The following is a 55,816-nucleotide window of genomic DNA, read 5'->3' as shown; positions in this document are numbered from 1 at the left end:
ACTGGGACCTGGCGGCGGAGGCGGGCGGCAACGCCCTCGCCGACGCCGGGATCGGCTACGACGCCGTCGAACAGGTCCCCGTCGGCTACTGCCACCAGCAGTCCACCGCAGGTCAGCGTGCCGTCTACGGCCTGGGCACGACCGGCGTCCCCGTCTACAACGTCAACAACAACTGCGCGACCGGCGCCACCGCCCTGATGCTGGCCCGCCAGTTCGTCGAGGCGGGCGTCAACGACTGCGTCCTCGCCCTCGGCTTCGAGCAGATGCGGCGCGGTGCGCTCGGCGCGGGCGCCGGCAGCGGCGACTTCGCGGCCTCACCCGTCGCCCGCCACTACGGCGTGATGGCCGCCGCCCACGGCTTCGCGAAGACCCCGCCCACCGCCCAGCTCTTCGGCAACGCCGCCCGCGAACACATGGAGCGCCACGGCACCACCGCCGAACAGCTCGCCGCCGTCGGCGCCAAGAACCACCGCCACTCCGCGCACAACCCGTACGCGCAGTTCCGGGACGTCTACACGGTCGAGGAGGTCCTCGCCGCGCCCGTGGTGCACGCCCCGCTGACCCGGCTCCAGTGCTCCCCGACCTCGGACGGCGCGGCCGCCGCGGTCGTCGTCTCGGAACGGTTCGTCGAGTCCCGCGGCCTCGCCGACCGCGCCGTCGAGATCGCCGCCCAGGCCATGACCACCGACACCGAGGAGAGCTTCGCCTCCGGCACCTGCACCGACGTCGTCGGCACCCCGCTGACCTGCGCCGCCGCCCGCCAGGTCTACGAGGCGAGCGGCCTCGGCATCGAGGACGTCGACGTCATCGAGCTGCACGACTGCTTCTCCGTCAACGAACTCCTCACCTACGAGGCGCTGGGCATGTGCGCCGAGGGCGCGTCCGGGGCGCTCGTCGCCGACGGCGCGACGACCTACGGCGGCCGCTGGGTGGTCAACCCGTCCGGCGGGCTGATCTCCAAAGGGCATCCGCTGGGCGCCACCGGCCTCGCCCAGGCCGCCGAGCTGGTGTGGCAGCTGCGCGGGACCGCCGGTGAACGGCAGGTGCCCGGGGCCCGGACCGGCCTCGCCCACAACATCGGCCTCGGCGGCGCCGCGGTGGTGACCCTGCTCCGCAAGTGACCCCGGATGGAGGGGAGTTGGGCGGTGTGCGGACCCCGAACCGGCCCTCTCTGGGGCGGCATCGGTCGTAGGTCCTAGGACCATGCCCGCGACCTGCGACGGGGCCGGGACCGGCCCGATATCCGATACCTGTTCGGTCCGGCGGGTGCGACCATGGGCCCATGCCGTCTGCTGCCACGTCCACCGCCCTGCCCGCACCCCCACGCACCGGAAGCACCGCGCCCGGCTGGCTCGTCACGCTGCTGGTCTGCGCCGGTCAGTTCCTCGTCATCCTGGACGTCTCGGTCGTCAACGTCGCGCTCCCCGCCATGCGGTCGGGCCTGGGCCTGAGCGAGCTGGGCCTGCAGTGGATCGTCAACGCCTACGTCATCACCTTCGCCGGCTTCATGCTCCTGGGCGGACGCGCCGCCGACCTCTTCGGCCGTAAGCGGATATTCGTCCTCGGCCTGGCGCTCTTCACCGTCGCCAGCCTCGCCGGGGGAGCGGCGCAGCAGCCCTGGCAGCTGATCGTGGCCCGCTCCCTCCAGGGCATCGGCGCGGCCGTGCTCTCCCCGGCCACCCTCACCATCCTCACCACCTCCTTCCCGACCGGCCCCGCCCGCACCCGGGCCATCGCCACCTGGACAGCGGTCGGCGCCGGCGGCGGTGCGGTCGGCGGCCTGGTCGGCGGGGTGCTCACGCAGTACCTCTCCTGGCGCTGGGTGCTGCTGATCAACGTCCCCGTCGGTGCGCTGGTGCTGGTCGGCGCCGTGCTCTGGCTCACCGAGAGCCGTCAGGCCACCGCCCGGCGCCTCGACATACCCGGCGCGCTGCTGGCCACCGCCGGTCTCGGCCTCGTCGCCTACGGCATCGTGCAGACCGAGACGGCCGGCTGGGGCTCCGCCGCCGCGCTGCTGCCGCTCTTCGCCGGGCTGGCGGTCATCGCCGCCTTCCTCGCCGTCGAGGCGCGCGCCAAGGCACCGCTGATGCCGCTCGGCATGTTCCGGATGCGGGCGGTCTCCTCGGCCAACGCCGCGATGCTGCTCTCCGGCGCCGCGATGTTCTCCATGTGGTACTTCCTCTCCCTCTACATGCAGAACGTCCTCGGCTACTCCCCGCTGCGGGCCGGACTCTCCTTCATCCCGCACTCGCTGAGCATCGTCATCGGCTCGAAGCTCGCCCCGCAGCTGATGCACCGGATCGGCGCCAAGACCCTCGCGATCTGCGGTGCGGGGCTCTCCGCCTGCGGCATGGTCTGGCAGGGCACCATGGGCGTCCACGGCACCTACCTCGGCACGCTGCTCGGCCCCGGCATCCTGATGGCGTTCGGCGCCGGACTGGCCGCCACCCCGGTCGCCGCCGTCGCCACCTCCGGCGCCGCCCCCGGCGAGCAGGGCCTGGTCTCCGGGCTGATCAACACCTCCCGGCAGATGGGCGGTGCGCTGGGCCTCTCCGTCCTCTCCACCGTCGCCGCCGCCCACGCCCTGACCGGCGACGGCCGCGCGGCCCTGGCGAGCGGCTACGGCCTGGCCTTCCACGTCGGCGCGCTGGTGCTGGTCGCCGCGATCATCCTGATGCTCATCGCCCTGCCGCGCCGCCGGGAGGATGCGACCCGCGGCTGACCGCACCGCGGACGGCGGCCGATGCGACACCAGGCCCGACCGCGAGCCCCGACCGCGAGCCCCGGCCGCGAGCCTCAGCCCCAGCTCCGGCCCCGGCCCGCCGTCCCCGCCTGCGGCAGCCGCCGCCCCCAGCGGTCAGCACATCGCGTTCACGAGGCGTGAGCGGATTGGGCCCGGCGCTGAGCGCCGCCGCGGCCGGCCCCGGATCGATCCGATCCGCGGCCGGCCCCGGATCGATCACCCGCTCCCCGGCCGGCACCCGCCGGATCGCCGCCGCCAACTCCTCCACCGGCCCGTCCTTCACCAGGAACCCGGCGGCCCCGCCTCCATCGCCCGGCGCAGACGCTACGCAGCGGCGGCGCGGCCGGGCAGAGTCGGATGACGTGCCGGGCCGCCCGACAAATGTCACCGGTGTACCCGACCGGCCATTACTGACGGGCCGTCAGGGGGTTCCGGGCGCCGGACGGATCGGCTATACAGGAGCCCATCGGCTAGAACGCGTTCTAAAAGCGCGGGCGCGCCCCGGAACCACCGGAAGCGCACCGGCCCCGCCGCCCCGGAGCCACCGGGCGCCCACCGGGACCACCGCCCGCCACGGTCCGAGCCATCCAGGCCCGGCCACCCGCCCCGGAGGCCACCGCCCGCAGCCACCGGGCGGCCGACGCCTCCGCCCGCGCCGCCGGACGCGTCCCGGCCGAACCGGTACGGCCCCGGCCCGTCGACGGTGCGGACGGCGGGCCGGGGTCCTTACACCCCTAAGGAGCGAGACAGCCCGATGCCCATCGACGTCGCCAAGGCCACCGCCGCCCCGCCGCGGACCACCGAACTCAGCTGGGATCACAAGGACGTTCAGCTCTACCACCTCGGCATCGGCGCCGGCGCCCCCACCCCGGAGAAGGACCACCCCGCCACCGACCCCGACGAGCTGCGCTACACCCTGGAGAGCGCGCTGCACGTGCTGCCCAGCTTCGCCACCGTCGCGGGCGGCGGGATGGCGGTCGCCGGGGGCATGGCGGCGCCCGGCATCGACGTCGACCTCGCCGCGGTGCTCCACGGCGGCCAGACCGTCACCGTCCACCGCCCCCTCCCGGTCCGTGGCCGCGCCACCCAGACCTCCACCGTGCCCGCCGTGTACGACAAGACCAAGGCCGCCGTCATCGTGCTGCGCTCCGAGGTCGCCGACGGCGACGGGCCGCTGTGGACCTGCGACACCCAGATCTTCGTCCGCGGCGAGGGCGGCTTCGGCGGCGACCGCGGCCCGTCCGCCCGGATCGAGGTGCCCGAACGCGCCCCCGACCTCACCACCGAACGCGTCATCCGCGAGGACCAGGCCCTCCTCTACCGCCTCTCCGGCGACTGGAACCCGCTCCACGCCGACCCGTCGTTCGCGAAGCTCGCCGGGTTCGACCGGCCCATCCTGCACGGCCTGTGCTCGTACGGCGTCGCCCTCAAGGCCGTCGTCGACACCGCCCTCGGCGGCGACGTCTCCCGGGTGCGCGCCTACACCACCCGCTTCGCCGGGGTCGTCTTCCCCGGCGAGACGCTGCGGCTGCGGCTGTGGCGCGACGCCCCCGCACCCGGCCGCATCCAGGTGCTGGTCACCGCCGCGGACCGCGACGACGCCCCGGTCCTCGCCGACACCGTCGTCGACCACACCTGACCCACCCGCACCCCGCACCCGCACCGTCCGTTCGTACGAGAAGGAGCCGCACCGTGCGCGCAGCCGTACAGCACGAGACAGGACAGGACACCCTCGACGTCCTCGACGACGTCGAGGCGGTGGGCTTCGGTCCCGGCAAGGTCAGGATGCGGGTGCGGGCCACCGGCCTGTGCCACTCCGACCTCTCCGCGATGAGCGGGGTGCTGCCGCAGCCCGCACCGTTCGTCCCCGGCCACGAGGGCGCCGGGGAGATCACCGACGTCGGCGACGGCGTCACCGCCCTCGCGCCCGGTGACCGCGTCCTGATGTGCTGGCTGCCCGCCTGCGGCAGCTGCCCGTCCTGCAAACGCGGCCAGACCCATCTGTGCCTGGCCGGATTCATGAATGCCGGGACGCCCAACTTCAAACGGCCCGGCGGCGACGTCTTCGGCTTCGCCGGCACCGGCACCTTCGCCGAGGAGGTCGTCGTCCCCGCGCACTGCGCCGTGCCCATCCCCGACGACGTGCCGTACGACATCGCCGCGCTCATCGGCTGCGGCGTCACCACCGGCCTCGGCGCCGCCGTCAACACCGCGAAGGTGGAGGCGGGTTCGTCGGTCGCCGTCATCGGCTGCGGCGGCGTCGGCATCTCCGTCATCCAGGGCGCCCGGGCCTGCGGCGCCGCCCACATCACCGCCGTCGACCCGGTGCCCGCCCGCCGCGAGGCCGCCCTCCGCTTCGGCGCCACCGAGGCGCTGGCGCCCGACGCCCTCGCCGACGCCAAGGCCAAGGTCACCGCCGGCGAGGGCTACGACTACGTCTTCGAGGTCGTCGGCAAATCCGCCACCGCCCGCACCGCCTACGAGACCACCCGCCGCGGCGGCACCCTCTGCATCGTCGGCGCCGGCGCCCTCGACGACACCTTCCAGGTCAACATGTTCGAGCTGTTCTTCGACGAGAAGCGCATCCTGCCCTCCCTCTACGGCGGCGGCGACGTCCTGCGCTCCTACGAACGCGCCATCGCCCTGTGGCGGGCCGGCCGTATCGACCTCGAAGGGCTGATCACCCACCGCGTCCCCCTCGCCGACATCAACGACGCCCTCGACCAGATGCGTACCGGCACCGCCCTGCGCACCTGCATCGAGCTGTGACCGCCCGGGCCCGGGCCGCGCCCGCCAGGGCCGCCCGGACCGCGACCGAGAGGAACGGCATTGACCGGCACCGCACTTCCCCTGGACGGGCGCACCGCCGTCGTCACCGGCGCGGGCCGCGGCCTGGGCCGCGCCGAGGCGCTGGAACTGGCCCGGCTCGGCGCCGCCGTCGTCGTCAACGACTACGGGGCGCCGGGCCGCGACGGCTCCGGTGAGGCGTCCGCCGCCCCCGCCGCACAGGTCGTCGCCGAGATCACCGCGGCCGGCGGCCGGGCCGTCGCCCACACCGGCGACGTCGCCGACCACGCGCAGGCCCGCGAGCTGATCGAACTGGCCGTCGCGCACTACGGCGGCCTCGACATCCTGGTCAACAACGCGGGCATCCTCCGCGACCGGATGGTCTTCTCCATGACCGAGGACGAATGGGACTCGGTCATCCGCGTCCACCTCAAGGGCCACTTCAACACCACCCACTTCGCCGCCGCGTACTGGCGCGGCCGCGCCAAGGCGTCCGGCGCGCCCACCTACGGCCGGATCGTCAACACCTCGTCCGAGGCGTTCCTCGCCGGCTCCGCGGGCCAGCCCAACTACGCCGCGGCCAAGGGCGGCATCGTCGGCCTGACCACCTCCACCGCGCTGGCGCTCGCCAAGTACGGCGTCACCGCCAACGCCATCTGCCCGCGCGCCCGCACCCGGATGACCGAGGACGTCTTCGCCGGGTTCGCCGCACCCACCGACGGCGGCCTCGACCCGCTGGCCCCGGAACACGTCGCCCCGCTCGTCGGCTACCTCGCCTCCCCGGCGGCCGCCCGCGTCAACGGACAGCTGCTGGTCGTCCACGGCGGCATGGTCGCCGTCGCGGAACGCCCGCGGATCGCCGCCAAGTTCGACAGCGCGAAGGAGACCTTCACCTACGACGAACTCGACGCCCAGCTCACGCCGTACTACGCGGAGCGCCCGGCGGGGGAGACCTTCGCCGCCACCGAGGTCCTGGGCCTCAAACGGGCCTGACCCCGGCAACGGCAACGGCCCCCGCGCCTTCCGAGGAAGAATCGGGGGCCGGGACAGGCGCCGGGTGCTCAGGCGTTCTGGGGCTGCTTGGTGCGGCGGTGACGGCCGTTGGCGGCCGCTTTGGCCTCCTCCGTCGCTGCCGGACCGCGGTGCCTGCCGGAGCCTTGGGCCTCGGCGGCCTGGGCGGATGCCTCCTGGGGGCGCGCCTCGGTCGTGTCGGTCTGGGCTTCGGGCATGGAAAGTGTCACTCCGTCGGATCGCTTACGGCTGTACGCGTCGGGACCGCCGCGGTGTCGCCGCCGATGGGCCGGGTCGACCAGCTGCGCGGGGGACAACCCGCGCTCCGTCAGGAGTGAAGGGCGGCCCCCGTTAGCCCCGCTGAATCCTAACGGGGCGGGTGATCACGCTCCACCGGGCCTCCCCGGCCGACAGCGGCGCCTCCTGCAACGGCACCGGTCGGTACGGAGAAGGATGCGCGGGGCCCCCGTACGGTTCCCGGAGCGGGCCGTCCGGATGGGGAGATGGTGGGGAGTTGCCGTCCCGGGGCGGCGGGAACGCCGCGCCGAGCGGGGCGATCCGGCTGCGCTCCTGCCACCGCCGGACGGCGTCGATGTTGTTGCGCACCGGCAGCGGCGGGCGGGTGGTGCGCAGCCCCTGCATCGTCCGCACCGCCTGCGGCAGCCGCGGCCGCTCCGCGTCCGGCGTCTGCACGGTGGTCCCCACCGGCGGTACGGGCACGGTGGCGGGAGCCGGCGGCAGGGGCCCGGGCTCCGCGGAGCGTGCCGCGGGCAGCACCGGCACCGGGGCGGGCGCGGGGAGCAGGACCGCCACGGGCGGTGCGACGGGCGGTGGCCCCGGCGCCGCCGGCACGGGTGCCGGGGTCGGCTCCGGCAGCGGGTCCGGCGCCGGTTCCGCCGTGCGCGGCCACGGTCCGTCGGACGGCTCCAGCGGTACGGCCATCCGCGCCAGCCCGCACTCGACGGTGTCGGTGACGTACGGCAGCAGCAGTTCGCCGTCCGCGCTCCAGCGGCCCGCGCCGGACAGCCAGCCGTCGGGCGCCGGGAGCTGGCGCAGGCCCTTGGCGGCCGGGCGCCAGATGCCGAGGCGCTCGCCGTCGGCGTCCTCGATGCGCCAGGCCACCGCGGACTGCTCGGGCGTCAGCAGCTGTCCGGGCTGGACGGCGAACGGGGTGAGCGTGGCGTCCGGCGGCCGCAGACAGGAGGGGAACCGCACCGGGAGCGCGCTGCCGAGGACGCCCCAGCCCAGCCGGTCCTCGCCCGGTGCGTCGGAGCGGACCAGCAGCAGTCCGCTGTCCGGATCGGCCAGGAGCAGGCGGTCGTTGCTCTCCTCGGTGATCTGGAGAAGGAGTGTCGTTTCGCCGTCGCGGGTCAGATCGACGGCGACGGTCTTCGTCCGGCCGTCCAGTTCCTGGTCGACGGCGAGCAGCTGCCCGGAGCGGTCCAGCCAGGCGCCGCCGGTGCACCGGCCGGGGAGTTCCGCGAGGTGCCGGGGGCCGTCCGGACCGCCGTGCAGCAGCCACAGGGAGGTGGAGGCGGCGCCCGGCGTCAGGGCGTGCGCGCTCCGGCCGCCCGGCGCCGGGGGCAGCAGCGTCAGCTCCGGTGCCTCGATGGTGCCGAGGGGGAGTTCGCCGGTGCCCGGGCCCGTCGGGTACAGCAGCGCGAGGGCGAAACCGTCCTCGACCGGGCGCCGGATCAGCACCCGGCCGTCCGCCAGCGGCAGCAGTGCGCTGTCCGGCGCCTCGGGGGCGTCGCCGGGCAGCGGTACGGCGTAGGGCTCCGGTCCGCTCAGTGTCCAGCGCTCCGGGAACCAGCCGTCCCCTGCGCCGTCCTGGCGCACCAGCCGGGCCGCGTATGAGCCGTCGGCGGCGATCGCGAGCGGCGCGCGGGGCGGACGTCCGAGCGCCGCGCCACCTTCCCTGATACGGACCGTCATCGGGTAGTCACCTCCAGTCATCATGCTGAAGGTAGTTTTCGGACTTCCGGCCGATCAATGTGTGCGGTGAGGGTTCACGCATAAGGGTGGCGAAAGTCCGGTTCGCCGGTCTTGGCCGGGGTCCCTGTGCTGCGAGTTTCAAGCATGCGTAAAGTAAGGGCTGCCTAACCTCATGTTGCGCCGGGTGTGCCGCCTGCCGTGGGCCGCCCGCAGTCCGACCCCTGGAGTACGCGATGTCCCTTCGCCGCCGCGGCACCGCCGCCGCAGCCCTCGCCGCCGCCGGTGCCCTCGCCCTCGCGGCCTGCGGTTCCTCCGACGGGGGCGGCAAGAGCGACAACGGTGCCGGCTCCAAGTCCGTCGCCCAGGGCGGCAAGGACTTCGCCAAGGCGGCCGAGGAGACCGCCAAGATGGGCACCGACGCCAAGGCCGGTCAGTTCCCCCGCACCATCGAGCACGCCATGGGCACCACCGAGCTGAAGTCCGCGCCCCGGCGCGTCATCGTCCTCGACGTCGGCGAGCTGGACAACGTCGTCTCCCTCGGCATCAAGCCCGTCGGCTACGCCCCCACCGAGGGCGACGAGTCGATCCCGGACTACCTGAAGAAGGACGCCGGCCACCCCAAGAGCGTCGGCACCATCAACGGCCTCAACCTGGAGGCCATCAACAAGCTCAAGCCCGACCTGATCCTCGGCAGCAAGCTCCGCGCCGAGAAGCAGTACGCACAGCTCTCGAAGATCGCCCCGACCGTCTTCTCCATCCGCCCGGGCTTCACCTGGAAGGAGAACTACCTCCTCAACGCCGCGGCCCTCGACAAGACCGCCGAGGCGAAGACGAAGCTCGCCGCGTACCGGAAGAAGGCGGAGAAGCTCGGCGAGGACATCGGCCCGAAGAAGCCGACCGTCACGATGCTGCGCTACATGCCGCAGTTCACCCGCCTCTACGCCCAGCAGTCCTTCATCGGCACCCTCCTCAAGGACGTCGGACTGCCCCGCCCGAAGAACCAGCAGGTCGACGATCTCGCCACCGAGGTCAGCCCGGAGAACATCAACCAGGCGGACGCCGACTGGATCTTCACCGGCGTCTACGGCGACCCGAAGGCCACCAAGCGGGACACCGCCGAGTCCAACCCGCTGTGGAAGAACCTCAAGGCGGTCAAGGACGGCCACGCCAAGAACGTCAAGGACGAGACCTGGTACCTCGGCCTCGGCGTCACCGCCGCCGACAGCGTCCTCGACGACCTGCGCGGATACCTCGTCAAGAAGTGACGTCCGGGCCCGGCGGCGCGGGGGGGGGGGGGGGGGGGGGGGGGGGGGGGGGGGGGAGGGGGGGGCGGGGGGGGGGGGGGGGGGGGGGGGGGGGGGGGAGGGGGGGGGGGGGTGTTCCCCCCCCCCCGCCGCCGGGCACCCGTCGCCGCCCGCCGGGGACGCGGGACGGCGGACCCCGGGCGGGAGGTAACCTTCCACCCGTGCCCGCACTGTCTGAAGTCCTCACCGCTCTCGACGCCCTCTGGCCCGCCGAGCGGGCCGAAGGGTGGGACGCCGTCGGCACGGTCTGCGGCGACCCCGCGGCGCAGGTCGAGCGCGTCCTGTTCGCCGTCGACCCCGTCCAGGCCGTCGCCGACGAAGCGGTCTCCCTCGGCGCCGACCTCCTCGTCACCCACCACCCGCTCTATCTGCGCGGGACGACGACGGTCGCGGCGTCCACCTTCAAGGGCAAGGTCGTCCACACGCTCATCCGCGGCGGCATCGCCCTGCACGTCGCGCACACCAACGCCGACACCGCCGACCCGGGGGTCTCCGACGCCCTGGCCGGCGCCCTCGACCTGCGGATCACCGGCCCGCTGGTGCCGGACGCCACCGACCCGCACGGCCGCCGCGGCCTGGGCCGGATCTGCGAACTGCCGCACCCGATGACGCTCGCCGAGCTGACCGCGTACGCCGCGGCCCGGCTGCCGGCCACCGCGCAGGGCATCCGCGCGGCCGGCGACCCGGACCGCGTCATCCGCACGCTCGCCGTCTCCGGCGGCTCGGGCGACAGCCTCTTCGACGCGGTGCGGGCCGCCGGTGTGGACGCGTTCCTCACCGCGGACCTGCGCCACCACCCGGCCTCCGAGGCCACCCAGAGCGTGGACGCCGTCCCCCCGGCGCTGCTCGACGCCGCCCACTGGGCCACCGAATGGCCCTGGTGCGAGCAGGCCGCCGCCCAGCTCGACGCCGTCTCCGACCGCCACGGCTGGGGCCTGCGCACGCACGTCTCCCGTACGGTCACCGACCCCTGGACCGCCCACGCGGCGTCCGCCCCGCTCACCCCGACACACACCACAGGAGCCCCCCGCTGAACGCCGCGCCCGCCGACCAGATCCGTCTCCTCGACGTCCAGGCCCTGGACGTCCGCCTCACCCAGCTCGCGCACAAGCGCAAGAACCTCCCCGAGCTGGCCGAGCTGTCCACCCTGGAGGGCGACCTCACCCAGCAGCGCGACCTGCTCGTCGCCGCGCAGACCGAGGAGAGCGACACCTCCCGCGAGCAGACCAAGGCCGAGCAGGACGTGGACCAGGTGCGCCAGCGCGCCGCCCGCGACCAGAAGCGCCTGGACTCCGGCGCCGTCACCTCGCCCAAGGACCTGGAGAGCCTCCAGCGCGAACTGGCCTCCCTCGCCAAGCGCCAGGGCGACCTGGAGGACATCGTCCTGGAGGTCATGGAGCGCCGTGAGGCCGCCCAGGCCCGCGCCACCGAGCTGTCCGGCCGGGTCGACACCGTCCAGGCCAAGGTCGACGAGGTCACCGCCCGCCGCGACGCCGCGTACGCCGAGATCGACGCCGAGGTCGAGACGGTCACCAAGGAGCGCGAGCTGACCGTCGCCGACATCCCCGCCGACCTGCTGAAGCTCTACGACCGGCTGCGCGAGAAGCACGGCGGCGTCGGCGCGGCCCGCCTCTACCAGCGGCGCTGCGAGGGCTGCCGCCTGGAGCTGGACCTCACCGAGCTGAACGACGTCCGCTCGGCCGCCGCCGACACCGTCGTGCGCTGCGAGAACTGCAGCCGCATCCTGGTCCGCACGCCCGACTCCGGTCTGTAGGCCGTGGCCCGCACCCTGATCGTCGAGGCGGACGGCGGCTCCCGGGGCAACCCGGGCCCGGCCGGTTACGGAGCCGTCGTCCTCGACGCGGCCACCGGCGAAGCCCTCGCCGAGGCCGCCGAGTTCCTCGGCACCGTCACCAACAACGTCGCCGAGTACCGCGGTCTCGTCGCCGGGCTGCGGGCGGCGCACGCCCTCGACCCGGCGGCCCGGATCAGGGTGCGGATGGACTCCAAGCTCGTCGTCGAGCAGATGTCGGGCCGCTGGCAGATCAAGCACCCCGACATGAAGCCGCTCGCCGCCGAGGCGGCCGCCGCCCACCCGGCGGACCTGGTCTCGTACGAGTGGATCCCGCGGGCGCAGAACAAGCACGCCGACCGGCTCGCCAACGAGGCGATGGACGCCAGGCGCGACGGCCGTCAGTGGCGGCCCGCGGACTCCCGCGCCGCACTCGACGCCCCGGCGCGCACCGGCAAGGACACCTCCCAGCACGCCGCCCCGGGCTGGGGCGACGCCGACCTCGGCAAGCCCGCCACCCTCGTCCTGCTGCGCCACGGCGAGACGGCGCTGACCCCGCAGAAGCGCTTCTCGGGCAGCGGCGGCAGCGACCCCGAGCTGTCCCCGGCCGGACTGCGGCAGGCCGAGGCGGCCGCCGCCGCGCTCGCCGCCCGCGGCACGATCGAGGCGGTCGTCAGCTCCCCGCTGCGCCGCTGCCGGCAGACCGCCGCGGTCGTCGCCGACCGGCTCGGGCTCGACGTCCGTATCGAGGACGGGCTGCGCGAGACGGACTTCGGTGCCTGGGAGGGCCTGACGTTCGGCGAGGTCCGCGAGCGGTACCCGGACGACCTCGACGCCTGGCTGGGCTCCACCCGGGTGGCGCCGACCGGCGGCGGCGAGGCGTTCGCGACGGTGGCCCGCCGGGTCGCCGCCGCCCGCGACGCGCTGACCGCCCGGAACGCGGGCCGCACCGTCCTCGTGGTCACGCATGTCACGCCGATCAAGACGCTGGTCCGGCTGGCGCTCGGCGCGCCGCCCGAGGCGCTGTACCGCATGGAACTGTCGGCCGCCTCGCTCTCCGCCGTCGCGTACTACGCCGACGGCAACGCCTCGCTGCGGCTGCTGAACGACACCTCCCACCTGCGCTGACGACGGTACGACGACGGGCCCGGCACCTGCGGAAGGTGCCGGGCCCGTCGCCGTACGTGCGTCAGCCCGCCAACGCGGCGGCCTCGCGGGCGAGTTCGGTGACCCGGCCCCAGTCCTTGGCGGCCAGCGCGTCGGCCGGGAGCATCCAGGTGCCGCCGACGCAGCCGACGTTGGGCAGCGCGAGGTAGGACGGCGCGGAGGCGGCGCCGATGCCGCCGGTCGGGCAGAAACGGGCCTGCGGCAGCGGCGCGGCCAGCGACTTCAGATACGGGGTGCCGCCCGCGGCCTCGGCGGGGAAGAACTTCATCTCCGTCACGCCCCGCTCCAGCAGCGTCACCACCTCCGACGTCGTCGAGACGCCGGGCAGGAACGGCACCCCGGAGTCCTCCATCGCGGCCAGCAGCCGCGGCGACCACCCGGGGCTCACCAGGAACTGCGCACCCGCGCCGCACACCGCCGTGACCTGCTGGGGCGTCAGCAGGGTGCCCGCGCCGACCACCGCGTCCGGGACCTCGGCGGCGATGGCGGCCAGCGCATCGAGCGCGGCGGGCGTCCGCAGCGTCACCTCGATCGCGGGCAGTCCGCCGTCGACCAGGGCGCGGGCGAGCGGCACGGCGTCGGCGACGTCCTGGATCACGACGACCGGGATGACGGGGGCGAGGCCCAGCACGGAGGCGGGCGCATCGGGCGCGGGGGAGGGGGCAGCGTGCATCACGCGCCCATACTGCGCCCCTCTCTGCATAATCCGCAACGAGCGTTGCGTATCGCGCAACGCGCTGGCGTCACACCTCCGTGACGACGACATCCACCGCCCACGGACGGCCCGCCCGCGCCGGAGCCTCGACCTCCACCGTGTACCCGAGCGCGCGCAACGCCTCCACCAGCTCCGCCGGGCCCTCCGGGTCCGCTCCGGCGGTCAGCAGATCGCGGACCATCCGCCCCTTCGTCGCCTTGTTGAAGTGGCTGACCACCGACCGTTTCTCCACCCCGTCCACGATCTTCGACTGGAGCACCCGCACCGTCGCCGTCCGCCCCGCGACCTCACCCTTCGGCTTCCACGCCGTCGCATACGCCGCCGACCGCAGATCCAGCACCAGCCCGGACGCCGCCACCTCCGGCAGCACCCGCGCCATCGGCTCCCGCCAGTACGCCCCGAGCGCCCCGAGACCCGGCAGCTTCACCCCCATCGAGCAGCGGTACGACGGGATCGCGTCATCGGGCCGTACCGCACCCCACAGCCCCGAGAACACCAGCAGCGACCGGCCGGCCCGCGCCCGCGCCGCCGCATCCAGCGTCGTCAGCCCGAGGGCGTCGTAGAGCACCCCGGTGTAGATCTCCGCGGCGGGCCGGGTGCCCGCCGTCCGCAACGCCGCGTTCTTCGCGACCTCGCCCCGCAGCCCCACCCCGATGCCCAGCGTCTCGCGCGCCTTCTCCTCATCGCCCGAGCAGAGCGCGATCAGCTCCTCCAACACCGCCTCCCGCGCGGCACCGAGCCCCGGCAGCGACAACCCCGCCACCTCCAGCGGCGCCCCCTCGCCCCCCGCGGCCTTCCCCTCGGACGGCGGCAACAGCACCAGCACGGTCTTCTCCTTCACCCGGCGACGACGTACGACGCCCCCGGCACACGCCGCCGAGGACCCCGCCAAAGCGTAGATCCTGGCGGTGAGGGGGACGGAATCGCTGGTCAGGGGCGTGCGGTCGACGGGGTAGGGGTGCGGGCCGGTGGTGGGCTCCGTCGTCCGCTGCGGCCGGAGCCGCAGCTGACGGGTGCGCGGCCGATCCGGGCGGTGCGTCTCGGCGGCGGGCCGTGTTGCTCACCGTTACCGGAGCGGCGGCTCGTCGGTGTGCGTCCGACTGGTCCGGGCGGCGCGTGCCGGTGGCGGGCCCTGTCGCTCACCGCTACCGGGGCGGTAGCTCGTGGGGGTGCGTCCGACCGATCGGGACATCGTGTGCCGGTGGCGGGCCCCGCCGCCCACCGCCACCGGAGCCACCCCTCACGGGCGCCATCCAATCGGCCCGGGCGCCACGCCCCGCCGCTCACCGCCACCGGACCCACCCTCACGAGCGCGCATCCAACCGGCCCCGACGGCACGCCCCGACGACAGGCCCTGCCCGCACCACGCCCCCCACGGAACCCCAGCTCACGGCCGCGTTCGGGACCACACGACCGGCCCCGCCGTACCGCGCCGCGCCCGCCGCCCCGCCTTACGCTCGGTGACATGCCCCGCCGTCCCATGCACGTGACCGACGCCGCGCAGGACCCGCTGCGCGCCGCGCTGCGCGGACTGCGCTGGCGGCTGGAGATCCCCGAGCACTTCCCGCCCACCGCCCAGGCCGAGGCCGACAGCGCGGCCCTCGCCCCGCGCATCCCCACCGCCACCGGCGACGTCGCCACCGCCCACAGCCTCGCCGACGCCACCGACCTGCCGCTCTTCACCCTCGAACCACCCGGCGAGCCGGACCTCGACCGCGCGCTGTTCCTCGCCCGCCGCCCCGCCGGACGCGGCTTCCGCCTCCACTACGCCGTCGCCGACGTCGCCTCCTTCGTCACCCCCGGCGGCGCCCTCGACGCCGAGGCCCACCACCGCGTCACCACCCTCCACTTCCCCGACGAACGCGTCCCCCTCCACCCGTACGGCCTCAGCGAGCGGGCCGCCGGACTCCTGCCCGACGAGGACCGCCCGGCCGTCCTGTGGCAACTCGACCTCGACGCGGACGGGGACCTCACCACCGCCTCCGTCCGCCGCGCCCGGGTCCGCTCCCGCGCCCGCCTCGACCACCCCGCCGTCCAGCGCATCCTCGACGACGGCACCGCCGAGGAACCCCTCACCCTGCTCCGCGAGACCGGACTGCTGCGCGAGGCCCGCGAACGCGCCCGCGGCGGGGCCTCCCTGTACGTCCCCGAGGCCCGCCTCACCGCCCACGACGGCCGCTACGCCCTCGCCTACCGCGCCCCGCTGCCCGTCGAACGGTTCACCGCCCAGCTCGCCCGGCTCATCGGCGTGGCCGCCGCCGACCTGATGCTCGCCGCCGGTACCGGCATCCTGCGCACCCTGCCCACCGCCCCGCACGGCGCCGTCGCCCGCCTGCGCCACACCGCCGACGCCCTCGGGGTCGACTGGCCGCACCACACGTCGTACGCGGCGCTCGTCCGCGGCCTCGACCCGCACCGCGCCTCGCACGCCGCGTTCCTCCAGGAGTGCGCCACCGTCCTGCGCGGCGGCGGCTACCTCGCGTTCGACGGCCGCCCGCCGCCCCCGTCCGCCGCGGTGCACGCCGCCGTCGCCCTGCCCTACGCCCACGCCACCGCCCCGCTGAGCCGCCTCGTCGACCGCTACACCTCCGAACTCTGCCTGGCCGCCTCGGCCGGTATCGCCCCGCCGCCCTGGGCCCGCTCCGCCCTGACCGGCCTGCCCGCCACCATGGCGACCGGAACCCGCCGCGCCGACGAAGCCGAGCGCGAATGCGTCGCCCTCGTCGCCGCCGCCCTGCTCCGCGACCGGATCGGCGAGACCTTCGACGCCGTCGTGACGGAGGCCGACGCCGACACCGACGTCGGTACCGATGCCGGTACCGATACCGCCTCCGGTACCGACGCCCCCACCGAGGTCACCGTCCACCTCCGCACCCCCGCCGTCGCCGGCCGCCTCACCTTCCCGCCCGACGCCCCCGCCCCGCGCCCCGGCGACGCCCTCCGCGTCCGCCTGGCCGCCGCCGAACCGGGCAGCGACCCCGTCCGCTTCACCCCGGCCTGACCGGCGGTTCCGGCCGGGTAGCATGGTCCCCACGGCGGACGAGCCGGCCGGGCGGCCGCGTGAGGATCTTCGGACCCTCCCGAGGAACGTCCGGGCTCCACAGGGCAGGGTGGTGGGTAACGCCCACCCGGGGTGACCCGCGGGACAGTGCCACAGAGAACAGACCGCCGGAGCCGCAAGGCACCGGTAAGGGTGAAACGGTGGTGTAAGAGACCACCAGCCTCCGAGGTGACTCGGAGGGCTCGGTAAACCCCACCCGGAGCAAGGTCAAGAGGGAGCGCCCCGGCGCTCCTGCGCGGACGACCGAGGGCTGCCCGCCCGAGTCCGCGGGTAGACCGCACGAGGCTGTCGGCAACGGCAGCCCTAGATGGATGGCCGCCTCCCCTCGGCCCGCAAGGGCCGGGGGAGACAGAACCCGGCGTACAGGCCGGACTCGTCCGCCGCCCACCTCGCTGACCTGCGAGGGAGGGCGGTTTTTCATGATCTGCAACGGTCGTGGGGAGTGGCTGGGGAGAATGGGCCGCGGCGCGCTCCCCGGGCGCCTCTTCGTCGCCGTGCTTGCCGCTGGCCTGCCGTAGCCATCCGCCGAGGGCGGCGATGCCCTGCTGGCCCGAGTCGGGCAGGAAGTGCACGTAGGTATTCAGCGTGAACGCCGGATCGCTGTGCCCCATCCAGTCAGCGAGCTGATTGATGGTTTCACCGGCTTGGAGGGCGACGGAAGCGAAGGCGTGCCTCAGAACGTGGAAGCCGTCCTCGCGGTCCATGTCCCACTCGAACCGGCGCAGTGCGCACCTCTACAACGACGCAGTGTTGATGAACACCCTGGGCACCGTGCCCCTGCGGACCGGTAACCAGTGGCGCGCCTCCCGCAAGACGGGCCACCGCCAGTACGTACTGACCTTCGTCAAGGGCGACCTGATGCGCGCCACTGCACGCATCACCGAGGCCGCCTCATGAAATGGCCTGGAACTCCTCGCACGCGCCCTCACCGTCCCGGACTTCACCCGGCCGTCACCCCCGTAGAGCGACACGACGGCATCCTCGTCAAACGCGAAGACGCCTGGTCCCGCGGCGGTGCCTCGGGAGCCATGGCGCGAGCCATCTTCACGGTGGCTGCTGGTGCTGCTGGCATTGTGAGCGCCGGGGCGGATCAGCCCCCAGCTTGAACGGGCCGCCCTTGTCGCCCATGCGCTGTTATCTCTGGCCTCACCCTTCCGCGCACGCTCGCCACTTGACGTGCCCGGTGGTCACCCCAAGGCGCGCTCCATATCGGCCCGGTGATCAAAAACCCACTGATACACCTCCTGCACCTTTCTCACCGCCCCGGCATCGCGGAGACGGATCATCGCGGGATTCCCGGAGTCTGCGGCAGATTCGATGCCACGCCAGCATCTTTCCTGCCACCACAAGATCACGGGAACGAGATCATTCCGTTCGGTCAGCCCATAGCTATCAGCGATCAGCCTCAGCCGTCGCGCAGTCTCGGACGTATCTCCGATGCCCGGCCCGAGTCCGAGATACTGCCAACACACGTGGGCAACGTCATGAATGCGCGCACCAGGCGCAGCCAAGTCCCAGTCGATAAAGGCGACTGGGCGCAGGGCGCCGCTCACGAATCGATAGACGGTGTTCTTGGGTGAGAGGTCGTTATGGCATACGACCTCGTGTGATCCGGCCAGTTCCGTGCCTGCCGTCAGGTCGTGGAACTCTCGCACGAGCTGAGAGACCCGCTTCAGGCTTTCGTCGGAGTACACGGACGGTGGCTGCTGCAGTTCCCAAGCCACGTGCCCTTCGAGGTATGTGAGAACCTCGCGACCCTCCTCGTCGATGCCGCGGTAGCGCGGTGCACCGACCCATTCACCGGCCTCAAACATCTTCAGCAAGTGGCCGACGAAACCAGTTCTTGCCGACGCAGGACGGCGCACGGTGGAGCCGACACGCACAACGTGATTGATCAACCCACCAGGCAAGGGTGACTCAGTCATCTCTCCATCGTGCACGATCTACATGTCGAACTCTCGCGTGAACAAAGCCGCCATGAGGCTGATGGTGTGCGAATCCGGCGTGCGCGCCACCTAGGGAATTGAACATCGATACACTCCCGGCCGAACATCCGACATCGGGGGAGAGGCGTGCATGGAGCTGGCGCAGCACGGACACCGTCAGGAGCCGCAGGTCGAGGAGTCGATGCCGCGGATGAACGTGGGCTGGATGCTCAGCGATGATCCGCACAAGACGCTTCCTCCCGGCCTCACCCACACCCAGCGTGTGCTGACCGTGCGTATCGACAACAGCACCAGGGCTTTCGTCCAGAGCCTGATCTTCGGTGCCGCGTTCCTCGTCTTCGGTGCCGCCTACCGCAAGTCCGATGTCACCATCGCCGCCGCCGCGGCGCTCCTGGGAGTCGGCATACTCGCCTTCGGGGTGCGGTCCCTGGTCAAGTCGTTCGGGTTCCGGCGGGAGTTGCGGCGGGTCAGCTGACGCGGGAGCCGGCGCGCAGTCTTACTCCGTGACGCCGCCGCAGCCGGTGGATTTCCCACCAGGCCACCGCGGTCACCGACAGCGGGCCGCCGAGGAACGCGCAGACCGCGAGGGGCTTCGGGCCCGGCGGCAGGCCGCCCGCGGACAGGCTGATGAAGGCGCATTCCCAGACCAGGATGGAGGTGACCAGGGCGGGCAGGGCCGGATGCAGGGCGGACAGGTTGAAGGCGTGGCGGAGGCCCGGCCCGTACGAACCGGGCGCCGCCCCTACCGTCCGCCTACCGGCCGTCCTTCGCCCCCACCGGGAACCACGTGGCCCGGGACTTCTTCCACTCGTCGTGTGGGAGGTCCTTGGCCTCGGTGCCGTCGCCGTAGAGGTCGGCGGAGCCGTCGTCGGTGATCAGTTGGGCGCGGGCGTCGGGGGCGGTGAGGTCGGGGACGTCCACCACGGCCTCCCAGCCGCCGGGGTCCTTCGTCGGCAGGTCCTGCGCCTTGACCGGGGTGTGGCCGGGGACGCCGTCCCAGGTGTAGAGGGCGTAGGGGGCGCTGTTGTCCTCGGCGGCCCAGGAACCGGCGACGATCAGGTACTGGTCGGCGGCGTTCTTGCGGATGTCGCGGATCGAGAGGCCGCCGAGGTCCAGTTCGACGGGGGTGCCGACGGTGGCGTGGGCGCCGTCGGCGACGACCTTGTCGAAGTTGGTGACCGGCACCAGCAGCGCCTTGCCGCCCTTCTTCGGCGGGACCAGCGGCGCGCGGAAGCCGATGTACGCGGTGCTGCGGGAGCCGGGCGCGAACTCCAGGCCCTCCACGTTGAACCCGTCGATCTGCTTGGGTACCTGGCCCTCGGCCGTACCGGCGGCGAAGCCGTACTTGCCGTCGTGCTTCTCGTCCCATTTCACGAGGTCGTCGCGGAGCTTCCGGTACGAGCCACCGAGGGTGAGTTCGGTGGCGGCGCCGGAGCCGCGGACCTTGGTGGTGAAGACGGTGGCGCGGTCGGGCTGGAACTTGCCCTTCTTGCTGTTGCCGAGCGAGCCGGTCCAGTAGATCGTGTCGCCGGTGCGGGCCGCCGCCTCCATGTCGATCTCCTTGGAGACGCCCAGCTTGTCGCTGAAGTCCCAGGTCTTGACGGGGGCGCCGCCCGTCCGGCGGTCGTACAGGCGCAGCACGTTCGTCTCGTCGTCGGCGACGACGACATAGCCGCCGCCGACGTCCACGGCGGCCGAGGCGTCGCTGGAGCCGGTGAAGTAGCGGGTGTCCGCGGCGCGTTGGACGGCGGCGGACGCCGCGTAGTGCAGCGTGGCGGTGGCCGAGCCGCCGTCGCCGTCGGTGACCTCGATCTTCAGGTCGGTGTAGCCGACGCCGCGGGCGGTGACGGTGAGCGTCCGGGTGGCGCCGTCGCCGCTGAGGTGCACGTCGGAGGTGCGAGCGACGGAGGTGTCGGAGCTGGAGCGCGCCGAGACCTTCAGCGCCGAGGCGTCGCCGCCGGACAGTTTGACGGTCACCGACGGGTCGCCGGTGGCGTCCACCGCACCGGAGAGGTAGCCGGCCGGCAGGGAGATGTCCGGTCCGCCGGAGGCGGCGGCGGGTGCGGGACCGCCCAGTCCGGCGGCGGTGAGGCCGAGGGCCGCGCCGAGGACGAGCGGGATCCGGCGCCGGGACCCGCGGGCGGAGGGGTGGGGGGACGGGGAAAGACGCTTGCGCACGGTGTGCCCTTCGACGGCTCCGGTGTCGCGAACAATGTCCAAGGCCGCCGCCAACGGCACCCGCACCCCCGGGCGTACGCGGGGTGAACAGCGGCCGGCGGCGCGGGCAACACGATACGGAGCGACGGGCGCCCGCGACCATGGTCCGGACCATGCCGATTCCGGCTGGGTGCGGACGCCCGTCACGCCGGAATCGCTTACGTCGCCCGGGGTGGTCTCCTCTTACGTCATCGGGCCGGACTCCGTTACGTCACGGGTAGGCGAACTCCCGTGCCTCGCCGGGCCGTTCAGCTCTCCGGCAGGGCGGTGGCGGTGCCGCCGACGTGGGCGCGGGGGTCGCCGTCGCGCAGCTCGACGGTGAGCAGTCCGGGGCGGCCCAGGTCGTGGCCCTGGTGGAGGGTGAGGGTGGTGGGGGCCGTGACGAGGCCGAGGGTGCGGGCGTAGGCGCCGAGGGCGGCGGCCGCGGCGCCGGTGGCCGGGTCCTCGACGACACCGCCGACCGGGAACGGATCACGGACGTGGAAGACCGACTCGCTCTCCCGCCAGGCGAGTTGGAGCGTGGTGAGGTCCAGGCGCCGCATCAGCGCGGCCAGGCGCGGGAAGTCGTAGTCGAGGTCGGCGAGGCGGGCGCGGGTGGCGGCGCCCAGCACCAGATGGCGGGCCCCGGCGTAGGCGATCCGGGGCGGCAGCGCCGGGTCGAGGTCGGCCGGGGGCCAGCCCAGCGCGGCCAGCGCCTCGGTGAGGTCGTCCGGGGTGACGTCGGTGACGTACGGCTCGACGCTGCTGAGGGTGGCGACCAGGCGGCCGCCGGTCTCGCGGACGGTGACCGGGACGGTGCCGGAGCGGGTGGCGAAGACCAGCTCGCCGGGGCCGTGGCGCTCGGCGAGAGCGACGGCGGTGGCGATCGTGGCGTGACCGCAGAACGGCACCTCGGCCAGCGGGCTGAAGTACCGGATGGTGAACGCGCGTCCGGGGGTGCCCAGGCCCTCGGGCGGGGCGGTGAGGAACGCCGTCTCGGAGTAGCCGAGCCGCGCGGCGACGGCGAGCCGGGCCGTGTCGTCGAGGCCCGTCGCGTCCAGGACGACACCGGCCGGGTTGCCGCCCGCGGGGTGGTCGGAGAAGGCGGTGTAGCGCAGGATCTCGGGGGAGCCGGGGGATCCGGCCGGGTGCGCCGCCGTCGTGACGCCCGTCGTTCCGGTGCCGGTCGTGGAGGTCTCGTCGCGTGTCATGGCGGCGAGAACCTGCTGGTGCGGTGAGCTATTCCCGGGGGCGCCCGCCCCAGGGGCGGTGCCGCTGCGGACCGGTGCCGGCCGGGCGTTCCCGGGGGCGCAGCCGCGTGCGCGGGGCCCGGGGGCGCGCCGAGTCGAGCCCCCGGGCCTGCCCGTCCGTTCCGCTCACCCCCGGCCGATGTACGGCATGTTCGTCGCCATCACCGTCGCGAACTGCACATTGGCCTCCAGCGGCAGCGCCGCCATGTGCACCACCGTGCGGGCCACGTCCGCCGCGTCCATGACGGGCTCGGGGGCGGTGGTGCCGTTGGCCTGGAGGATGCCGGTCCGCATCCGGCCGGTCATCTCGGTGGCGGCGTTGCCGATGTCGATCTGCCCGCAGGCGATGCGGTACGGACGGCCGTCCAGGGAGAGGGATTTGGTCAGCCCGGTCATGGCGTGCTTGGTCGCGGTGTACGCGACGGAGTGCGGGCGCGGGGTGTGCGCGGAGACCGAACCGTTGTTGATGATCCGGCCGCCCTGCGGGTCCTGGGCCTTCATCGCCCGGAACGCCCCCTGGGCGCTGAGGAACGCGCCGGTGAGGTTGGTGTCGACGACCGTCCGCCAGTCGTCGGCGGACAGCTCGTCCAGGGGCACCGCCGGGCCGAACGTCCCGGCGTTGTTGAACAGCAGGTCGACGCGGCCGAAGCGGGCGTGGACGGCGGCGAAGAGGGCGTCCACCTCGGCGGGCCGGGTGACGTCGGTGGGCAGGACGAGGGGCGGCGGGCCCGGGGGCGCGGTCGCCGCCGTCTCCGACAGGGCCTCGGCGCGCCGCCCGGCGAGCGCCGCCCGCCAGCCCCCGGCGGTCAGCGCGTGCGCCACGGCCCGCCCGATCCCGGAGCCCGCACCGGTGACCACCGCGACGGGCGCCCCGCCCGCAGCCGCCGCGCCCGCTCCGCCCGCCTCCGGCCCGGGGCCGGCCGGTATCTGCTGTGCCTGTGCCATGGCGGCAGGGTAGGGCGGCCAGGGCGCCGGGGGTGGAGTGTCTCAGGGGGTGATCGGGGGGGCGTTTCGGTCGGGGTGTTTCGGCTGGGGCTGTCCGAGGCTTTCCGGCCGGGGGCCGAGGGGGCCGAGGGGGCGGAGGGGGCGGTTTCCTCGCTTGTCCGGGCGTTCCCCGCGGCCATTTGCCCGCCTCGACGGAGTGCGGGCGGCCCGGTCTCCCTGTTCGTCCCGGTGTCCCGGACGAGCAGGGAGACCGGGCCGCCCGGACCCGTCTGCTCGGGTCGCGCCCACCCCTACGGGGAACCTCCGGGTCTTCCCGGGGCCGCAGCCGGTGCCTCGCCCCACCGGCCGGGTAGGGCCAAGTCCGGGGGCCCACCCACCCCCTAGGGAACAACCCCGACCCCCGCCGCGCCCGGCCCCGGCCCACCCCGTCCACCCCGCCCCGACCCCCCGCCGTCACCCCACCCCGCCGAACCGCTCCAGCACCGCCGCCTTCGCCACGGCGAACTCGTCCTCGGAGAGGATCCCGTCGCGCCGCAGATCGCCCAGTTCACGCAGGCGGCGCAGGAGGGTGTCGTGGTCCTCGGCGGGGGCCGCCGCGCGCGGTTCACCGGCCTGGTCCGCGGGCTCGGCCGGGGCGGGGCGCCGGGCGGGGGCCTTGGGGTGCGAGAGGCGGGCGGTGACCGCCGCCGCCAGCAGTGCGGTGCCGCTCTCCTTCTTGAAGCCCCACAGCTCGATGGCGTGCGGATCGTGCTCCGGTGAGATGGGCAGCTTCACGCCGTGCGGGCGGAAGCGGAGAAAGCCCGACTCCAGCCCGGCCGGCGGCTGCCACTCCACCGCCGCCAGCTCGCCGACCGTGAACTCCTGGGGCCCGGCGTGCTTCTTGTGCTCGGTGGTGTTCCACCGCCAGCTGACCGCCACCCGCTTCCCGTCGAACGTCGCGGTGCCGTCGACGCCCGCCCCCGACACCGGCACCGCCGGACCGGGCAGCAGATAGCGGTCGCAGGGCCCCTCCGGGATCTCCTCCAGCGTCAGCGACCGCCGCACCTCGTCGACGAAGTACTCGGCGACACCGGCGCGGTCCGCCTCGACCGACAGGTGGTACGGGCTCGCCTCGTCCGGCAGCCGCCCGCCGGTGGCCTGGAGCAGCGGATCGGCGCCGTCGCGCAGCCGCAGCCGCAACCGGCCGCCCTTACGGCCCGGTTCGTAGGAGATCCCCGCCACCGCCGCCAGCGGAACGGTGTGTTCGCCCAGCTCCTGCCGGAGCCGGTGCACCCCGCGCTCGTTGCCCGGCACGATGCGGACGGCCTCGCCGTCGAAGGTCCAGGTACCGTCCCGCGTCATCAGTTCTGCCATGCCCCGGAGCCTAATGAGCCGCCGGTGCGGGGGCCTGCGGGGCGGCGCGTGCGGTCCCGGAATCGCGCCCCGGGGCCGCGCCGGGGGGCGTACGGACTCGGAAACGCGCCCCGCGCCCGGAGCCGGCCCGGAGGGCGCCCGGCCCGCAGTACGCGCCCCCGCCCGCGCGCCCCGCTTTGCCCCGCCGCGTCCGTTGCGGGCCGAGTTCTCACCGAGCTGTCATGTATGCGCCGTACACGGGACAGCGGCCCGCCGTCCCCCACCCCTGCAATCGCAGACGACAACCACCGTCAGGGGAGGGGCAGATGACCCAGCACACCGCGCACGAGCAGGGAACGGCCGCGCACGACCGGGAGCAACGGAACGCCGCCGCGCACCTCGGACGCCGCCGCTTCCTCACCGCCACCGGTGCGGCGGCGGCGCTCGCCTTCGCCACCAACCTGCCGCGCCCCGGCGCCGCCCACGCCGCCGAGGCCGACCCGCAGCGGCTCACCGAGAACCCGTTCACCCTCGGCGTCGCCTCCGGCGACCCGCAGCCCGGCTCCGTCGTCCTGTGGACCCGCCTCGCCCCGCGCCCCTACGAGCCCGGCAACGGCATGCCCGCCGCCCGCGTCCCGGTCCGCTGGGAGGTCGCCTACGACGAGAAGTTCACCAAGCTCGCCGGCCGCGGCCGCGCCGACGCCCACCCCGAGTTCAACCACTCCGTCCACATCGAGCCCACCGGCCTCGCCCCGGACCGCGTCTACTACTACCGCTTCCGCGCCGGGACCTGGATCAGCCCCGTCGGCCGCACCCGCACCGCCCCCGCCCCCGGCGCCCGCACCACCGCACTGCGGCTCGGCGCCGTCTCCTGCCAGGCGTACCACGACGGTTACTTCACCGCCTACCGCCACCTCGCCGAGGAAGACCTCGACGTCGTCTTCCACCTCGGCGACTACCTCTACGAGTACGCCGTGGACGCCGCGGGCGGCGCCCGCCGCTACACCGACCGCACCCTCCCCGGCCACTTCAACCACGAGACCGTCACGCTGGAGGACTACCGGCTGCGCTACGCCCTCTACAAGTCCGACCCCGACCTCCAGGCCGCCCACGCCGCGCACCCGTTCATCGTCACCTGGGACGACCACGAGGTGGAGAACAACTACGCCGCCGACATCAGCGAGGACGACGCCCCGCGCGATCAGTTCCTGATCCGCCGCGCCGCCGCCTACCGCGCCTACTGGGAGAACCAGCCGCTGCGCCGCCCCCAGCTCCCGCACGGCGCCGACGCCCGCCTCTACCGCCGCATCCGCTACGGGCAGCTCGCCCAGTTCGACATCCTCGACACCCGCCAGTACCGCTCCGACCAGGCGTACGGCGACGGCTGGCACGCCCCGGGCCCGGACTCCGCCGACCCGGCGCGCACCCTGACCGGCGCCGCCCAGGAACGCTGGCTGATCGACGGCTGGCGCAACTCCACCGCCCGCTGGAACGTCCTGCCCCAGCAGGTCACCTTCTCCGAACGCCGCTCCACCACCGGCGACGCGTACAAGGTGAGCATGGACAGCTGGGACGGCTACCCCGCCTCCCGCGAGCGGCTGCTGGCCGGCGCCGAGGCGGCGGGCGCCGACAACCTCGTGGTGCTCACCGGCGACGTCCACGTCCACTACGCCTTCGACGTCAAGCGCGACTTCGCCCGCCCCGACTCGCGCACCATGGGCGTCGAGTTCGTCACCACGTCCATCACCAGCGGCCGGGACGGCGCGGAGAAGCCCGCCAACTGGGAGACCTACCTCGCCGCCAACCCGCACATGAAGTTCTACGACGGCCGCCGCGGCTACGTGACCGTCACCCTGGACCACGCCACCGCGCGCGCCGACTACCGCACGGTGTCCGCCGTCACCACCCCGGGCGCCCCGGTGCGCACCGCCGCCTCCTTCGTCTCCGAGGCCGGCAACCCCGGGCTGCACCGGGGCTGACCGGGCCCGGGAGCGGGCGGGCGCCGGGCCCGTCCGCCCCCGGACCGGGCCGTTCTCCGCCCCGGGACGTAGGTCCGGCGACCTCGGGCGAAGTGGTCGGAATGGGGCCGGTGCATGACACGATGGTCCGCGGCCATCAACAAAAAATGGAGACGCTCATGACGGACGCCGCGCCCGGCACGGCAGAGAACAAGGACCTACCTCCGATACCCGGGCGGGGCCCGGCGGCCCGGCCGTCCGCGTCCCGCCGCACCGGCCTCCTCCTCACCCTCGTCCTCGGCGGCCTCACCGCCGTCCCGCCGCTCTCCATGGACATGTACCTCCCGGCCCTCCCGGAGGTCACCCAGGCGCTGCACAGCCCCGCCGCCACCGTCCAGCTCACCCTGACCACCTGCCTCGCCGGGATGGCGCTGGGGCAGCTGGTCGTCGGCCCGATGAGCGACAAGTGGGGCCGCCGCCGCCCGCTGCTCACCGGCATGGTCATCTACGTCCTCGCCACCGCGCTCTGCGCCTTCGCCCCCAACGCCGAGATCCTCATCGCCTTCCGGCTGCTCCAGGGCCTGGCGGGCGCCGCGGGCATCGTCATCGCCCGGGCCGTCGTCCGCGACCTCTACGACGGCGTCGCGATGGCCCGGTTCTTCTCCACCCTGATGCTGATCTCCGGCGTCGCCCCCGTCGTCGCCCCGCTCATCGGCGGGCAGATCCTGCGGATCACCGACTGGCGCGGCATCTTCGTCGTCCTCACCGTCGTCGGACTCGTCCTGACCACCGTCGTCTGGCGCACCCTGCACGAGACGCTGCCGCCCGAGCGGCGCCACCCCGGCGGCCTGGGGGAGACCCTGCGCACCATGCGCGACCTCCTCGCCGACCGGGCGTTCTCCGGCTACCTGCTGGTCGGCGCCTTCGGCTTCGCCGCCCTCTTCGCCTACATCTCCGCCTCGCCGTTCGTCGTCCAGGAGATCTACGGCGCCTCCCCGCAGACCTTCAGCCTGCTGTTCGGCGTCAACTCCGTCGGACTGGTGACGGTCGGCCAGATCAACGGCAAGATCCTCGTCGGCCGGGTGCCGCTCACCAAGGTGCTGGGCTGCGGCCTCACTGTCATCGCCCTGGCCGCCATCGCGCTGCTGCTGATGACCTCCGGCGTCTTCGGCCCGGTCGGACTGGTACCGATCGCGGCCGGGCTCTTCGTCCTGATGTCGGCGATGGGCCTGGTCATGCCCAGCACCAACACCCTGGCGCTGCTGCGCACCCCGCACGCCGCCGGCTCCGCCTCCGCACTGCTGGGCACCTCGACGTTCCTGCTCGGCTCCGTCGCCTCCCCGCTGGTCGGCATCGCCGGTGAACACACCGCCGTCCCGATGGCCGTCGTGCAGCTCGGATGCGCCGTTCTGGCGCTGGCGTCCTTCCTCGGCCTGTGCCGCCCGTGGCAGCGTGGGGAGGGCACACACGGGACCGCCGCGGACGGGAGGGCCACGCTCTGAACACACCGAAGCCACCGCACACCCCGGGCGCCCCGGTGCTCCGGCCGGGCACCCCGGCCGACGCCGGGCTCGACCCCCGCTGGACCGCGCGGCTGACCGACGGCGTCCGGGCGCTGCCGCACGGCCGCGACCCGTGGTGCGCGGGCGCCGTCGTCCTCGCCGGACGCGGCCCGGTCGTCGCCGTCGAGGAGGCCACCGGCTGGGCGGTCCGCTACCGCGCCCACGACCCGGCGACCGACCGCGGCGTCCCGCTGCCCCGCGACGCCTGGGAGCCGATGCGCCCCACGACCGTCTTCGACCTGGCGTCGGTCAGCAAACTCTTCACCGCCCTCGTCGCCCTCCAGCACGTCGAACGCGGCGCCCTCACCCTCGGCGAGGAGGTCCGCACCACCCTCCCCGCCTTCGCCTCCGGCATCACCGTCCGCCACCTCCTCACCCACACCTCGGGCCTTTGCCCCGAACGTCCCCTGTACGAAGGGCGGAACCGGGCCGAGCGGTTGGCGATGGTCTGGGAGCAGGCCGCCGCACCCGACGGCCGCCCCGGCAGCGGCCCCCGCTACTCCGACCTGAACCTCCTCGCCCTCCAACTCCTCCTGGAGCGCCGCACCGGCCGGGGCCTGGCCGCCCTCGTCCGCGACGGCCTCACCGCCCCGCTGGGCCTGCACTCCACGGCGTACGGGCCGCTGGCGCCGCAGGGCGTGGCGGCGACGGAGGACCAGCGGCGGCCGTGGGCGAAGGCGGACCGCGGCATGGTCCGCGGCGAGGTGCACGACGAGAACGCCTGGGCGCTGGGCGGCGTCGCCGGGCACGCGGGCCTCTTCTCCACCGCCCAGGACCTCGCGGTCCTGAGCCGGACGCTGCTCAACGGCGGGGCGTACGGCGCGGTGCGGGTGCTGCGGCCGGAGACCGTCGCCGCCCTCCTCGACCCGCCGGGCCTCGGCTTCGCCGTCGACCAGCCGTACTTCATGGGCGAACTGGCGGGCCGCGGCGCCGCCGGCCACACCGGCTTCACCGGCACCAGCCTCGTCCTGGACCGCGCCACCGACACCTTCCTCATCCTGCTCGCCACCACCGTCCACCCCCGCCGCCGCACCGCGGGCAGCGCGCCCCGGGCGGCGGCCGCGACGTGCCTGGCGCGGGCGCTGGGGGCGTGGGACGGGGTGGGGTGAGGGGTGGGGCTGCGGGGCGGGGTCGGGGTTGTTCCCTAGGGGATGGGTGGGCCCCCGGACTTGGCCCTACCCGGCAGGGCGGCGGGGGACCGTGCGTGAGCCCGGGGAAGGCCCGGAGGTTTCCCGTAGGGGCACGCACGCTCCGGGCACTCGTTCCCGTACGGGCTGGGCACGCCCCGGCTCCGCGTCCCGCACGGGCGGCGGAGGCCCCGCCCACAGGAGAAGGCGAGCCCCGGACGCCCCCGCCCACAAAGAGAGGCACGCGCCCCGGGCGCCCCGCCCCGCCCCGTAAACTTGGCCGAATGCACGACGAACTGCGCGCCGCCCTGGCCGGCCTGCTCGACGGCCTGCCGCCGACGCAGGCCGCGCGGGCCGTCGACCGGCTGATCAGCCACTACCGCGGCACCACTCCGACCGACGCCCCGGTGCTCCGCGACCGCGCCGATGTCGCCGCCTATGCCGCGTACCGCATGCCCGCGACCTTCGAGGCCGTCCGGTCCGCGCTGGCCGCGTTCGCCGCCCGGGTGCCGGAGTTCGCACCCCGCACCCACCTCGACATCGGCGGCGGCACCGGCGCCGCCACCTGGGCCGCCGCCGCGACCTGGGACGGCCACCGCTCCACCGTCGTCGACTGGGCGCAGCCCGCCCTGGACCTGGGCCGGGAGCTGGCCGGGGCCACGCTGCCCGGTACCGAGTGGCGGCGCGGCGTCATCGGCGACGGCCTCGCCGTCCCGGCGGGCACCGACCTGGTGACCGTCTCGTACGTCCTGGGCGAGCTGCGGCCCGAGGCCCGCCGCGCCGTGGTCGACGCCGCGGCCGCCGCCACCGCCGTCGTGCTGATCGAGCCGGGCACCCCGGACGGCTACCTCCGCATCCGCGAGGCCCGCGAGCAGCTGACCGCCGCGGGGCTGCGGATCGTCGCGCCCTGCCCGCACGGCGCCGTCTGCCCGATCGTGCCCGGCGAGGACTGGTGCCACTTCTCCGCCCGGGTCAGCCGCTCCTCCCTGCACCGCCAGATCAAGGGCGGTTCGCTGGCGTACGAGGACGAGAAGTTCGCCTACGTCGCGGCGGTCCGGCCGTCCGAGGCGCCTGCCGACCCCGCTGCGGCCCGCATCGTCCGCAAGCCACAGCTCCGCAAGGGTCAGGTGCTGCTGGACCTGTGCACCGCCGAGGAGGGGCTGCGCCGTACGACGGTGACCAAGCGCCACGGCACGCGGTACCGCGCGGCCCGGGACGCCGCCTGGGGCGACACCTGGGAGTGACCGGCGGGGCGCCGCGTCCCGGGACCCGTGGGAGTGACCGGCCGGGCGCCGGGCCCCGGGACCCCTGGGGTTGACGCCGCCGCCCCGATTTCTGCGAGACGACCCGTCTCGCCCGAGGGCTCGGCTCGGTACGATCGCGCCATGCCCACCACCCCCTCGCCCAACGCCGCGCGCCGCAGCGAGCGCTCCCGCCGCGCGATCTTCGACGCCGCCCTCGCCCTGGTCGGCGAGGTCGGCTACCCGCGTCTGACCATCGAGGGCATCGCCGCCCGCGCCGGCGTCGGCAAGCAGACGATCTACCGCTGGTGGCCCTCCAAGGCCGCGGTCCTGCTCGACGCGTTCACCGAGGGCGTCGAGAGCTACGGCGAGGGCCTGCCCGACACCGGCGACCTGGCGGCCGACCTGAAGTTCGTGCTGCGGGCCACCTGCGACGAGTTCAACGACCCGGCCTTCCAGGCGCCCTACCGCGCGCTCGCCGCCGCGGGCGCCGCCGACGAGCAGCTCTCCCGCGACTTCGTCGCCCGGCTGATGGAGCCCGGATTCGCCGTCTACGAGGCCCGGCTGCGCGCCGCCCAGGAGGCCGGCGAGATCGACCCGGACGCCGACCTCCGCACCGTCACCGAGATGCTGCTGAGTCCCTTCTCACAGCGCTGGCTGATGCGCACCGGCGAACTCACCCACGCCTACGCCGACACCCTCGTCGACCTGGTACTCCGCGCGGTGCGCACCCGCGACTGAAACGTGCGCCCGGCGTGCGCTCCCTCGTACGGGACGGCAAATGCCCGCTTCGTCCGTCCCGTACGGGCCCCGGATCCTGACACGGGTCACCCGAAGCGCCGGATGGTGGCAGCATTGTTCCCAGACCACCGCTCGAATTGAGGGGATAGATGGAACGCAAGAGCAGGTTCTCCCAGTGGCTGCGCCGGCCGAAGAGCGGATCGGACGGCGATGAGACGGACACGGGATCGGCGGCCGCACGCGGCCGCGAGGACCTGCTGCTGGCCGCGGCCGACGCGGGCTTCCCCGTCGCCCCCGCCGCCCACCCCTCCGGCTACGGTTGCTCCTGCGAACGCATCGGCTGTCCCACCCCCGGCCGTCACCCCGTCTCCTTCGGCTGGCAGACCGTCGCCACCACCGACCGCGACAAGGTCGCCGCCTGGGTCGGCACCCTCCCGCAGGCCAACTTCATCACCGCCACCGGCATCGCCCACGACGTCCTCGACGTCCCCGCCGAGGCCGGCCGGGCCGCCCTGGAGCGCCTGGAGGCCGCCTCCGTCGAGCTGGGCCCGGTCTCGCTCAGCGGCGCCGGGATCGGCGACGGCCGGATGCTCTTCTACACCGCCACCCGCGGCACCCCGGACGACGAGGACGAATGGTGGCCCTGCGAGCTGGACTGCCACCCCGAGACCATGGACGAGCATCCGGGCCTGCGCTGGCACTGCCGCGGCAGCTACGTCCTGCTGCCGCCGTCCCGCCTCCCCGGTGACCGCCCCGCCGTCTCCTGGCTGCGCGGCCCCGAGCGCCCGCTGCCCGACCCGCTGACGCTGCTGGAAACCCTCACCGACGCCTGCGCCGAGTTCATCGGCCGCACCCCGGACCACGAGACCAGCGCCTGGCCCATCGGCCGCTGACCGGAGCCCGGCGGACCACCGCCGGGCGGCCCGGCCGGCCCCGGATACCGCTACGGCACCTTCGCCGAGGTCCGCGACTCGATGTAGTTCAACACCGTGACCTTGCCGCCCGCGCTCTTCGCCGGGACCTTCACCGCCTGCGCCGACAGATTGGTCAGCGTGATCTTCGCGGCCTCTTCCACCGGCTTGTCCATGACGCCCTGCACCTGCGGCGTCACATGCATCATCGAACCCTCGGACACCGTCTTCTGCTGGTGGTAGTAGCTCGCGAAGAACACCAGCGCACCGCCGTCCGCCGTCCGCAGCGCCACCGGCGCGAACCGCGCCGGCTGGTCCACGTACTGGATCCGCGCCCCGAGCGTGCGCGACTTCGCGTCCCGGTCCCGGCGCCAGGCGTCGGTACGCGGCCCCGGCGCGAAGAGATCGCCCTTACCGGTCCGCAGGTAGTCCGTGTACGCCTTGCTCAGCCGCGCCGGGTCGACCGTCAGGCCGCTCCCGGCGCCGGGCACCGGCTCCGCGAACCCGTCCGCGTCCGTCCGGAACTGCGGCACCTGGTCGGCGGCGAGCGCCGTCATGTACGCCGCCCGCCACGGGGCGTCGACGGCGGAGCGGGTGAACACCAGGAACCAGCGGGAGAACTGCCCGCTGCCGTCCTTGCGGTTGGTGACCGCGTCGGCCAGGAAGAAACGCGGCCAGCCCGCCTGCTTCGGGACCGTGAAATGCGGGTCGTGGAAGCTCAGCGGGCTGGCGTTGGGGTTGCCCTGCGGATGCACGGCCCGGGACGCCTTGATGCCCGCCTGGTCGATCATCAGCAGCGCGTTGGACTCGTACGAGGGGTTGACGGCCGGGTCCAGCGTGCGGTTCGCCTTGTTGAAGCCCTCGGTGAACTGCTTCAGCGCCTTGGTGGCGTCAGCCTTCGTCACCGCCGGGACGATCTCCCGCTCGCCGTGCACCGTCACGCACCCGGTCAGCATCGTCAGCGCCGCCGCTGCCGACGTCAGTGCGAGCGCCACCCGGAACGGCGACCTGCGTGTCATGGGACTCGGGCTCCTTCGAGGCGACCGGGGCGGGCGCGGGCGCCGCCGGGGTGGCAGGATTCGGCGCCACCCTACCGGGGGAGAGGAACACCGCGAGCGTGGGGACCAGATACGCCGCCCACACCACGACCTGAAGCACCGTCGGATCCGGCTGGAAGTTGAACACGCCCTTCAGCAGCGTGCCGTACCAGCTGTCCGCCGGGATCTGCTCGCTGATGTCGAACGCCAGGGTCGACAGCCCCGGCAGCCAGCCCGCCTCCTGGAGGTCGTGGAAGCCGTACGCGAGGACGCCCGCCGCGACGATCACCAGCATCCCGCCGGTCCAGGTGAAGAACTTCGCCAGGTTGATCCGGACCGCGCCGCGGTAGAACAGCCAGCCCAGCACCACCGACGTGGCCAGCCCCAACAGCGCGCCGACCAGCGGCCGTACACCGTCCTGCGCCGACTGCGCCGCCGTCCAGATGAACAGCGCGGTCTCCAGCCCCTCGCGCCCCACCGACAGGAACGCGGTCACCACCAGCGCCGTGGTGCCCATCGCCAGCGCGGCGTCCAGCTTGCCGTGCAGCTCCTTCTTCAGATGCCGCGCGGTGCGCCGCATCCAGAACACCATCCACGTCACCAGGCAGACCGCGATGACCGACAGCGAGCCGCCCAGCGCCTCCTGCGCCTGGAACGTCAGCGTCTGCGAACCGAACTGCAGCGCCGCACCGAACCCGAACGACAGCAGCACGGCGAGCGCGATACCCGTCCACACCGGACGCAGCGCCTCCCGCCGCCCCGTCTTCACCAGATAGGCGATGAGGATGCAGACGACGAGGCTGGCCTCAAGACCCTCGCGCAGACCGATCAGATAGTTGCCGAACACGTCGGTCCCTTCTCTTCCTTCATGGCGTTCGTGGCGTACGGCGGTGGTGGCGTCGGCGGTTCAGGCGGACGTGAACAGCGCCCGGCCCCACCAGTCGGCGGCGTCCCGGACGCCCGGCGGCACCGCGAACACCGCGGAACCGACGTGCTGGATGTACTCGTTGAGCGCGTCGTGCCGTGCCAGCTTCCGCTGCAACGGCACGAACCCGTGCCGCACATCGCGCTGGTAGGCGAGGAAGAACAGCCCCGCGTCCAGCCGCCCCAGACCGTCGGTGCCGTCGGTGAAGGAGTAGCCGCGGCGCAGGATACGGATGCCGCCGTTGCTGTCCGGGTGGGCGAGGCGGACGTGCGCGGTCGGCAGCATCGACGGCAGATGCGCCGCTTCCCGCTCGTGGCTGCGGCCCGCCGGGGCGCCCTCGGCCTTGTCCCGGCCGAAGACGTCCTCCTGCTCCTTGAGCGAGGTGCGGTCCCAGGTCTCGATGTGCATCCGGATGCGCCGCGCGACGAGATACGAGCCGCCGGCCATCCACGCCGCGTCGCCCTTCGCCTCCGACGAGGGCACCCACACGTGCTTGTCCAGCGACTTCGGGTCGTCGCCCGCGACGTTCTCGGTGCCGTCCTTGAAGCCGAACATGTTCCGCGGCGTCTGCGCGCCCGGCGTCGTCGACGAGGTCTTGCCGAAGCCCAGCTGCGACCAGCGGATGGCGACCTTGCCGAAGCCGATCCGGGCGAGGTTGCGGATGGCGTGCACCGCGACCTGCGGATCGTCCGCGCACGCCTGGACGCACAGATCGCCGCCGCTGCGCGCCTTGTCGAGGTTGTCGCCGGGGAACTGCGGCAGATCGATCAGCGCGTCCGGCCGCCGGTCCTTGATCCCGAAGCGGTCCTCGCCGTCCTTGCTGAAGAGCGTGGGCCCGACGCCGAACGTCAGCGTCAGCCGGGACGGCGGCAGCCCGAGCGCCTCGCCGGTGTCGTCCGGCGGCGCCTCGGCGAGCCCGCCGACCGCACCGTCCCCGACCGCGTCGCCCGCCGTCATCGCGGCAGCCGCCTTCGTCCACTCCTTGAGCAGCGAGATCAGCGCCTCGCGGTCGTCGGTGGTGACGTCGAACGCCGCGAAGTGCAGCCGGTCCTGGACGGCGGTGGCGATGCCCGCCTGGTGCGCACCGTGGAACGGCACGGCCGCCCCCGCGGCGGCGTCCGCGTCCGCCGGGTCGGCGCCGCCGGAGCGCAGCGCGGTGGCGGTGCCGCCCGCCGCGACGGCACCGAGCGCCAGCCCCGCACCGCCCCAGCCCAGCAGCTTCCGCCGCGACGGCGCGGCGCTCTCCGCGGCGGGCTTCCCCTGCTCGGAAGTGGTGTCCACCGGCTCGCTCACTTGGTCACCGCCACGGCGGCGGCCAGCTTCGACAGCGGCTCGGCCAGCGCGTTCACGCTGTCCGACAGCTTCTTGCGGGCGTCCTTGCCGACCGTGTCGTACGAGACGAAGCCGTCGGCGGAGCCCTTGTCGCGGTGGTCGTCGAGCTGGGTGTGGAGGGCCTTGAACTGCCGGTCCAGCTCCTTCGCCAGCTCCGGATCGTTCTTCGACACCACCGGCTTCAGCAGCTCGTACGCCTTCTGCGCACCCTCGACGTTGCCCTGGAAGTCGACCAGGTCGGTGTGGCTGTAGCGCTCCTCCTCACCGGTGACCTTGCCGGTGGCGACCTCGTCGAGGAGTTCCTTGGCGCCGTTGGCCATGCTGGTCGGCGTGATGTCGGCGGTGCCGACGCGCTTCTGCCAGTCCTTCAGGTCGGTCATCAGCTGCGCGGCGAGCTTCTTGTCGCCCGCGGTGATCTTCTTGTCCTGCCAGAGCGACTTCTCCAGCCGGTGCCAGCCGGTCCACTTCTGGCCGTCCTCCAGCCCGTCCGCGCGCACATCGACCTTGGGGTCGATGTCCCCGAACGATTCGGCGACCGGCTCGGTCCGCTCCCAGCCGACGCGCGAGAGGGCGTACGTCTTCTTCGCCTCCTCGACGTCCCCGGCGCGCACCGCGTCGGCGAACTTCTGCGCGGCGGGCAGCGTCCGGTCCGCCTCCTGCTGGACGTAGGTGCGGTACGCGGCGACCGCGGAGTCGAGGCGGGGGTCGCGCTTGGCGTCGGCGCCCTTGCCGTCGGCCGTCACCTTCTGGCGGATGCCGCTGCCCTTCATGCCGGGCTTGCAGGCGACCTCGTAGTGGCCCGGCCTGATCTCGGCGGTGATCTCCGCGCGGGTGCCGGGGCCGATGTTCTCCCGTTCGGTGACGATGCGGTCGCCGGGCGCGTAGACGTAGACCTCGGTGACCTTGGAGCCCTTGTTCTGCACGGCGAAGCGGACGTGTCCGGCGGGGAACGTGTCGGCCGACAGCTCGCAGGCGCTGTCGCTCGCCGTCACCTCGATCACCCCCTTGCCGCCCTTGCCGTCGCTCTTGGCCGCGCAGCCGGAGACGACGGTCAGGGCCGCGGCCACGGCGACGGCGGCGACGACGGGTGAGCGGAGGGCTCGCATGCGGGCTCCAGTGGAGGCGAGGAACGGTAAGGGGCGCTAAGGCAGACCTAAGTTATCTGAGGCTTACCTGAAAGATGCCCCCCAAGCCCGTGATCCGGCTCTCATGGGACACGGTCCGATGACGGAATGGCCGGAATTACGTCACGGAAAAGTCATCAAAACGCCAAGTAAGGGGCGTGGTGGTGGGGTGGCCGTGACGGCCTGCCGCCGGGCTGGGCGGCTCCGACCTGCCCTTTTCGGCCACCGATTGCATGCGACTCCGCCCGCTGGGGAGTCCGCTGCCCGTACGCGACGGAGCCGGGCGGCCACCCCTCGTCGAGGTGGCCGCCCGGCTGCCGTATCGAGGTGCACCGCCCGCCCCGCGCGGCCGCGGTTCCGCACGGGACGGGGTGGTGCCGAGGGGTCGGATCACCATCCGGCCCCGGTGTCCGTTACAGCGGGCGCGCCCACAGGTCGTACTGGAGGCCGCCGCCGTCGCAGAACGGGTCCGCCCACTTGCCGCTGGACACCAGGTCCGTACCGGCCTCCTGGCAACCGCTGAGCGTCCAGAACTTCTTGCCCGTCCAGACGGTTCCGGGCGGGCCGTCCATCGGCTTGTACTGCGGGGCGGCGTGGGCGGCCGGGGCGGCGGCCTTCGCCTCGGTGACGGTCGCGGCGCCGGCGGTGGTCTGTGTCGCGCCCAGCGCGGCCACCGTCAGCGCGACGGTCGCGAACACGCCGCCGAGAATTCGCCTGTTACGCATCGTGTGCATCCTTTCCCCGTGGTGCGGGGCCCCGTTGTGGCCCCGTCCCTCTGCACACGGATCCGGGCGGCGCCTCGTATGACACCCATGTGTGTGACCTGTGTCACATCGCCGTCGGGCTCCGGCCCCCAGAATGGCCCGATGATCGACATCGAAGTGCTCCGGGTGTTCTGTGGCGACGACGGCGCGGGTGGCAACCCGCTGGGCGTCGTCCGCGACGGCGCCGCCCTGCCGGACCGCGCCGCACGCGCCGCCCTCGCCGCCGAACTCGGCTACAGCGAAACGGTGTTCCTCGACGACCCGGCCCGCGCCACCGTCGACATCCACACCCCCTCCGTCCGCCTCCCGTTCGCCGGCCACCCCCTCGTCGGCCTCGCCTGGCTGCTGCGCGACCTCGGCCGCCCGCCCGCCGCCCTGCGCCCGCCGGCCGGTGAGGTGGCCGTCGCCTACGAGGGCGACACGGTCTGGGTGCGCGGCCGCGCCGCCTGGGTAACCGAGCGCCGCTGCGTGCGGTACGGCTCGCCCGCCGAGGTCGACGCGCTGCCCGCACCGCCGCCCGGCGAGGGCTGGCTCTACGCCTGGGCCTGGCAGGACGAGACCGCCGGGACCGTGCGCGCCCGCGGCTTCCCCCGCCGCGGCGACGGCATCACCGAGGACGAGGCGACCGGCGCCGCCGCCCTCCTCCTCGCCGCACAACTCGGCCGCCCCCTGGGCATCCACCAGGGCGCGGCCTCCCGCATCCGGACCCGGCCCGGCCCCGACGGCACCGTCGAGGTCGGCGGCCGGGTGCGACGGGCCTGACGGCGCCGGGGCGGGGTGCACCGCGCCCCGCCCCGGGCCCGCCGCTACGCGCTCAACGGAAACTGCTCGCTCAGCGCACGGAACACCGCATCGTTCAGCGCGAAGGCCCGCCTGCACTCGTCGATGATCCGCTGCTTCTCCAGATCGTCCGCCCGGATCGCGTCCAGCAGTGCGCGGTACTCCCGCTTGAAGGCGGCGGGGTTGGCGATCCGCTCGAAGACGTAGAACCGCACCCCGTCGCCCCTGGGTGCGAACCCCCACTCCCGCTCGGCGGTGGCGCGCAGCACCTGGCCGCCCGAGAGGTCGCCGAGATAGCGGGTGTAGTGGTGTGCGACGTAGCCGCCGGGCCAGTGGCGCGCACAGTGCCGGATGCGGTCGGTGTACGCCGCCGTCTCCGGCAGCGGCGCCACCCGCGTGCGCCAGGACGGGCCGTGGAAGTGGGCGAGATCGCGCGCCAGCTCCGGCGCGCGGGTCAGCTCGGGGCGGACGAACGGACCGGCGACCGGGTCCCGCGCCAGCCGCTCCGCCGCCTCCTCCAGCGCGTCGTAGACGAACCACAGCTGCTCGGTGTAGCAGCGGAAGGCGGTCACACCGTGCCGGGCGCCGATGAGGTCGGCCAGGAACGAGTCGCCCGAGGTGGCGTCGTGCTGCGGGCGCGAGGCGGTGCGCAGCTGCGCGGAGAAGGGGGTGGGCGCGGGCGGGGCCGTGCTGCGGATGTCCAAAGCTGACCTCCGGGAACGGGCTGCTCGGGTAAGTCCGAGTAGACCCGCGGCGGAGGCCCGGGTCAACCCGTTCCCGACGGTCTGTCGGTAAACATCCGGCGCGCGGTGGCGCCGCGCCGCGTAGTCCCTGGTCAGGGCAGCGTGAGGATCTCCGCGCCGGTGTCCGTGACCACCAGCGTGTGCTCGAACTGCGCGGTCCGCCTGCGGTCCTTCGTCACGACCGTCCAGCCGTCCTCCCACATGTCGTACTCGTACGAGCCCAGCGTCAGCATCGGCTCGATGGTGAACGTCATGCCGGGCACGATGTCCGTCGTGTGGTGCGGGCTGTCGTAGTGCGGAACGATCAGACCGGAGTGGAAGGATGTGTTGATGCCGTGCCCGGTGAAGTCCCGCACGACGCCGTAGCCGAACCGCTTGGCGTACGACTCGATGACCCGGCCGATGATGTTGATCTGCCGGCCCGGCTTCACCGCCTTGATCGCGCGGTTGAGCGCCTCCCGCGTCCGCTCCACCAGCAGCTTCGACTCCTCGTCGACCTCGCCGCACAGATACGTGGCGTTGTTGTCGCCGTGCACGCCGTTGATGAACGCGGTCACGTCGAGATTGACGATGTCGCCGTCCTTGAGGACGGTCGAGTCGGGGATGCCGTGGCAGATGACCTCGTTGAGCGAGGAGCACAGCGACTTGGGGAAGCCGCGGTAGCCGAGCGTGGACGGGTAGGCGCCGTGGTCGCACATGAACTCATGGGCCACCCGGTCGAGTTCGTCGGTGGTCACGCCGGGGGCGATCAGCTTGGCGGCCTCCTCCATCGCCTGTGCGGCGATCCGGCCGGCGATCCGCATCCGCTCGATCGTTTCGGCGTCCTGGACCTCGGGACCGCTGTACGGCGTGGGCGCGGCCTTCCCGACGTACTCGGGCCGCGGGATCGAGGCGGGGACGGGGCGGGTGGGGGAGATCTTCCCCGGGACAAGAAGCGACTGGCCAGACATGCCAGCGAGTGTATCGGCGGGCCATCGGGCAGGATGGCGGCACGGAAACGGACCACAGGAGGCGGCGATGGCGCTGTTCAAGAGGCGGACCGAGGGCAGGCCCGGAGAGTGGTTCTACTGCCTGCGGCACCAGAAGGTCGAGGAGGGCCCCGAATGCCGGGCCGCCGACCGCTTCGGGCCGTACGCCACCCGCGAGGAGGCGGCGCACGCCATGGAGACGGCCCGCGAACGCAACCTGGAGTGGGAGACCGACCCCCGCTGGCACGACAGCGGCAAGAAGGACGACCCGGAATCCTGATGGACCCGCCGCGGGGTGCGCCCGCGGCGGGCGATGAAGTCCTGACGAAGAAGGGCGTTCCGGCGCCCTCCCTGCATTGCATCCGATTTCATATCGTTACTCTCCCGATTCTTGACGTTACGACTGGTAGTGGCGTTCACTTCAGCCGTTCCGAGCGGCCCACGGGGGAGATTTCGAAATGCACGCACAACCGCGCAGATTTTTCATCGGCGCATTGACTCTTTCCCTGGCCCTGCCGCTGGCCGCCTGCGGAAGTGATCAGCCGAAGCCGCGGAACGACGACAGCTCCATCGGATTGCTGCTGCCGGACAAAGCCGAGCGTTACGACGACTTCGACCGCCGCATCATGGCCTCGAAGATCGCCTCGCGCTGTCTGGAGTGCAAGCTCGCATACCGGAATGCCGCCGGTGACGTGGAGACGCAGCGGCGCCAGTTCGAGGAGATGGTGGACGGCGGCGTCCGCGTCATCGTCCTCGACGCGGTCGACTCCCGCGCCGCCGGCCCGTGGGTGGACGCCGCCGCCAAGAAGGGCGTCAAGGTCGTCGCCTACGACCGGCTCGCCGAGGGCGACGTCGCCGCCTATGTCTCCTACGACAACGAGAAGATCGGCAAACTGCAGGCCGAGGGCCTGATCGCCGCCCTCGGCACGGGTGCGGCCACCGCCCGGGTGCTGATGCTGAACGGCTCGCCCTCCGACCCCAACGCCGCCTCCTTCAAGAAGGGCGCCCACGCCGTCCTCGACCACAAGGTCGGCCACATCGTCTACGAGAAGGACATCCCCAGCTGGTCCGTACCGCTGGCCCGGAAGAAGGTCGCCGAAGCGGTGAACACCCTCGGCCCGAACGGATTCGACGCGGTCTACGCCGCCAACGACGGAATGGCGGGCGCCGCCGCCGAGGTGCTGGAGAAGGCCGGTGCGCACCTTCCGATCGGTGGTCAGGACGCCGAACTCACCGCACTGCAAAGGCTGGTGAAGGGCGTTCAGACCTTCACCGTCTACAAGGAAGTCAGGCCCGAGGCGCAAACCGCCGGGGAAATTGCGGTCGATCTGCTCCAGGGAAAGAGCATCGATTACCTGACCCCGACAACCGTCGCGAGCAAGAGCCATTCGCATATTCCCGCCAAGCTCTTCAGCGCCCGGATCGTCACCCGGAAAAACATGGCGGACACCGTCATCCGCGACGGTGCGGTCCGCGCCGATCTCATCTGCACCAAGGAACTCAAGGCCGACTGCACCGCCCTCGGCATCGACTGACGGGCGCCGGGCCCGCCACCCGTCACCACCGGGGCGGCGGCGGTGACGTCAGCGCGTCGGCCAGCCGGGAGAGCCGGTCGCGGAAGCGGCGGCCCCCGCGCGGCGCGGGCCCGCCGTTCTCCCCGGCGGCCGCGCTGACCAGGTGCTGCACCGTCTCCAGATCGAGCGGCGAGGCGTCCGCACCGCCCGCGTCCGCCGACGGCGGCGCCGCCAGCGCCTCGTGCGCCAGCGCGTGCAGCTCGGCGTCCCCGCCGTCCAGCGCCAGCACCGTGGCGCCACTGCGCCGGGCGTCGTCGACCCGCTCCAGCAGCCCGGCCCCCGGCGCCCACGGCGAGACGACCAGCAGCGTGTCCCCGCGCCCGGCCGCCGCCAGCCGCTCCGTGGAGACCGCCAGATGCGCCGGGCTCCCGGCGGGCACCCGGTGGCGTACCAGCGTCGGCGACAGCTCCGGCAGCCCCGACCAGGCCGCCTCGTCGTCCAGATGCGCGGCCAGATGCCACGGCTCGTACGTCTCGCCGCCCACCAGCAGCAGCCCGCCGTGCGGGGTGACCGAGGAGCGCAGCGCCCCACCGAAGCGGCGGGTGGCCTGCAGCCACTCCGTCCCGGCGAGAACGTCCCGCAGCAGTGCGACTCTTACGGCATCCATGGCCCGGCATCCTCGCCCAGCCCCTGCCGCCCCGGGCCGCCCCGCCCGCACTTCACCCGAAAGGGGGTGCGGCCCCCGGGGCGGCCCCCTCCGCCGCCCCGGGGGCCGCCGTTCCGTCCGCGGCGGCGTCCGGCTCCGCGGCGAGATGGTCGCGCGGCGCGTCCGGATTCCGCAGCCGGTGCAGCCGGCCCGGCACATCGCCGCCGATCACCACCACCACCAGCAGCGTCCCCGCGAACGTCAGCCCCGCCAGCGCCCCGCCCAGCGACCGGCCCTCGGCGAGGTGCGCCCCCAGCACCGGCGCCACCGCCCCGCCCAGCGCCCCCACGTTGTAGGTGAACCCCAGCCCGGCGCCGCGGCCCGCGGTCGGGAAGTGCCCGCCGAGATAGCGCGGCAGCAGCCCGGAGGCCCCGGTGCTCAGCCCCTGGAGGACGAAGAGCAGCACCCCGAGCAGCACCAGATGGTCCGCGACCGCGAACACCGGGAAGACGAACATCAGCGACGCCAGCAGCGTGTACGCGTACGCCCGCCGCGCCCCGAACCGGTCCCCGGCGAACCCCGCCAGCCAGCAGCCCGCCATCGTGCCGAACCCGGCGAAGTACAGGACGTCGGTGACCTGCCCCGCGTCGTAGTGCAGCTCCGTCTTCAGATACGTCGGTAACAGCGCCTGCAGCGGCCAGCTGTAGAGGAACGCGGCGAACACCGTGGCGCTCAGCGCGAGATACAGCACCCAGCCGCGGGCGCCGCCCAGCTGCACCGCCAGCGCGACGAGGGCCGCCCCGCCGGTCACCGCCAGCTCCGGCACCGCACCCGCGCCGACCGGTGTGAACACCCCGAACAGCGCCGCCGTCGCCACCGCCGCCACCGCGGTGTTCACCGCCGCCCGCAGCGGCGTCGCGAACAGCGGCCGGAACGGGTTCGGCGCGGCGGCCCGCTCCCCGACGGCCGCCCGCCACTCGGCCGTCTCCGGCAGCGACCGGCGCACCCACAGCGCCACCGCCAGCGGCGCCAGCCCCAGGTAGAACATCCAGCGCCAGCCCAGCGCCGGGACGACCCACTTGTAGCACTCGGCGGCGGCCACCGAGCCCAGCGAGAAACCGGAGATCAGAAAGCCGCCGGCCCGGCCGCGGAACCGGGCCGGCCAGCTCTCCAGGACGTATGTCGCGCTCGCGCCGTACTCACCGGCCATGCCCATGCCGATCAGCAGCCGGGCGGTGAACAGACTGGTGTAGTCCCAGGCGAAGCCGCAGGCGAAGGTGGCGCCCGCGTACAGCGCGATCGACGCGATCATCGCCGTCCGCCGCCCGAAGCGGTCCCCGACCGCCCCGAGCACCGCACCGCCCAGCCACCGGGTGATGAACGCCCCCGACACCAGCCCGGCCGCCGCCACCGTGTCCAGGTGGAACTCCGCGCCGATCTCGGTCAGCACGAGCGTGATGAGGACGAAGTCGAAACCGTCCAGGACATAGCCGAGCCAGGCGGCGAAGAACGCCTTCCACCGGGCGCGGCCCACCTCCCGGTACCACGGAACGGCGGCCCGCGGCCGCTGCGGAGTGGGCACGGTGCCTCCAAGAGGGCCGGACGTGCGCGGTCTATGGCGCGGGCTTCACCGCGCCGGGAGCAGCCCGGCGGCCGCCAGCAGCCGGCCGACCTCGGCGACGGCCGCCTCGTCCAGCGGGAGTTGCGGCGCGGCGGTCGTGCCGTGCGTGAGGACGCCGCGCAGCGCCAGCGCCGCCTTGAACGCCCCGAGCGCCGACGAGCCGCGCCCCATCTCGGCCTCCGGGCCGACGTCCACCATGGCGAACAGCGCCGCCAGCCGCTCCTGTTCGGCGGCGGCCGCCGCCCAGTCCCCGGCCCGTGCCGCGTCGTGGAGGCGGACGTACCCGGCCGGGTCGACGTTGCCGAGGCCGGGCACCACGCCGTCCGCGCCCGCCAGCAGCGCGGCGTCCACGGTGAGTTCGGAGCCGGTCAGCACCGAGAAGCCGGGCGCCGGGCCGGTGCGGCGCCCGGTGCGGCCGCCCAGCGCGACCAGGAGCCGCCGCAGCCCGGCCTCGTCCCCGCTGCTGTCCTTGAGCCCGGCCAGCGTGCCCTCCGCCGCCAGCTCCCGCACCAGCGCGGCGGGCAGCTTGGTGTGGACGGCCATCGGGATGTCGTACGCGAGGAGCGGCAGATCGACGGCGGCACGGATCCTGCGGAAGTGCGCGGCGATCTCGCGGGGGTGGGTGCGGGTGTAGAACGGCGCGGTGGCGACGAGGGCGTCGGCGCCGAGGCGGGCGGCGGCGGTGGCGTGCGCGAGGACGCGGGGGGTGGTGGTGTCGATGACGCCGGCGAGCACCGGGACGCGGCCGCCCGCCGCCCGGACCACGGTGTCGAGGACCTGGGCGCGCTGATCGTCCGTGAGGTGGGCGACCTCACCGGTCGAGCCCAGCGCGAACAGCCCGTGGACGCCGCCGTCGAGGAGGTGGTGGACCAGGCGGGTGAGCGAGGCGGTGTCGACCTCGCCGCGCGGATCGAGGGGGGTGCAGACCGGGGGGACGACGCCGTGCAGCGGTGCGGGCAGTGCCATGGGCTCTCCAGCGGTGGTGCGGGGGCGGGCGGGCGTACCGTCCTGCGAGACATCGGACATGGGATGTCCTATGTCTGGGTCACAATAGCCAGGTGGACACGCGGTCGGTCAAGGGTGCCGGGCCCCGTACGGGGGCGCGTCGCCGACCGCCGCACGGCAGATGCGGGAGAGGGAGATTCATGGCGCGAGGCACGCTGTCCGAGGACGTCCAGGCGCAGATCAAGCAGCTCATCCTGGAGCGCAGGCTCACCCCGGGCGACCCGCTGCCCACCGAGGCCGAACTGGTCGCCCTCCTCGACGTCAGCCGCAACTCCGTCCGCGAGGCGCTCAAGGCGCTCCAGGCCATGCGGATCGTCGAGATCCGGCACGGCTTCGGCACCTACGTCGGCCCGCTCACCCTCGAACCGTTCGTCGAGGGCGTCGCCTTCCGCGCCGCCGTCCGTCACCACCAGGGCGAATCCAGCCTCTACGAGCTGATGGAGGTCCGCGAGGCGCTGGAGTCCGGCCTCATCGCCACCGTCGCCCGCGATCTGCCGCCCGAGGACCTCGCCGCCCTCAAGGGCCTCGTCGACCGCATGGGGGAGGAGGCCGCCGCCGGGCAGGTCAACCGCTCCACCGACCGCGCCTTCCACCTCGCGCTCTACCGCTCCCTCGGCAACCAGCTGCTCAGCGACGTCCTCGACGCGTTCTGGGACGCGCTCCGCCGGGTCAGCGACGATCTCGCCGACGGCCCCCGCGACCCCCGGGTGACCCACCATCAGCACGCCGAGATCGTCGCCGCCCTGGAGGACGGCGACGGGGACCGCGCGGTCGAGGCGATGCACCGGCACTTCGGGGACATCCGGCGACGGTTGGCGGAGTGAGGCGGGGCGGGGGGCCGGGGGCGCCGGTGTCGCCCCCTCCCGCAACCCGACCCGGTTCACCGGTAGTTAACGCTCCGGCAGCTCGGCTGTCGCCGACCCCCGCGACACGAAATCGGGACATCCCAGGTCCCTTGACGCTCTGTGGGGCGCTCCTTATGGTCACCGCAGGACGAGGGACGTCCTACGTCCGGCCGATGGGGGTGCCCCGTGGCATACGAGACGTCGGTGCCGTACCGCGCCGGGGACGACGGCTACGCCGCCTTCCGGATCCCCGCCGTCGTCCGCGCCCGCTCCGGTGACCTCCTCGCCTTCGCCGAGGGGCGCCGCCACTCCGCCGCCGACAGCGGCACCATCCACCTCGTCCTCAAACGCTCCACCGACGGCGGCCGCACCTGGGGCCCGCTCCAGACCGTCGCCCGTAACGGCACCGGCACCGCCGGGAACCCCGCCCCCGTCACCCTCGCCACCGGCCGCATCCTGCTCCTCCAGGTCCACAACGCCGCCGACGCCACCGAGGACCGCATCCGCCGCGGCCTCGTCACCCCCGCCGACGGCCGCCGCGTCCACCTCCAGCACAGCGACGACTCCGGCGCCACCTGGACCGCGCCCCGCGACCTCACCGACCAGGTGAAACATCCCTCCTGGCGCTGGTACGCCACCGGCCCCGGCCACGCCCTCCGGCTCCGCCACGGCCCGCACACCGGGCGGCTCGTCGTCCCCGCCAACCACTCCGTGCCCCCGGACACCCCGGACGGCGACGGCACCGAACCCGCCTGCGACCGCGCCCACACCCTCCTCAGCGACGACTCCGGCGCCACCTGGCGCATCGGCCTCACCGACGGCGGCCACCACCCCTCCGTCGCACCCAACGAAACCACCGCTGCCGAACTCCCCGACGGCACCCTCCACTTCGTCACCCGCAACCAGGCGCCCGCCGCCTGGCACCACGCCGACGCCCGCTCCACCGACGGCGGCGCCCGCCTCACCGCCCCGTTCCGCCCGCAGGCCGGCCTCACCGGACCCGCCTGCCAGGGCAGCCTCCTCCACCTCACCGACCACGACACCCTGCTGTACGCCGGGCCCGCCGACCCGGGCGCCCGCGCCCTGATGACCGTCCGCACCAGCCGCGACCACGGCCGCACCTGGCGCCCCGCGCACACCGTCTCCGGCCGCCCCGCCGGATACAGCGACCTCGTCCGCGCCGACCCCGAAACCGTCGGACTCCTCCACGAGACCGGCGACTTCAGCGCGTACACCACGCTCACCTTCCGCCGCATCCCCGTGGAGGAACTGCTGTGATCCACCGCCCCCTGCGCCGCAGAACGGTCCTCGGCACGGCAGCCGCCGCGGCCACCGCCACCCTCGCCGGCTGCTCCGGCGCCGCCGACCGGCCCGCCGCACCCCGCCGCCGCAAGAAGGGCGAGAAGATCCACCTCAGTTTCTGGTCCTGGGTCCCCGGCATCGACCGACCCGTCGACCTCTGGAACCGCACCCACCCCGACGTCCAGGTCACCGTCGAAAAGGTCTCCGCGGTGGGCGGCCAGCAGTACGCCAAGATGCACGCGGCCATCAAAGCCGGAAACCCACCGGATCTCGCCCAGATCGAATACCCCGTCATCCCCAGCTTCCTCCTCGACAACGGGCTCTACGACCTCGCCACCCTCGGCGCCGCCCGGCACCGGAAGCGTTTCGTCGGCTGGCAGTGGCAACAATCCGTCTTCGGCGACGGCATCTACGCCATTCCCCAGGCATCGGGCCCCATGGGCCTTTTCTACCGCCACGACCTCTTCCGGAAATGGGGCCTGGAACCACCGGACACCTGGGACGCGTACGAAACCGCTGCCGTCACCATTCGTAAGAAAGGCGCCTGGATCGACACCTTCGCGCCCACCAACGGGAACCGCTTCGCCGGTCTCGCCTGGCAGGCGGGCGCCGCCTGGTACTCCGCCCGCGGCGAGACCTGGACCGTCCACCTCGACGACGCCCCCACCCGCCGCGTCGCCGACTACTGGGAATCCCTCGTGACAAGGAAACTCGTCAAGACGATCCCGGACCGCCAGAACGCCTGGTACAAGGACATCCAGACCGGCGCCATTCCCGCCTGGATCGGCGCCAGCTGGGGCGATGCCCTGCTCGCCGGAAATGCGCCCGCAACCGCCGGGAAATGGCGGGTGACCCCCCTTCCTCAATGGAGAAAAGGCGCCGACGCGCAGGCGAATTGGGGCGGCTCCACCACCGCCGTCCTCGCCGCCGCCTCCTATCCCGAGGACGCCCTCGAATTCGCACTCTGGCTCAACACCGACCCGAAATCCGTCGCCCTCCTCATCGACGGCGGATACGGATTCCCCGGCGCCGCGAACGGCTATGCCACCGAAGACCTCGATGTCGACCGCGCCTTCTTCGGCGGTCAGGAATACAGCAAGGTCTTCGCCGACGCCGGAGCCCATGTCGACACCGCCTGGAAATGGGGCCCCGGCGTCGACACCCTCTACCAGCGCCTCGGCGACGCCTTCACTCGCGCCCTCGCCGACGGCACCCCGTTCCGCTCCGTCCTCGCCGACGTCCAGCGCGCCACCGTCACCGACCTGAAGAACAAGGGCCTCGACGCGGTGAGCGGCACATGAGCCGCACCGCCCTCACCCGCCCACGCGCCCCCCGCGCGCACGCCCGCCCCGCACGCCCCCCGCGCGGCCGCCGCCCGCGCCGCGCCCGGACCCGCCACACCCGCGCCGCCGCCGTCCTGCTCCTGCCCTTCCTCGCCCTCTTCGTCCTCTGCTTCCTCGCCCCGCTCGGGTACGCGGTGTACCAGAGCGTCCACCGCACCCACCGCACCGGACCGCTGGGCCTCGGCGGCCACCCGACCGAGACGTTCGCCGGGCTCGACAACTACGCCCAGGCCCTCGGCGACCCCACCTTCCTCGCCGGCTTCGGCCGCGTCCTGCTCTTCGGCGCCGTCCAGATCCCCCTGATGATCGTCCTCGCCACCGCCCTCGCCCTCCTCCTGGAGAGCGCGAGCGCCCGCGGCGTCCCGTTCTTCCGGACCGCCTTCTTCCTCCCGTACGGCGTTCCCGGCGTCATCGCCTCGCTCCTGTGGGGCTTCCTCTACGTCCCCGGCATCAGCCCGCTCGTCGAGATCGCCGGACACCTGGGCGTCCACGTCGACTTCCTCGCCCGCGACACCGTCCTGTGGTCCCTCGCCAACATCGTGACCTGGCAGTTCACCGGCTACAACATGCTCGTCCTGATCGCCCAGCTCAAGGCCGTACCACCGGAGCTGTACGAAGCCGCCCGCATCGACGGTGCGGGCGCCTGGCACCTCGCCCGGCACATCAAGATCCCGCTGATCCGGCCCGCGCTCGTCCTCACCGGCGTCTTCAGCATCATCGGCACCCTGCAACTCTTCGCCGAACCGATGGTCCTGCGCCCTCTCGCCTCCGCCATCGACTCCGGCTACACCCCCAACCTGCACGCCTACAGCGAGGCGTTCACCGGCGACAACCCGCACCTCGCCGCCGCCGAGGCGGTGCTGCTCGCCCTCGTCGCCTGCGTCCTCTCCTTCACCTTCCTGCGGCTGACCGCCGGCCGCGGAACGGACTGTGGATGACCACCCCGCCGCTGCGCCACCGCATCCTCACCGCCTCCCTCCTCACCGTCGCCGCCCTCTACTTCCTCACCCCCGTCTACTGGCTCGCCGTCTCCGCCACCAAGAACACCGCCGACCTCTTCGGCACCTTCGGCTTCTGGTTCGCCCACCCGCACCCGCTCGACCGCCTCGGCGCCGTCCTCGCGTACGACCACGGCGTCTACGTCCGCTGGTTCGCCAACTCCCTGCTCTACGCCGGGATCGGCGCCACCGCCGCCACCGTGCTGGCCGCCGCCGCGGGCTTCGCCCTCGCCAAATACGCCTTCCGCGGCCGCGAGACGGTCTTCCGGGTGGTCCTCGCCGGGGTCCTGCTCCCCGGCACCGCCCTCGCCCTCCCGCTGTACTTCCTCTTCAGCGACCTGGGCCTGGCCAACACCTCCTGGGCGGTCCTGCTCCCCGGCACGGTCAGCCCGTTCGGCGTCTACCTCTGCCGGATCTACGCGACCGCCGCCGTCCCGGACGCGCTCCTGGAGGCGGCGCGGATCGACGGCGCGGGCGAGACCCGGATCTTCGCCACGCTCGGGCTGCGGCTGATGACGCCCGCCCTCGTCACCGTCTTCCTCTTCCAGTTCGTGCACATCTGGAACAACTACTTCCTGCCGCTGGTCATGCTCTCCGACTCGCGGCTCTACCCCGTCCAGCTCGGCCTCACCACCTGGACCGGCTACGCCGACCGCAACCCCGTCCTCTACCAGTACACGGTCGGCGGCGCGCTGCTCTCCGTCATCCCGCTGATGCTCCTGATGACGGTCCTCCAGCGGTACTGGCGTACGGGGCTGGCCGACGGCGGCCTCAAGGCGTGACAGCGGGCGCCCCGGCGGCCTCCTGGCCACGATCGAAAGGCCCGTCCACAGCATGATCCGCGACCCCGCCGCCCATGGCACCATCACTGCCATGACTACCGCTGACCAGAACCCCGCCGGCTCCGCCGACCCCGCCTTCTCCGAGAACGTCGCGACCCGCGCCAAGGCCGCCCTCAAGCGTGACCCGTGGGACCTGCCCGACGTCTCCGGCCACACCGTCGGCGTCCTCGGCGGCACCGGTGACCAGGGCCGCGGCCTCGCCTACCGTCTCGCCAAGGCCGGGCAGAAGGTGATCATCGGCTCCCGCGCCGCCGACCGCGCGCAGAGCGCCGCCGCCGAACTCGGCCACGGCGTCGAGGGCGCCGACAACGCCGAGTGCGCCCGCCGCAGCGACATCGTCATCGTCGCGGTGCCCTGGGACGGCCACGCCAAGACCCTCGAATCCCTCCGCGAGGAGCTGACCGGCAAGCTGGTCATCGACTGCGTCAACCCCCTCGGCTTCGACAAGAAGGGCGCCTACGCGCTCAAGCCCGAGGAGGGCAGCGCCGCCGAACAGGCCGCCGCCCTGCTGCCCGACTCCCGCGTCACCGCCGCCTTCCACCACCTCTCCGCCGTCCTCCTCCAGGACCCGGAGACCCACGAGATCGACACCGATGTGATGGTCCTCGGCGAGTCCCGCGCCGACACCGACCTCGTCCAGGCCCTGGCCGGCCGCATCCCCGGCATGCGCGGCGTCTTCGCCGGCCGCCTGCGCAACGCCCACCAGGTCGAATCCCTCGTCGCCAACCTGATCTCCGTCAACCGCCGGTACAAGGCCCACGCCGGGGTGCGCCTCACCGACGTGTGAGACACCCACGGGGAACCGGCGGGGACGGCACGGCGGGGTACGGCCGACGCGGACGGCCCGGCGGGGGACGGCACGGCCGGCGCGGGCGCGATGCCCTGCGCCCCGACCCCCGCCGGGCCCCCGGAACCCATGGGGGACACTGGGAGGGACCACACCATTCCCGACAGGAGCCGACCGCCATGCCCTCCGTTCCCTCGTCCCGCCCGGCACCCCGACTGGCCGTCTTCGCCGTCGTGGTCTGCGTCCTCGCCGTGGCGGCCGCCGTCGTCTCGTTCGTCCAGGGCAGCCTGCTCGGCATCGTCTGGATCCTGATGGCCGGCATCTCCAGCAACATGGCGTGGTTCTACGTCCGCCGCGACCGGATGACCCGGGCGGCGGAGGGGGAGGCGGCGGCGCCCACGGCGTGACGCCGGGCCCCGCGCCCCTAACCGGTGAGGGCAGCAGAGAGCCCCCGTCGTCACGGCGGGGGCTCCGAGGGGCTGCGGAGAGCCGGGGGTGAATCCTCGCGGCTACGCCTTGAGGCCGGTCAGGAACGTCATCCAGGCGACCGGCGAAACGGCGATGGCCGGGCCGTGGGGGTCCTTGCTGTCCCGGACGGGAAGCGCACCGAGGTCGGAGACGAGGTTGCGTGCGACCTCGACACACGATCCCCCGTGCTGGTCGCTGTAGCTCGACTTCTGCCAGTCGGCCCCGATCAGATGCCGCGGATGAGTGCTCATGCTGCGTATTCCTCCATTGCTCGGCGGATGGCGAGCGCCGACTCCTCGGGCGTGAGTGCCAGCATCTGAACGCGATCGTAGGTCAGCCCGTACTGGGCCACCCGCGCCGATTCTTCCACCAGGTTCCCCAGCCCTGAACCTTCCAGGTACGCAACGTTCGGGCCTTCGGGCAACGCCAGGATGGCCAGTAGTCCGCCCAGTGCAGGATGGGCGCCGACGGACACCGGCAGGACCTGCACGAAGACGTTGGCCTGCTTGGTCATGGTGAGTATGTGGTCCAGCTGCTCAACCATCACGCCTGGTCCGCCCACCGGCCGTGACAGCGTGGCGCCGTCGATGACGAACCAGGTGGCCGGAGGATTGTCCTCCCGCGTCAGAATCTGCTGCCGTGCCAGGCGATCCTTGACGCGCACCTCCACCTCGTCCTGAGTGAACGCCCCTTCGCGCAGCAGCGCACGGGCGTAATCCTCGGTCTGCAGCAGGCCCGGCACGACCGTCGTGGCGTACTCGCTGATGGAGACCGCGACCCGTTCGAGTTCGACGTAGCGGTCGAACCAGTTCTGGAGAAAGGGAGCCTGCTCCAGGAACCGCCAGAACCGTTCGAAGTACCCGGCCGGGCTGTCACCGAACGCCGCATCGATCTTCTGCCAGTTCTCCAGCGTGGCGGGCACCGCCGCTGTTTCGATCTGGGCCACGCGGCTCGGTGACATCCCCGCCGCCCGCGCCAGATTCTTCTGTGCCCACCCGCGTTCCTCTCGTCGGCGTCGTAACTCTCTGCCGATGTAATGCGCAGGGGTCTGCGGAGTGTCGCCCACGGGGTGTCCCTTTCTTTATCCGCTGCCGTTAAAGCCTTATCGGGCCCTTTTAAAGTTTCCGGCTTCCGAACCGGGACGGAGGGTGCCCGAGGTGGCTGTACAAACGAACTGTCCCACAAGCGAGGCGTGTTGGGAGCGCGGATATGCAACAGAGGTACGTGGAGAACGGGCTTGCGAGAAATGCCGGACGAGGGTGGTCCGGGCGGGGAGTGCGCCCGCCGGTGGAGGATCGTCGATGAGTGAGACGGAGAAGAAGAAAACGGTCGGGAGTACCAAGGACCTCAGTGGAAAGTTGAAGGAGACGAATAACGCCCGGCGTGCGAACCGTGCGGCGCACGACGGGAGGCCCTTGAAATGAGTGAATACTCTGTCTGGGTCGATGGCCCTTTCGGCAGTAATGGCTTGACGGTTGATCAATCCTGTTCCGCGTGCGTCGCCGCAGGAAAACTGTTGGGTGAGGCGGCCAAGGCACGCGACCAGAGCGCCGCCGCTGACGCGCGCGTTCATCTCCGGGATCATCCTGACCACCGCCCGGTGCGCGGACGGGGGAGGGCGGACGGAAACCGTACGGCTCCCCCGCGCCGCGGTGATCCCGGTGGGAACGGGATCTGACGCTCGCCCGTGTCGCCGGGACGGAGGCGGCGCCCACGGCCTGACGCCGGGCCCCGCCCCGTCCCGTACCCCTACCGCACCGGAACCTGCGGCTCCCCCTGCCAGAAGCGGAAGAATTCCTGGCCCCAGTAGGAGTCCCAGCGGGTGACGCCCAGGGTGTCGAGGACGGTGTCCACGAGCTGGAAGAAGGCGTGGTTGATCTCCGGGACCCACAGCAGGCCGAAGACCGCCAGCAGGCCGAACGGGGCGAAGGGGGCCAGTTGGCGGCGCAGGCCGGGGGAGAGCCAGGGTTCGAGGATGCCGTAGCCGTCCAGGCCCGGGACGGGGAGGAAGTTGAGGATCGCCGCCGTCACCTGGAGCAGGGCCAGGAACGCCAGGGCGTAGCGGAACGGGTCGGGGACGCCGTCCAGGGCGTGCAGCCAGAAGGGGGCGGTGACGACGGCGGCGAAGAGGATGTTGGTGAGCGGGCCGGCGGCGGAGACCAGGCTGTCGCGCCAGCGGCCCCGGATGCGGCCCCGTTCGATGAAGACCGCGCCGCCGGGCAGTCCGATCCCGCCCATGATCACGAAGATCACCGGCAGCACGATGCTCAGCAGGGCGTGGGTGTACTTGAGCGGGTTCAGCGTCAGATAGCCCTTGGCGCCCACGGAGGTGTCGCCGCTGTGCAGCGCCGTCCTGGCGTGGGCGTACTCGTGGAGGCAGAGCGAGACCACCCAGCCGGAGACGATGAACAGGAACACCGCGAACCCGGTGCTCGCGGCGAGCTGCTCGCTCCAGACGGCCCACCCCGAGACCGCCATCACGGCGACGAGTGAGAGAAAGACCGGGCTGATGCGGCGCTCGGCGGACCGTACGGCGGTGGTCATCGTGCGGGGCTCCCAGATGCGGACGGCGGTGGACGGTGCGTACGGGGCGTGGCCGGGCCGCACGGTCCGGGTGACGGTAGCCCCGACCGTATCGGCGGCGGGGCGGTCCGCGCACGGGGCCGGGGGAACCGGCGAGCGGGGCGTGCACCGCGGCGCGTGCGCCGCGCACGGGGCGGCTCCGGGCGCCGCCCCGTACCCCGTGCCGGGGCGCGCCGCCGGTGCCCCGGCGCGCAATCCGGTGGTCGCGGGGCGGGCGCCCGGGAGAAGGTGGGGCGGGCCCGTTCCGGGGGCGGCGGGCCGTATGGGGAGGAAGAGGGCGGAACGTGACCGACAATGTTCGGGTGCGGTACGGAATTCTGGGCACGACGCAGGCACTGAGGGCGGACGGGACGGCCGTGCCCCTCGGGGGCGCACGGTTGCGCGCGCTGCTGGCGGCGCTCGCGCTGCGGCCCGGCCGGGCGCTGCCCACCGACGCGCTGATCGCGGACATCTGGGGGATGGACCCGCCGGCGGACGCGAACGGCGCGCTCCAGGCGCTGGTCGGACGGTTGCGGCGGGCCCTGGGGCACACGGCCGTCGCCTCGTCCGACGGCACCTACCGGCTCTGCGCGGAGCCCGGCGCGGTGGATCTGGCGCGGTTCGAGCAGCTGACCGCGGACGGTGCCGCGGCGCTCGGCGGCGGCGACCCGCACCGGGCCGCCGCGGCGTTGGACGAGGCGCTGGCGCTGTGGCGGGGCCCCGCCCTCGTCGACCTCCCGGCGGCCCGTACGGACGCGGTCCGGGCCGAGCGGCGGCGGCTGGACGCCCGCCGGGTGCGGTTCGCCGCGGACCTCGCCCTCGGGCGGGCCGAGGAGGCGCTGCCGGGTCTGGACGCGCTGTGCCGGGAGCATCCGCTGGACGAGCCGTTGCAGACGCTGCGGCTGCGGGCGCTGCGCGCCGCCGGCCGCACCGCCCAGGCGCTCGCCGCCTACGAGGAGATCCGCCGGGACATCGCCGACCGGCTCGGCGCGGACCCGGGGCCGGAACTCCGCGAGCTGTACGGGGAATTGCTGAGACCGGAGGGGACGGCCGGGGCGGCTGCGCCCACCGGGACGGCAGGGACCGCCGGGGCCGCCGGGGCCGCTGCGCCCGCCGCGCCCGCGGAGCCCGCCGTACCTGCGGCCCTCGCCGCACCCCACCCGCACCCGGAGCCCCCGGCGGCCCCCGCCGCTCCGCTCCCCGGCAACCTCCGGGCCCGCTGGACCTCCTTCGTCGGCCGGGACGAGGAGCTGTCCGGGCTGCGGGCCGATCTCGCCGCGCACCGGCTGGTCACGCTGCTGGGGCCCGGTGGCGCGGGCAAGACGCGGCTGTCGCAGGAGGGGGCGGAGGCGGCCGCGGCGGGGCTGCCGGGGGCCTGGCCGCAGGGCGTGTGGCTGGTGGAGCTGGCGCCGGTCGACGACCCGGCGACCGTGCCGGAGGCCGTGCTCACCGCCCTAGGCGCCCGTGAGACGGTGGTCCGCGGCTCCACCGCCGAGGGGCTGCGCGCCGCCACCGACCCCACGGCCCTCGACCCGCTGGGCCGCCTCGCCGAGCACTGCGCCGATCACCGGATGCTGCTGATCCTCGACAACTGCGAACACGTCGTCGGTGCCGCCGCCGCGCTCGCCGAGCGGCTGCTGACCGACTGCCCGGGCGTGACGCTCCTGGCGACGAGCCGGGAGCCGCTGGCCGTCCCCGGCGAGGTGCTGCGCCCGGTGGAGCCGCTGCCCGACCCGGTGGCGCTGCGGCTCCTCGCCGACCGGGGCGCCGCCGCCCGGCCCGGCTTCCGCGCCGACGACGACCCGGCCGCCTGCGCCGAGATCTGCCGCCGCCTCGACGGGCTGCCGCTCGCCGTCGAACTGGCCGCCGCCCGGCTGCGGATGCTCTCCCCGCGGCAGATCGCCGACCGCCTCGACGACCGTTTCCGGCTGCTGACCAGCGGCAGCCGTACCGCACTGCCCCGCCAGCAGACGCTGCGCGCCGTCGTCGACTGGTCCTGGGACCTCCTCGACGCGCCCGAGCGCGCCGTGCTGCGGCGGCTGTCCGTCTTCGCCGGGGGCTGGGACCCGGAGCTGGCCGAGGAGGTCTGCGCGGGCGACGGCGTCGACCGGCGCGAGGTGGCCGCCGTCCTCGGCTCCCTGATCGACAAATCGCTGGTGGTCGCCGCCCCGGTGGCCGACGGCCGGATGCGCCACCGCCTCCTGGAGACGGTCGCCGAGTACGCGGGCGAGCGGCTGGACGAGGCGGGCGAACGCGCCGCCACCGAGCGCCGCCACCTCGTCGCCCACCGCGAACTGGCCCGCACCGCCGACCCGTTGCTGCGCGGCCCCGGCCAGCGGATCTGGCTGGAGCGGCTGGAGCTGGAGCACGACAACCTGCGCACCGCGCTGCGCCGCGCCGTCGCCGCGGGTGACGAGCACGAGGCGCTCTGCCTGGTGCTGTCGCTCCAGTGGTTCTGGGGCCTGCGCGACCACCGGGCGGACGCC

Annotated in this window: 51 protein-coding genes, 1 other RNA gene and 2 pseudogenes (2 of these 54 cut by a window edge); 30 read left to right on the top strand and 24 right to left on the bottom strand. The window is 73.6% G+C overall.

Translation table 11 applies throughout. From position 1 onward, the window contains the following. On the top strand, positions 1-1,121 hold the 3' portion of the coding sequence (locus ACZ4U4_RS19635; protein ID WP_467875710.1) for a lipid-transfer protein. Its footprint begins 73 nt before the window's first position; only the last 1,121 of its 1,194 coding nucleotides appear in the window; the start codon falls outside the window, past its left edge; it ends in the stop codon at positions 1,119-1,121. 161 nt (positions 1,122-1,282) lie between these two features. Further along, positions 1,283-2,722 carry an MFS transporter gene (locus ACZ4U4_RS19630; RefSeq protein WP_467875707.1) on the top strand — a complete coding sequence of 480 codons (1,440 nt, stop codon included), beginning with the start codon at positions 1,283-1,285 and terminating at the stop codon, positions 2,720-2,722. A 118-nt stretch (positions 2,723-2,840) separates the two neighbouring features. Here ACZ4U4_RS19630 and ACZ4U4_RS19625 read toward each other — a convergent pair. Further along, positions 2,841-3,064, bottom strand: a pseudogene (locus ACZ4U4_RS19625) (hypothetical protein); the annotation flags it as partial. 433 nt (positions 3,065-3,497) lie between these two features. Here ACZ4U4_RS19625 and ACZ4U4_RS19620 point away from each other — a divergent pair. From ACZ4U4_RS19620 to ACZ4U4_RS19610, 3 genes are read left to right on the top strand one after another with little or no spacing between them, the layout of a single operon-like run. Further along, a complete protein-coding gene (locus tag ACZ4U4_RS19620; protein ID WP_467875704.1) occupies positions 3,498-4,382 on the top strand; it encodes a MaoC/PaaZ C-terminal domain-containing protein in 885 nt (294 codons plus the stop codon). 53 nt (positions 4,383-4,435) lie between these two features. Beyond that, positions 4,436-5,512, top strand: a complete 1,077-nt coding sequence (locus tag ACZ4U4_RS19615; protein WP_467875702.1) for a Zn-dependent alcohol dehydrogenase — start codon at positions 4,436-4,438, stop codon at positions 5,510-5,512. A gap of 60 nt (positions 5,513-5,572) precedes the next feature. Beyond that, positions 5,573-6,523: a 3-oxoacyl-ACP reductase gene (locus tag ACZ4U4_RS19610; protein WP_467875700.1), complete on the top strand. Its 951-nt coding sequence runs from the start codon at positions 5,573-5,575 to the stop codon at positions 6,521-6,523. A 68-nt stretch (positions 6,524-6,591) separates the two neighbouring features. On the opposite strand, the gene ACZ4U4_RS19605 is transcribed toward ACZ4U4_RS19610, so the two are convergent. Together ACZ4U4_RS19605 and ACZ4U4_RS19600 are read right to left on the bottom strand one after the other, a co-directional pair. After that, positions 6,592-6,759 (bottom strand): hypothetical protein, encoded by a 168-nt coding sequence (locus ACZ4U4_RS19605; protein WP_169750041.1) that lies wholly within the window; start codon positions 6,757-6,759, stop codon positions 6,592-6,594. Between the two features lie 133 nt (positions 6,760-6,892). Beyond that, positions 6,893-8,497, bottom strand: coding sequence for a hypothetical protein (locus ACZ4U4_RS19600; protein ID WP_467875696.1), 1,605 nt, complete (start codon positions 8,495-8,497; stop codon positions 6,893-6,895). Between the two features lie 212 nt (positions 8,498-8,709). Here ACZ4U4_RS19600 and ACZ4U4_RS19595 point away from each other — a divergent pair, with 212 nt between their 5' ends. The 4 genes from ACZ4U4_RS19595 (at position 8,710) to ACZ4U4_RS19580 (ending at position 12,700) form a co-directional block, all read left to right on the top strand. After that, the gene (locus ACZ4U4_RS19595; RefSeq protein ID WP_467875694.1) at positions 8,710-9,741 is read left to right on the top strand and encodes an ABC transporter substrate-binding protein; all 1,032 of its coding nucleotides are present in this window, start codon (positions 8,710-8,712) and stop codon (positions 9,739-9,741) included. Positions 9,742-9,941: 200 nt separating this feature from the next. Then, positions 9,942-10,814 carry a Nif3-like dinuclear metal center hexameric protein gene (locus ACZ4U4_RS19590; RefSeq protein ID WP_467875691.1) on the top strand — a complete coding sequence of 291 codons (873 nt, stop codon included), beginning with the start codon at positions 9,942-9,944 and terminating at the stop codon, positions 10,812-10,814. After that, positions 10,811-11,554, top strand: coding sequence for a zinc ribbon domain-containing protein (locus ACZ4U4_RS19585; protein WP_467875896.1), 744 nt, complete (start codon positions 10,811-10,813; stop codon positions 11,552-11,554). Before ACZ4U4_RS19590 ends, ACZ4U4_RS19585 begins: the two co-directional genes overlap by 4 nt. A 3-nt stretch (positions 11,555-11,557) precedes the next feature. After that, positions 11,558-12,700, top strand: coding sequence for a bifunctional RNase H/acid phosphatase (locus tag ACZ4U4_RS19580; RefSeq protein WP_467875689.1), 1,143 nt, complete (start codon positions 11,558-11,560; stop codon positions 12,698-12,700). Between the two features lie 61 nt (positions 12,701-12,761). Here ACZ4U4_RS19580 and eda read toward each other — a convergent pair whose 3' ends face one another. Continuing rightward, entirely contained in the window at positions 12,762-13,412 is a 651-nt protein-coding gene (gene eda / locus ACZ4U4_RS19575) for a bifunctional 4-hydroxy-2-oxoglutarate aldolase/2-dehydro-3-deoxy-phosphogluconate aldolase (protein ID WP_467875687.1), read from the bottom strand. A gap of 70 nt (positions 13,413-13,482) precedes the next feature. After that, the gene (yaaA, locus tag ACZ4U4_RS19570; RefSeq protein ID WP_467875894.1) at positions 13,483-14,280 is read right to left on the bottom strand and encodes a peroxide stress protein YaaA; all 798 of its coding nucleotides are present in this window, start codon (positions 14,278-14,280) and stop codon (positions 13,483-13,485) included. A gap of 639 nt (positions 14,281-14,919) precedes the next feature. Between yaaA and ACZ4U4_RS19565 the strand changes: the two genes are divergently transcribed. The 3 genes from ACZ4U4_RS19565 to ACZ4U4_RS19555 all read left to right on the top strand — a co-directional run bounded on the left by ACZ4U4_RS19565 (position 14,920) and on the right by ACZ4U4_RS19555 (position 17,412). After that, entirely contained in the window at positions 14,920-16,455 is a 1,536-nt protein-coding gene (locus tag ACZ4U4_RS19565; RefSeq protein WP_467875684.1) for an RNB domain-containing ribonuclease, read from the top strand. 39 nt (positions 16,456-16,494) lie between these two features. Next, an RNA gene (gene rnpB / locus ACZ4U4_RS19560) (RNase P RNA component class A) lies at positions 16,495-16,895 on the top strand. Positions 16,896-17,217: 322 nt separating this feature from the next. After that, entirely contained in the window at positions 17,218-17,412 is a 195-nt protein-coding gene (locus tag ACZ4U4_RS19555) for a hypothetical protein (RefSeq protein ID WP_467875682.1), read from the top strand. A gap of 290 nt (positions 17,413-17,702) precedes the next feature. Here the strand turns inward: ACZ4U4_RS19555 and ACZ4U4_RS19550 are convergent, their stop codons facing one another. After that, entirely contained in the window at positions 17,703-18,440 is a 738-nt protein-coding gene (locus ACZ4U4_RS19550) for a phosphotransferase (RefSeq protein ID WP_467875679.1), read from the bottom strand. Between the two features lie 151 nt (positions 18,441-18,591). Between ACZ4U4_RS19550 and ACZ4U4_RS19545 the strand changes: the two genes are divergently transcribed. After that, positions 18,592-18,936, top strand: a complete 345-nt coding sequence (locus tag ACZ4U4_RS19545; RefSeq protein WP_467875676.1) for a hypothetical protein — start codon at positions 18,592-18,594, stop codon at positions 18,934-18,936. Here the strand turns inward: ACZ4U4_RS19545 and ACZ4U4_RS19540 are convergent. The 5 genes and pseudogenes from ACZ4U4_RS19540 to ACZ4U4_RS19520 form a co-directional block, all read right to left on the bottom strand. Continuing rightward, a pseudogene (locus tag ACZ4U4_RS19540) lies at positions 18,929-19,183 on the bottom strand (hypothetical protein); the annotation flags it as partial. The gene ACZ4U4_RS19545 and the pseudogene ACZ4U4_RS19540 overlap by 8 nt on opposite strands. 31 nt (positions 19,184-19,214) lie before the next feature. Next, complete coding sequence (locus ACZ4U4_RS19535) at positions 19,215-20,582, bottom strand: DUF3616 domain-containing protein (RefSeq protein ID WP_467875892.1); 1,368 nt, start codon at positions 20,580-20,582, stop codon at positions 19,215-19,217. A 344-nt stretch (positions 20,583-20,926) separates the two neighbouring features. After that, positions 20,927-21,868, bottom strand: coding sequence for a PhzF family phenazine biosynthesis protein (locus ACZ4U4_RS19530; RefSeq protein ID WP_467875674.1), 942 nt, complete (start codon positions 21,866-21,868; stop codon positions 20,927-20,929). 165 nt (positions 21,869-22,033) lie between these two features. After that, positions 22,034-22,852: an SDR family oxidoreductase gene (locus ACZ4U4_RS19525; protein ID WP_467875670.1), complete on the bottom strand. Its 819-nt coding sequence runs from the start codon at positions 22,850-22,852 to the stop codon at positions 22,034-22,036. A gap of 453 nt (positions 22,853-23,305) precedes the next feature. After that, positions 23,306-24,205, bottom strand: coding sequence for a DUF4429 domain-containing protein (locus ACZ4U4_RS19520; RefSeq protein WP_467875667.1), 900 nt, complete (start codon positions 24,203-24,205; stop codon positions 23,306-23,308). 305 nt (positions 24,206-24,510) lie between these two features. On the opposite strand from ACZ4U4_RS19520, the gene ACZ4U4_RS19515 reads away from it, so the two are divergent. From ACZ4U4_RS19515 to ACZ4U4_RS19490, 6 genes are all read left to right on the top strand, one after another. After that, the gene (locus tag ACZ4U4_RS19515; RefSeq protein ID WP_467875665.1) at positions 24,511-26,163 is read left to right on the top strand and encodes an alkaline phosphatase D family protein; all 1,653 of its coding nucleotides are present in this window, start codon (positions 24,511-24,513) and stop codon (positions 26,161-26,163) included. Between the two features lie 158 nt (positions 26,164-26,321). Further along, the gene (locus ACZ4U4_RS19510) at positions 26,322-27,644 is read left to right on the top strand and encodes a multidrug effflux MFS transporter (protein WP_467875662.1); all 1,323 of its coding nucleotides are present in this window, start codon (positions 26,322-26,324) and stop codon (positions 27,642-27,644) included. Positions 27,645-27,679: 35 nt separating this feature from the next. Then, on the top strand, positions 27,680-28,813 hold the full coding sequence (locus ACZ4U4_RS19505; protein ID WP_467875660.1) for a serine hydrolase domain-containing protein: 1,134 nt from the start codon (positions 27,680-27,682) through the stop codon (positions 28,811-28,813). A gap of 302 nt (positions 28,814-29,115) precedes the next feature. Next, positions 29,116-30,075 (top strand): small ribosomal subunit Rsm22 family protein, encoded by a 960-nt coding sequence (locus ACZ4U4_RS19500; protein ID WP_467875657.1) that lies wholly within the window; start codon positions 29,116-29,118, stop codon positions 30,073-30,075. 141 nt (positions 30,076-30,216) lie between these two features. Then, the gene (locus tag ACZ4U4_RS19495) at positions 30,217-30,813 is read left to right on the top strand and encodes a TetR/AcrR family transcriptional regulator (protein ID WP_467875655.1); all 597 of its coding nucleotides are present in this window, start codon (positions 30,217-30,219) and stop codon (positions 30,811-30,813) included. A 149-nt stretch (positions 30,814-30,962) separates the two neighbouring features. Continuing rightward, positions 30,963-31,706: a bifunctional DNA primase/polymerase gene (locus ACZ4U4_RS19490; RefSeq protein ID WP_467875653.1), complete on the top strand. Its 744-nt coding sequence runs from the start codon at positions 30,963-30,965 to the stop codon at positions 31,704-31,706. A gap of 50 nt (positions 31,707-31,756) precedes the next feature. On the opposite strand, the gene ACZ4U4_RS19485 is transcribed toward ACZ4U4_RS19490, so the two are convergent. From ACZ4U4_RS19485 to ACZ4U4_RS19465, 5 genes are all read right to left on the bottom strand, one after another. Continuing rightward, positions 31,757-32,719: an SCO2278 family lipoprotein gene (locus tag ACZ4U4_RS19485; protein WP_467875889.1), complete on the bottom strand. Its 963-nt coding sequence runs from the start codon at positions 32,717-32,719 to the stop codon at positions 31,757-31,759. Continuing rightward, positions 32,616-33,608, bottom strand: a complete 993-nt coding sequence (efeU, locus tag ACZ4U4_RS19480) for an iron uptake transporter permease EfeU (protein ID WP_467875650.1) — start codon at positions 33,606-33,608, stop codon at positions 32,616-32,618. The genes ACZ4U4_RS19485 and efeU overlap by 104 nt, the downstream gene beginning before the upstream one ends. A 60-nt stretch (positions 33,609-33,668) precedes the next feature. After that, positions 33,669-34,967, bottom strand: a complete 1,299-nt coding sequence (gene efeB, locus ACZ4U4_RS19475; RefSeq protein WP_467875648.1) for an iron uptake transporter deferrochelatase/peroxidase subunit — start codon at positions 34,965-34,967, stop codon at positions 33,669-33,671. A gap of 8 nt (positions 34,968-34,975) precedes the next feature. Next, positions 34,976-36,124, bottom strand: a complete 1,149-nt coding sequence (efeO, locus tag ACZ4U4_RS19470) for an iron uptake system protein EfeO (protein WP_467875645.1) — start codon at positions 36,122-36,124, stop codon at positions 34,976-34,978. 431 nt (positions 36,125-36,555) lie between these two features. After that, on the bottom strand, positions 36,556-36,867 hold the full coding sequence (locus ACZ4U4_RS19465) for a hypothetical protein (protein ID WP_467875642.1): 312 nt from the start codon (positions 36,865-36,867) through the stop codon (positions 36,556-36,558). 141 nt (positions 36,868-37,008) lie between these two features. Between ACZ4U4_RS19465 and ACZ4U4_RS19460 the strand changes: the two genes are divergently transcribed. Further along, on the top strand, positions 37,009-37,668 hold the full coding sequence (locus tag ACZ4U4_RS19460; RefSeq protein ID WP_467875640.1) for a PhzF family phenazine biosynthesis protein: 660 nt from the start codon (positions 37,009-37,011) through the stop codon (positions 37,666-37,668). 44 nt (positions 37,669-37,712) lie between these two features. Here the strand turns inward: ACZ4U4_RS19460 and ACZ4U4_RS19455 are convergent, their stop codons facing one another. Next, on the bottom strand, positions 37,713-38,390 hold the full coding sequence (locus ACZ4U4_RS19455) for a biliverdin-producing heme oxygenase (protein WP_467875637.1): 678 nt from the start codon (positions 38,388-38,390) through the stop codon (positions 37,713-37,715). Positions 38,391-38,521: 131 nt separating this feature from the next. Beyond that, on the bottom strand, positions 38,522-39,379 hold the full coding sequence (map, locus tag ACZ4U4_RS19450; protein ID WP_467875635.1) for a type I methionyl aminopeptidase: 858 nt from the start codon (positions 39,377-39,379) through the stop codon (positions 38,522-38,524). 67 nt (positions 39,380-39,446) lie between these two features. On the opposite strand from map, the gene ACZ4U4_RS19445 reads away from it, so the two are divergent. Then, complete coding sequence (locus ACZ4U4_RS19445) at positions 39,447-39,677, top strand: hypothetical protein (protein ID WP_143940444.1); 231 nt, start codon at positions 39,447-39,449, stop codon at positions 39,675-39,677. A 178-nt stretch (positions 39,678-39,855) separates the two neighbouring features. Then, positions 39,856-40,932 (top strand): sugar ABC transporter substrate-binding protein, encoded by a 1,077-nt coding sequence (locus ACZ4U4_RS19440; protein WP_467875632.1) that lies wholly within the window; start codon positions 39,856-39,858, stop codon positions 40,930-40,932. A gap of 22 nt (positions 40,933-40,954) precedes the next feature. On the opposite strand, the gene ACZ4U4_RS19435 is transcribed toward ACZ4U4_RS19440, so the two are convergent. The 3 genes from ACZ4U4_RS19435 to ACZ4U4_RS19425 are packed head-to-tail and all read right to left on the bottom strand — an operon-like array spanning position 40,955 to position 44,144. Beyond that, on the bottom strand, positions 40,955-41,578 hold the full coding sequence (locus ACZ4U4_RS19435; RefSeq protein ID WP_467875629.1) for a hypothetical protein: 624 nt from the start codon (positions 41,576-41,578) through the stop codon (positions 40,955-40,957). A 52-nt stretch (positions 41,579-41,630) separates the two neighbouring features. Then, positions 41,631-43,139 (bottom strand): sialate:H+ symport family MFS transporter, encoded by a 1,509-nt coding sequence (locus ACZ4U4_RS19430; protein ID WP_467875626.1) that lies wholly within the window; start codon positions 43,137-43,139, stop codon positions 41,631-41,633. A gap of 45 nt (positions 43,140-43,184) precedes the next feature. Further along, the gene (locus tag ACZ4U4_RS19425) at positions 43,185-44,144 is read right to left on the bottom strand and encodes a dihydrodipicolinate synthase family protein (RefSeq protein ID WP_467875887.1); all 960 of its coding nucleotides are present in this window, start codon (positions 44,142-44,144) and stop codon (positions 43,185-43,187) included. A gap of 179 nt (positions 44,145-44,323) precedes the next feature. On the opposite strand from ACZ4U4_RS19425, the gene ACZ4U4_RS19420 reads away from it, so the two are divergent. From ACZ4U4_RS19420 to ACZ4U4_RS19390, 7 genes are all read left to right on the top strand, one after another. Then, on the top strand, positions 44,324-45,007 hold the full coding sequence (locus tag ACZ4U4_RS19420; protein WP_467875623.1) for a FadR/GntR family transcriptional regulator: 684 nt from the start codon (positions 44,324-44,326) through the stop codon (positions 45,005-45,007). Positions 45,008-45,214: 207 nt separating this feature from the next. Then, on the top strand, positions 45,215-46,306 hold the full coding sequence (locus ACZ4U4_RS19415; RefSeq protein ID WP_467875620.1) for a sialidase family protein: 1,092 nt from the start codon (positions 45,215-45,217) through the stop codon (positions 46,304-46,306). Next, positions 46,303-47,631: an ABC transporter substrate-binding protein gene (locus ACZ4U4_RS19410; protein ID WP_467875616.1), complete on the top strand. Its 1,329-nt coding sequence runs from the start codon at positions 46,303-46,305 to the stop codon at positions 47,629-47,631. Before ACZ4U4_RS19415 ends, ACZ4U4_RS19410 begins: the two co-directional genes overlap by 4 nt. Then, entirely contained in the window at positions 47,628-48,611 is a 984-nt protein-coding gene (locus tag ACZ4U4_RS19405) for a carbohydrate ABC transporter permease (RefSeq protein WP_467875613.1), read from the top strand. The genes ACZ4U4_RS19410 and ACZ4U4_RS19405 overlap by 4 nt, the downstream gene beginning before the upstream one ends. After that, complete coding sequence (locus ACZ4U4_RS19400; protein ID WP_467875610.1) at positions 48,608-49,453, top strand: carbohydrate ABC transporter permease; 846 nt, start codon at positions 48,608-48,610, stop codon at positions 49,451-49,453. The genes ACZ4U4_RS19405 and ACZ4U4_RS19400 overlap by 4 nt, the downstream gene beginning before the upstream one ends. 91 nt (positions 49,454-49,544) lie before the next feature. Next, on the top strand, positions 49,545-50,300 hold the full coding sequence (npdG, locus tag ACZ4U4_RS19395; protein ID WP_467875607.1) for an NADPH-dependent F420 reductase: 756 nt from the start codon (positions 49,545-49,547) through the stop codon (positions 50,298-50,300). Between the two features lie 179 nt (positions 50,301-50,479). Then, positions 50,480-50,707 (top strand): hypothetical protein, encoded by a 228-nt coding sequence (locus tag ACZ4U4_RS19390; protein ID WP_467875604.1) that lies wholly within the window; start codon positions 50,480-50,482, stop codon positions 50,705-50,707. A 102-nt stretch (positions 50,708-50,809) separates the two neighbouring features. Here ACZ4U4_RS19390 and ACZ4U4_RS19385 read toward each other — a convergent pair whose 3' ends face one another. From ACZ4U4_RS19385 to ACZ4U4_RS19375, 3 genes are all read right to left on the bottom strand, one after another. Then, positions 50,810-51,019: a DUF397 domain-containing protein gene (locus ACZ4U4_RS19385; protein WP_467875601.1), complete on the bottom strand. Its 210-nt coding sequence runs from the start codon at positions 51,017-51,019 to the stop codon at positions 50,810-50,812. Continuing rightward, positions 51,016-51,834, bottom strand: coding sequence for a helix-turn-helix domain-containing protein (locus ACZ4U4_RS19380; RefSeq protein WP_467875598.1), 819 nt, complete (start codon positions 51,832-51,834; stop codon positions 51,016-51,018). The genes ACZ4U4_RS19385 and ACZ4U4_RS19380 overlap by 4 nt, the downstream gene beginning before the upstream one ends. Positions 51,835-52,517: 683 nt before the next feature. Next, positions 52,518-53,312 (bottom strand): site-2 protease family protein, encoded by a 795-nt coding sequence (locus tag ACZ4U4_RS19375; protein WP_467875884.1) that lies wholly within the window; start codon positions 53,310-53,312, stop codon positions 52,518-52,520. Between the two features lie 323 nt (positions 53,313-53,635). On the opposite strand from ACZ4U4_RS19375, the gene ACZ4U4_RS19370 reads away from it, so the two are divergent. Continuing rightward, a protein-coding gene (locus ACZ4U4_RS19370) for an AfsR/SARP family transcriptional regulator (protein WP_467875596.1) crosses the window boundary here: on the top strand, positions 53,636-55,816 show its 5' portion. It continues 1,251 nt past the right edge of the window; only the first 2,181 of its 3,432 coding nucleotides appear in the window; it begins with the start codon at positions 53,636-53,638; its stop codon lies beyond the right edge, outside the window.

It is taken from the genome of Streptomyces sp. NPDC029159 (genome assembly GCF_055564055.1).
Note: the sequence above shows the minus strand (reverse complement) of the source record. Positions and strands in the feature narration are given on the sequence as shown.

What these genes read in the sequence shown, in the direction of transcription:
- ACZ4U4_RS19445 (WP_143940444.1), top strand. Translation starts at nt 39,447, where the DNA reads ATGGCGCTGTTCAAGAGGCGGACCGAGGGCAGGCCCGGAGAGTGGTTC.
- ACZ4U4_RS19530 (WP_467875674.1), bottom strand. Translation starts at nt 21,868, where the DNA reads ATGACACGCGACGAGACCTCCACGACCGGCACCGGAACGACGGGCGTC.
- ACZ4U4_RS19500 (WP_467875657.1), top strand. Translation starts at nt 29,116, where the DNA reads ATGCACGACGAACTGCGCGCCGCCCTGGCCGGCCTGCTCGACGGCCTG.
- ACZ4U4_RS19495 (WP_467875655.1), top strand. Translation starts at nt 30,217, where the DNA reads ATGCCCACCACCCCCTCGCCCAACGCCGCGCGCCGCAGCGAGCGCTCC.
- ACZ4U4_RS19510 (WP_467875662.1), top strand. Translation starts at nt 26,322, where the DNA reads ATGACGGACGCCGCGCCCGGCACGGCAGAGAACAAGGACCTACCTCCG.
- ACZ4U4_RS19565 (WP_467875684.1), top strand. Translation starts at nt 14,920, where the DNA reads ATGCCCCGCCGTCCCATGCACGTGACCGACGCCGCGCAGGACCCGCTG.
- ACZ4U4_RS19425 (WP_467875887.1), bottom strand. Translation starts at nt 44,144, where the DNA reads ATGGCACTGCCCGCACCGCTGCACGGCGTCGTCCCCCCGGTCTGCACC.
- ACZ4U4_RS19545 (WP_467875676.1), top strand. Translation starts at nt 18,592, where the DNA reads ATGGAGCTGGCGCAGCACGGACACCGTCAGGAGCCGCAGGTCGAGGAG.
- ACZ4U4_RS19385 (WP_467875601.1), bottom strand. Translation starts at nt 51,019, where the DNA reads ATGAGCACTCATCCGCGGCATCTGATCGGGGCCGACTGGCAGAAGTCG.
- map (WP_467875635.1), bottom strand. Translation starts at nt 39,379, where the DNA reads ATGTCTGGCCAGTCGCTTCTTGTCCCGGGGAAGATCTCCCCCACCCGC.
- ACZ4U4_RS19620 (WP_467875704.1), top strand. Translation starts at nt 3,498, where the DNA reads ATGCCCATCGACGTCGCCAAGGCCACCGCCGCCCCGCCGCGGACCACC.
- ACZ4U4_RS19630 (WP_467875707.1), top strand. Translation starts at nt 1,283, where the DNA reads ATGCCGTCTGCTGCCACGTCCACCGCCCTGCCCGCACCCCCACGCACC.
- ACZ4U4_RS19400 (WP_467875610.1), top strand. Translation starts at nt 48,608, where the DNA reads ATGACCACCCCGCCGCTGCGCCACCGCATCCTCACCGCCTCCCTCCTC.
- ACZ4U4_RS19600 (WP_467875696.1), bottom strand. Translation starts at nt 8,497, where the DNA reads ATGACTGGAGGTGACTACCCGATGACGGTCCGTATCAGGGAAGGTGGC.
- ACZ4U4_RS19595 (WP_467875694.1), top strand. Translation starts at nt 8,710, where the DNA reads ATGTCCCTTCGCCGCCGCGGCACCGCCGCCGCAGCCCTCGCCGCCGCC.
- ACZ4U4_RS19525 (WP_467875670.1), bottom strand. Translation starts at nt 22,852, where the DNA reads ATGGCACAGGCACAGCAGATACCGGCCGGCCCCGGGCCGGAGGCGGGC.
- ACZ4U4_RS19435 (WP_467875629.1), bottom strand. Translation starts at nt 41,578, where the DNA reads ATGGATGCCGTAAGAGTCGCACTGCTGCGGGACGTTCTCGCCGGGACG.
- ACZ4U4_RS19555 (WP_467875682.1), top strand. Translation starts at nt 17,218, where the DNA reads ATGTCCCACTCGAACCGGCGCAGTGCGCACCTCTACAACGACGCAGTG.
- ACZ4U4_RS19420 (WP_467875623.1), top strand. Translation starts at nt 44,324, where the DNA reads ATGGCGCGAGGCACGCTGTCCGAGGACGTCCAGGCGCAGATCAAGCAG.
- ACZ4U4_RS19605 (WP_169750041.1), bottom strand. Translation starts at nt 6,759, where the DNA reads ATGCCCGAAGCCCAGACCGACACGACCGAGGCGCGCCCCCAGGAGGCA.
- ACZ4U4_RS19440 (WP_467875632.1), top strand. Translation starts at nt 39,856, where the DNA reads ATGCACGCACAACCGCGCAGATTTTTCATCGGCGCATTGACTCTTTCC.
- ACZ4U4_RS19460 (WP_467875640.1), top strand. Translation starts at nt 37,009, where the DNA reads ATGATCGACATCGAAGTGCTCCGGGTGTTCTGTGGCGACGACGGCGCG.
- ACZ4U4_RS19520 (WP_467875667.1), bottom strand. Translation starts at nt 24,205, where the DNA reads ATGGCAGAACTGATGACGCGGGACGGTACCTGGACCTTCGACGGCGAG.
- ACZ4U4_RS19550 (WP_467875679.1), bottom strand. Translation starts at nt 18,440, where the DNA reads ATGACTGAGTCACCCTTGCCTGGTGGGTTGATCAATCACGTTGTGCGT.
- ACZ4U4_RS19375 (WP_467875884.1), bottom strand. Translation starts at nt 53,312, where the DNA reads ATGACCACCGCCGTACGGTCCGCCGAGCGCCGCATCAGCCCGGTCTTT.
- ACZ4U4_RS19390 (WP_467875604.1), top strand. Translation starts at nt 50,480, where the DNA reads ATGCCCTCCGTTCCCTCGTCCCGCCCGGCACCCCGACTGGCCGTCTTC.
- ACZ4U4_RS19405 (WP_467875613.1), top strand. Translation starts at nt 47,628, where the DNA reads ATGAGCCGCACCGCCCTCACCCGCCCACGCGCCCCCCGCGCGCACGCC.
- eda (WP_467875687.1), bottom strand. Translation starts at nt 13,412, where the DNA reads ATGCACGCTGCCCCCTCCCCCGCGCCCGATGCGCCCGCCTCCGTGCTG.
- ACZ4U4_RS19515 (WP_467875665.1), top strand. Translation starts at nt 24,511, where the DNA reads ATGACCCAGCACACCGCGCACGAGCAGGGAACGGCCGCGCACGACCGG.
- ACZ4U4_RS19465 (WP_467875642.1), bottom strand. Translation starts at nt 36,867, where the DNA reads ATGCGTAACAGGCGAATTCTCGGCGGCGTGTTCGCGACCGTCGCGCTG.
- efeO (WP_467875645.1), bottom strand. Translation starts at nt 36,124, where the DNA reads ATGCGAGCCCTCCGCTCACCCGTCGTCGCCGCCGTCGCCGTGGCCGCG.
- npdG (WP_467875607.1), top strand. Translation starts at nt 49,545, where the DNA reads ATGACTACCGCTGACCAGAACCCCGCCGGCTCCGCCGACCCCGCCTTC.
- ACZ4U4_RS19490 (WP_467875653.1), top strand. Translation starts at nt 30,963, where the DNA reads ATGGAACGCAAGAGCAGGTTCTCCCAGTGGCTGCGCCGGCCGAAGAGC.